Origin of the sequence: Halomonas sp. E19, assembly GCF_052439355.1 — a bacterium.
GTDB lineage: Bacteria > Pseudomonadota > Gammaproteobacteria > Pseudomonadales > Halomonadaceae > Halomonas.
Genome location: NZ_JBNFWU010000001.1, coordinates 3,592,706 through 3,638,866, shown reverse-complemented (window position 1 = coordinate 3,638,866; position 46,161 = coordinate 3,592,706). Strand labels below are relative to the sequence as shown.

Annotated in this window: 48 protein-coding genes and 10 pseudogenes (1 of these 58 running past the window's edge); 27 read left to right on the top strand and 31 right to left on the bottom strand. The window is 68.2% G+C overall.

Features of this window, described 5'->3' with window-relative positions:
- Positions 1-184: 184 nt before the first annotated feature.
- The gene (gene pssA, locus ACUDAL_RS19155) at positions 185-1,063 is read right to left on the bottom strand and encodes a CDP-diacylglycerol--serine O-phosphatidyltransferase (RefSeq protein ID WP_444679254.1); all 879 of its coding nucleotides are present in this window, start codon (positions 1,061-1,063) and stop codon (positions 185-187) included.
- Positions 1,064-1,205: 142 nt separating this feature from the next.
- Positions 1,206-2,222, bottom strand: coding sequence for a ketol-acid reductoisomerase (ilvC, locus tag ACUDAL_RS19150; RefSeq protein WP_444679253.1), 1,017 nt, complete (start codon positions 2,220-2,222; stop codon positions 1,206-1,208).
- Between the two features lie 171 nt (positions 2,223-2,393).
- On the opposite strand from ilvC, the pseudogene ilvY reads away from it, so the two are divergent.
- Positions 2,394-3,280: pseudogene (gene ilvY, locus ACUDAL_RS19145) on the top strand (HTH-type transcriptional activator IlvY).
- Between the two features lie 60 nt (positions 3,281-3,340).
- On the opposite strand, the gene ilvN reads toward ilvY, so the two are convergent.
- The 5 genes and pseudogenes from ilvN to rluD form a co-directional block, all read right to left on the bottom strand.
- Positions 3,341-3,832, bottom strand: a complete 492-nt coding sequence (gene ilvN, locus ACUDAL_RS19140; RefSeq protein WP_010627682.1) for an acetolactate synthase small subunit — start codon at positions 3,830-3,832, stop codon at positions 3,341-3,343.
- Entirely contained in the window at positions 3,832-5,556 is a 1,725-nt protein-coding gene (locus tag ACUDAL_RS19135; protein WP_444679252.1) for an acetolactate synthase 3 large subunit, read from the bottom strand. The genes ilvN and ACUDAL_RS19135 overlap by 1 nt, the downstream gene beginning before the upstream one ends.
- A 519-nt stretch (positions 5,557-6,075) precedes the next feature.
- Positions 6,076-7,907, bottom strand: a pseudogene (locus tag ACUDAL_RS19130) (AAA family ATPase); the annotation flags it as partial.
- Positions 7,908-8,751: 844 nt separating this feature from the next.
- Positions 8,752-9,561: a peptidoglycan editing factor PgeF gene (gene pgeF, locus ACUDAL_RS19125; protein ID WP_444679251.1), complete on the bottom strand. Its 810-nt coding sequence runs from the start codon at positions 9,559-9,561 to the stop codon at positions 8,752-8,754.
- Positions 9,558-10,515: pseudogene (rluD, locus tag ACUDAL_RS19120) on the bottom strand (23S rRNA pseudouridine(1911/1915/1917) synthase RluD). The gene pgeF and the pseudogene rluD overlap by 4 nt, the downstream one beginning before the upstream one ends.
- A 116-nt stretch (positions 10,516-10,631) precedes the next feature.
- On the opposite strand from rluD, the pseudogene ACUDAL_RS19115 reads away from it, so the two are divergent.
- Positions 10,632-11,452 (top strand): annotated as a pseudogene (locus ACUDAL_RS19115) (outer membrane protein assembly factor BamD).
- Positions 11,453-11,517: 65 nt separating this feature from the next.
- Here ACUDAL_RS19115 and ACUDAL_RS19110 read toward each other — a convergent pair.
- A complete protein-coding gene (locus tag ACUDAL_RS19110; RefSeq protein WP_444679250.1) occupies positions 11,518-13,149 on the bottom strand; it encodes an NAD+ synthase in 1,632 nt (543 codons plus the stop codon).
- A 98-nt stretch (positions 13,150-13,247) separates the two neighbouring features.
- Between ACUDAL_RS19110 and ACUDAL_RS19105 the strand changes: the two genes are divergently transcribed.
- The 3 genes from ACUDAL_RS19105 to ACUDAL_RS19095 all read left to right on the top strand — a co-directional run bounded on the left by ACUDAL_RS19105 (position 13,248) and on the right by ACUDAL_RS19095 (position 14,172).
- On the top strand, positions 13,248-13,511 hold the full coding sequence (locus ACUDAL_RS19105) for a PP0621 family protein (RefSeq protein ID WP_444679249.1): 264 nt from the start codon (positions 13,248-13,250) through the stop codon (positions 13,509-13,511).
- A gap of 137 nt (positions 13,512-13,648) precedes the next feature.
- Positions 13,649-13,771 carry a prepilin-type N-terminal cleavage/methylation domain-containing protein gene (locus tag ACUDAL_RS19100; RefSeq protein ID WP_444679439.1) on the top strand — a complete coding sequence of 41 codons (123 nt, stop codon included), beginning with the start codon at positions 13,649-13,651 and terminating at the stop codon, positions 13,769-13,771.
- A 17-nt stretch (positions 13,772-13,788) separates the two neighbouring features.
- Entirely contained in the window at positions 13,789-14,172 is a 384-nt protein-coding gene (locus ACUDAL_RS19095; protein WP_444679248.1) for a GspH/FimT family protein, read from the top strand.
- 140 nt (positions 14,173-14,312) lie between these two features.
- Here ACUDAL_RS19095 and ACUDAL_RS19090 read toward each other — a convergent pair whose 3' ends face one another.
- The 9 genes and pseudogenes from ACUDAL_RS19090 to ACUDAL_RS19050 form a co-directional block, all read right to left on the bottom strand.
- The gene (locus ACUDAL_RS19090; protein WP_444679247.1) at positions 14,313-14,492 is read right to left on the bottom strand and encodes a PLDc N-terminal domain-containing protein; all 180 of its coding nucleotides are present in this window, start codon (positions 14,490-14,492) and stop codon (positions 14,313-14,315) included.
- Positions 14,493-14,599: 107 nt separating this feature from the next.
- Positions 14,600-15,541, bottom strand: coding sequence for an ATP-dependent DNA helicase (locus tag ACUDAL_RS19085; RefSeq protein ID WP_444679246.1), 942 nt, complete (start codon positions 15,539-15,541; stop codon positions 14,600-14,602).
- Positions 15,542-15,572: 31 nt separating this feature from the next.
- Entirely contained in the window at positions 15,573-16,895 is a 1,323-nt protein-coding gene (locus tag ACUDAL_RS19080) for a DEAD/DEAH box helicase (protein ID WP_444679245.1), read from the bottom strand.
- Positions 16,892-17,020, bottom strand: coding sequence for a VRR-NUC domain-containing protein (locus ACUDAL_RS19075; RefSeq protein ID WP_444679438.1), 129 nt, complete (start codon positions 17,018-17,020; stop codon positions 16,892-16,894). Before ACUDAL_RS19075 ends, ACUDAL_RS19080 begins: the two co-directional genes overlap by 4 nt.
- Positions 17,011-18,060 (bottom strand): VRR-NUC domain-containing protein, encoded by a 1,050-nt coding sequence (locus ACUDAL_RS19070; protein ID WP_444679244.1) that lies wholly within the window; start codon positions 18,058-18,060, stop codon positions 17,011-17,013. The genes ACUDAL_RS19075 and ACUDAL_RS19070 overlap by 10 nt, the downstream gene beginning before the upstream one ends.
- Positions 18,060-18,494, bottom strand: coding sequence for a hypothetical protein (locus ACUDAL_RS19065; protein ID WP_444679243.1), 435 nt, complete (start codon positions 18,492-18,494; stop codon positions 18,060-18,062). The genes ACUDAL_RS19070 and ACUDAL_RS19065 overlap by 1 nt, the downstream gene beginning before the upstream one ends.
- A gap of 158 nt (positions 18,495-18,652) precedes the next feature.
- Entirely contained in the window at positions 18,653-19,690 is a 1,038-nt protein-coding gene (locus ACUDAL_RS19060) for an NAD(P)H-dependent flavin oxidoreductase (protein WP_444679242.1), read from the bottom strand.
- A gap of 181 nt (positions 19,691-19,871) precedes the next feature.
- Positions 19,872-20,559 (bottom strand): annotated as a pseudogene (locus ACUDAL_RS19055) (YihY/virulence factor BrkB family protein); the annotation flags it as partial.
- 187 nt (positions 20,560-20,746) lie between these two features.
- Entirely contained in the window at positions 20,747-21,271 is a 525-nt protein-coding gene (locus ACUDAL_RS19050) for a retropepsin-like aspartic protease family protein (protein WP_444679241.1), read from the bottom strand.
- A 151-nt stretch (positions 21,272-21,422) separates the two neighbouring features.
- On the opposite strand from ACUDAL_RS19050, the gene ACUDAL_RS19045 reads away from it, so the two are divergent.
- The 4 genes from ACUDAL_RS19045 to ACUDAL_RS19030 are packed head-to-tail and all read left to right on the top strand — an operon-like array spanning position 21,423 to position 22,651.
- Positions 21,423-21,986 carry a hypothetical protein gene (locus ACUDAL_RS19045; RefSeq protein ID WP_444679240.1) on the top strand — a complete coding sequence of 188 codons (564 nt, stop codon included), beginning with the start codon at positions 21,423-21,425 and terminating at the stop codon, positions 21,984-21,986.
- Positions 21,935-22,198, top strand: coding sequence for a hypothetical protein (locus ACUDAL_RS19040; protein WP_444679239.1), 264 nt, complete (start codon positions 21,935-21,937; stop codon positions 22,196-22,198). The genes ACUDAL_RS19045 and ACUDAL_RS19040 overlap by 52 nt, the downstream gene beginning before the upstream one ends.
- 13 nt (positions 22,199-22,211) lie before the next feature.
- A complete protein-coding gene (locus tag ACUDAL_RS19035; protein ID WP_444679238.1) occupies positions 22,212-22,532 on the top strand; it encodes a hypothetical protein in 321 nt (106 codons plus the stop codon).
- Positions 22,511-22,651 (top strand): hypothetical protein, encoded by a 141-nt coding sequence (locus ACUDAL_RS19030; protein ID WP_444679237.1) that lies wholly within the window; start codon positions 22,511-22,513, stop codon positions 22,649-22,651. The genes ACUDAL_RS19035 and ACUDAL_RS19030 overlap by 22 nt, the downstream gene beginning before the upstream one ends.
- An 8-nt stretch (positions 22,652-22,659) precedes the next feature.
- On the opposite strand, the gene ACUDAL_RS19025 is transcribed toward ACUDAL_RS19030, so the two are convergent.
- Positions 22,660-23,331, bottom strand: a complete 672-nt coding sequence (locus ACUDAL_RS19025) for a sulfite exporter TauE/SafE family protein (RefSeq protein WP_444679236.1) — start codon at positions 23,329-23,331, stop codon at positions 22,660-22,662.
- Between the two features lie 72 nt (positions 23,332-23,403).
- Positions 23,404-24,786, bottom strand: a complete 1,383-nt coding sequence (locus tag ACUDAL_RS19020) for an MFS transporter (RefSeq protein ID WP_444679235.1) — start codon at positions 24,784-24,786, stop codon at positions 23,404-23,406.
- Positions 24,787-24,909: 123 nt separating this feature from the next.
- Here ACUDAL_RS19020 and ACUDAL_RS19015 point away from each other — a divergent pair, with 123 nt between their 5' ends.
- From ACUDAL_RS19015 to ACUDAL_RS19000, 4 genes are all read left to right on the top strand, one after another.
- The gene (locus ACUDAL_RS19015) at positions 24,910-26,043 is read left to right on the top strand and encodes a PQQ-dependent sugar dehydrogenase (RefSeq protein WP_444679234.1); all 1,134 of its coding nucleotides are present in this window, start codon (positions 24,910-24,912) and stop codon (positions 26,041-26,043) included.
- A 306-nt stretch (positions 26,044-26,349) separates the two neighbouring features.
- A complete protein-coding gene (locus ACUDAL_RS19010; RefSeq protein ID WP_444679437.1) occupies positions 26,350-27,489 on the top strand; it encodes a substrate-binding periplasmic protein in 1,140 nt (379 codons plus the stop codon).
- Positions 27,490-27,603: 114 nt separating this feature from the next.
- Positions 27,604-28,872, top strand: a complete 1,269-nt coding sequence (locus ACUDAL_RS19005) for a GGDEF domain-containing protein (protein WP_444679233.1) — start codon at positions 27,604-27,606, stop codon at positions 28,870-28,872.
- A 63-nt stretch (positions 28,873-28,935) separates the two neighbouring features.
- A complete protein-coding gene (locus ACUDAL_RS19000) occupies positions 28,936-29,286 on the top strand; it encodes a hypothetical protein (protein WP_444679232.1) in 351 nt (116 codons plus the stop codon).
- A 74-nt stretch (positions 29,287-29,360) separates the two neighbouring features.
- Here the strand turns inward: ACUDAL_RS19000 and ACUDAL_RS18995 are convergent.
- The 5 genes and pseudogenes from ACUDAL_RS18995 to ACUDAL_RS18975 form a co-directional block, all read right to left on the bottom strand.
- Positions 29,361-30,586: pseudogene (locus tag ACUDAL_RS18995) on the bottom strand (toxic anion resistance protein).
- Positions 30,587-30,643: 57 nt separating this feature from the next.
- Positions 30,644-31,408: a cobyrinic acid a,c-diamide synthase gene (locus ACUDAL_RS18990; RefSeq protein ID WP_444679231.1), complete on the bottom strand. Its 765-nt coding sequence runs from the start codon at positions 31,406-31,408 to the stop codon at positions 30,644-30,646.
- Between the two features lie 266 nt (positions 31,409-31,674).
- A complete protein-coding gene (locus ACUDAL_RS18985) occupies positions 31,675-32,373 on the bottom strand; it encodes an extensin-like domain-containing protein (RefSeq protein WP_444679230.1) in 699 nt (232 codons plus the stop codon).
- 12 nt (positions 32,374-32,385) lie between these two features.
- Complete coding sequence (locus ACUDAL_RS18980; RefSeq protein ID WP_444679229.1) at positions 32,386-32,562, bottom strand: hypothetical protein; 177 nt, start codon at positions 32,560-32,562, stop codon at positions 32,386-32,388.
- A gap of 76 nt (positions 32,563-32,638) precedes the next feature.
- Positions 32,639-34,271 (bottom strand): annotated as a pseudogene (locus tag ACUDAL_RS18975) (BCCT family transporter).
- A gap of 159 nt (positions 34,272-34,430) precedes the next feature.
- On the opposite strand from ACUDAL_RS18975, the gene ACUDAL_RS18970 reads away from it, so the two are divergent.
- From ACUDAL_RS18970 to ACUDAL_RS18905, 14 genes and pseudogenes are all read left to right on the top strand, one after another.
- Entirely contained in the window at positions 34,431-35,426 is a 996-nt protein-coding gene (locus tag ACUDAL_RS18970) for an LLM class flavin-dependent oxidoreductase (protein ID WP_444679228.1), read from the top strand.
- A 58-nt stretch (positions 35,427-35,484) separates the two neighbouring features.
- Positions 35,485-35,658 (top strand): AzlC family ABC transporter permease, encoded by a 174-nt coding sequence (locus tag ACUDAL_RS18965; protein WP_444679227.1) that lies wholly within the window; start codon positions 35,485-35,487, stop codon positions 35,656-35,658.
- Entirely contained in the window at positions 35,628-36,143 is a 516-nt protein-coding gene (locus ACUDAL_RS18960; RefSeq protein WP_444679226.1) for an AzlC family ABC transporter permease, read from the top strand. Before ACUDAL_RS18965 ends, ACUDAL_RS18960 begins: the two co-directional genes overlap by 31 nt.
- The gene (locus ACUDAL_RS18955) at positions 36,140-36,373 is read left to right on the top strand and encodes an AzlD family protein (RefSeq protein WP_444679225.1); all 234 of its coding nucleotides are present in this window, start codon (positions 36,140-36,142) and stop codon (positions 36,371-36,373) included. Before ACUDAL_RS18960 ends, ACUDAL_RS18955 begins: the two co-directional genes overlap by 4 nt.
- Before the next feature lie 160 nt (positions 36,374-36,533).
- A complete protein-coding gene (locus ACUDAL_RS18950) occupies positions 36,534-36,911 on the top strand; it encodes a hypothetical protein (RefSeq protein ID WP_444679224.1) in 378 nt (125 codons plus the stop codon).
- Between the two features lie 331 nt (positions 36,912-37,242).
- On the top strand, positions 37,243-37,314 hold the full coding sequence (gene pqqA, locus ACUDAL_RS18945; protein WP_081786101.1) for a pyrroloquinoline quinone precursor peptide PqqA: 72 nt from the start codon (positions 37,243-37,245) through the stop codon (positions 37,312-37,314).
- Positions 37,315-37,402: 88 nt separating this feature from the next.
- Positions 37,403-38,328, top strand: a pseudogene (pqqB, locus tag ACUDAL_RS18940) (pyrroloquinoline quinone biosynthesis protein PqqB).
- Between the two features lie 90 nt (positions 38,329-38,418).
- Positions 38,419-39,186: pseudogene (gene pqqC, locus ACUDAL_RS18935) on the top strand (pyrroloquinoline-quinone synthase PqqC); the annotation flags it as partial.
- Positions 39,187-39,190: 4 nt separating this feature from the next.
- Complete coding sequence (gene pqqD, locus ACUDAL_RS18930) at positions 39,191-39,475, top strand: pyrroloquinoline quinone biosynthesis peptide chaperone PqqD (RefSeq protein ID WP_444679223.1); 285 nt, start codon at positions 39,191-39,193, stop codon at positions 39,473-39,475.
- Positions 39,468-40,619 (top strand): pyrroloquinoline quinone biosynthesis protein PqqE, encoded by a 1,152-nt coding sequence (pqqE, locus tag ACUDAL_RS18925; RefSeq protein WP_444679222.1) that lies wholly within the window; start codon positions 39,468-39,470, stop codon positions 40,617-40,619. Before pqqD ends, pqqE begins: the two co-directional genes overlap by 8 nt.
- Positions 40,591-40,812, top strand: a pseudogene (locus ACUDAL_RS18920) (hypothetical protein); the annotation flags it as partial. The gene pqqE and the pseudogene ACUDAL_RS18920, both read left to right, overlap by 29 nt.
- 32 nt (positions 40,813-40,844) lie before the next feature.
- Positions 40,845-41,471: a hypothetical protein gene (locus ACUDAL_RS18915; RefSeq protein ID WP_444679456.1), complete on the top strand. Its 627-nt coding sequence runs from the start codon at positions 40,845-40,847 to the stop codon at positions 41,469-41,471.
- A complete protein-coding gene (locus ACUDAL_RS18910; protein ID WP_444679221.1) occupies positions 41,378-41,818 on the top strand; it encodes a hypothetical protein in 441 nt (146 codons plus the stop codon). Before ACUDAL_RS18915 ends, ACUDAL_RS18910 begins: the two co-directional genes overlap by 94 nt.
- Before the next feature lie 266 nt (positions 41,819-42,084).
- Positions 42,085-43,149: a hypothetical protein gene (locus ACUDAL_RS18905; RefSeq protein WP_444679220.1), complete on the top strand. Its 1,065-nt coding sequence runs from the start codon at positions 42,085-42,087 to the stop codon at positions 43,147-43,149.
- Here ACUDAL_RS18905 and ACUDAL_RS18900 read toward each other — a convergent pair.
- The 7 genes from ACUDAL_RS18900 to ACUDAL_RS18870 all read right to left on the bottom strand — a co-directional run.
- Positions 43,146-43,343 (bottom strand): hypothetical protein, encoded by a 198-nt coding sequence (locus tag ACUDAL_RS18900; protein WP_444679219.1) that lies wholly within the window; start codon positions 43,341-43,343, stop codon positions 43,146-43,148. The two genes, ACUDAL_RS18905 and ACUDAL_RS18900, sit on opposite strands and share 4 nt — an antisense overlap.
- Positions 43,310-43,771, bottom strand: a complete 462-nt coding sequence (locus ACUDAL_RS18895) for an SAM-dependent methyltransferase (protein WP_444679218.1) — start codon at positions 43,769-43,771, stop codon at positions 43,310-43,312. Before ACUDAL_RS18895 ends, ACUDAL_RS18900 begins: the two co-directional genes overlap by 34 nt.
- 33 nt (positions 43,772-43,804) lie before the next feature.
- Positions 43,805-44,560 carry an enoyl-CoA hydratase-related protein gene (locus tag ACUDAL_RS18890; protein ID WP_444679217.1) on the bottom strand — a complete coding sequence of 252 codons (756 nt, stop codon included), beginning with the start codon at positions 44,558-44,560 and terminating at the stop codon, positions 43,805-43,807.
- An 85-nt stretch (positions 44,561-44,645) separates the two neighbouring features.
- Positions 44,646-44,813 (bottom strand): hypothetical protein, encoded by a 168-nt coding sequence (locus tag ACUDAL_RS18885; RefSeq protein ID WP_444679216.1) that lies wholly within the window; start codon positions 44,811-44,813, stop codon positions 44,646-44,648.
- Positions 44,810-45,352, bottom strand: a complete 543-nt coding sequence (locus tag ACUDAL_RS18880; protein WP_444679215.1) for a peptidase dimerization domain-containing protein — start codon at positions 45,350-45,352, stop codon at positions 44,810-44,812. The genes ACUDAL_RS18885 and ACUDAL_RS18880 overlap by 4 nt, the downstream gene beginning before the upstream one ends.
- Positions 45,325-45,990: a M20/M25/M40 family metallo-hydrolase gene (locus ACUDAL_RS18875; RefSeq protein ID WP_444679214.1), complete on the bottom strand. Its 666-nt coding sequence runs from the start codon at positions 45,988-45,990 to the stop codon at positions 45,325-45,327. Before ACUDAL_RS18875 ends, ACUDAL_RS18880 begins: the two co-directional genes overlap by 28 nt.
- Positions 45,965-46,161, bottom strand: the 3' portion of a protein-coding gene (locus tag ACUDAL_RS18870) for a hypothetical protein (protein ID WP_444679213.1). It continues 136 nt past the right edge of the window; only the last 197 of its 333 coding nucleotides appear in the window; the start codon falls outside the window, past its right edge; it ends in the stop codon at positions 45,965-45,967. Before ACUDAL_RS18870 ends, ACUDAL_RS18875 begins: the two co-directional genes overlap by 26 nt.

Sequence of the window (46,161 nt, the reverse complement as noted above, 5' to 3'; positions counted from 1 at the left end):
TTTTCCCCGACCCCTGCAAGGGGCGGCGGTAAAAATATTTCAGGCGCGTGGCAAGCGGGTGACGATACAGCGAGCGAGCTATCCACAGGCGCTCGGCGACGAGGGGCTGTGGATGGTTTTGTTCGCGGGGCGAAGGCGACGACGCCCGCACGAGGCGGGCGCTTTCTTACGGAAGCCAAGAGCCTTATGCGGCAGGAGGGGCATGCTTCATTTTGCGCATAATGGCCAAGGTTGGCCCTGAGGCAACGTAGGCGCCGAACAGCAGCAGCAGCATGACCGAAGGTTCCACCGAGATCACCACGAAGCCAAGCACGATCGCGAGCAGCACCACGAAGGGCACCGGCCCTTTGAGATCAATGTCCTTGAAGCTGTAGTAACGGATGTTGCTGACCATCAGGATGCCGGCCGCCGCAACCACGATCATCATCAGCAGCTTGAAGCCGAAGGCCTCGGCATCGAAGCTGTGGAAGGTCCACACGCTGGCGGCGACGAAGGCCGCGGCCGAAGGGCTCGGCAGGCCGATGAACCACTTCTTGTCCACACTGCCGATCTGCACATTAAAACGCGCCAGGCGCAGCGCCGCACAGGCCACGTAGAGAAAGGCCACCACCCAGCCGGTCTTACCGATGTCCTGAAGAATCCAGGTGAACGCCACCAGCGCCGGCGCCACACCGAAGGAGAGCATATCGGAAAGGCTGTCATACTCGGCACCGAAGGCGCTCTGGGTATTGGTGAGACGGGCCACACGCCCATCCAAGCCATCGAGCACCATGGCAATGAAGATCGCCACGGCCGCGGCAGTGAAGTCTCCATTGATTCCCGCCACCACCGAGAAGAAGCCGGCAAACAGCGCCGAGGTAGTGAAAAGGTTGGGCAGCAGGTAGATACCCTTGCGCCTGACCTTCTTGCCGTTTTCGATCGCCTCTTCGATCACTTCGGTTTCGCGCACGAATGCCGAGGCAAGGTCCTCCTCGGCCGGGGGCACCCTGTCGTGCTCGGCCGGCCCTGGTTCGGCACTGTCGGGGCGAGAAGAATGCTCACTGCTACGGGGGTCCTGACTCATGCGTGTCGTCCATTGCCAGAGAAGGTTCACCCAAAGGTGCTAGGTACCATTCTACACCGTGGCGTTCGAGCGAAAAGCGAAGCCGGCCCAAACGCAACGAGGGCGCGTTGATACGCGCCCTCGTCGAAACCGCCTCACCCGATCAGTTCTTGCTCTTGTCGACCAGCTGGTTGGCGGTGATCCACGGCATCATGCCGCGCAGCTTGGCACCTACCTGCTCGATCTCATGCTCAGCGTTGAGGCGACGCCGTGCAGTCATCGAGGGGTAGTTGGTGTTGCCTTCCTGGATGAACATCTTGGCGTACTCGCCGGTCTGGATGCGCTTGAGCGCATTGCGCATGGCCTGGCGAGACTGCTCGTTGATTACCTCGGGACCGGTCACGTACTCGCCATACTCCGCATTGTTGGAGATGGAGTAGTTCATGTTGGCGATACCGCCCTCGTACATCAGATCGACGATCAGCTTGAGCTCGTGCAAGCACTCGAAGTAAGCCATCTCCGGCGCATAGCCTGCCTCGGTCAGAGTCTCGAAACCGGCCTTGACCAGCTCGACTGCACCGCCGCAGAGCACCGCCTGCTCACCGAACAGATCGGTCTCGGTCTCGTCCTTGAAGGTGGTCTCGATAATGCCGCTGCGACCGCCGCCGATGGCTGCGGCATAGGAGAGCGCGAGCTCCTTGGCCTTGCCGGAGGCGTCCTGATGGATAGCGATCAGGTCGGGGATGCCGCCACCCTTGACGAACTCGGAGCGCACAGTATGGCCCGGGGCCTTGGGGGCGATCATGATCACGTCCAGATCCTTGCGCGGCTCGATCTGGTTGTAGTGGATATTGAAGCCGTGGGCAAAGGCCAGGGTGGCACCCTGCTTGAGGTTAGGCTCGACCTGGTTCTCATAGATCGCCTTCTGGTTTTCGTCCGGCGCCAGGATCATGACCACATCGGCGTTCTTGCACGCCTCTTCGACCGAGGCCACCTTGAGGCCGGCCCCTTCCGCCTTGGCCGCGGAAGAAGAACCGGCGCGCAGGGCGACGGTGACATCCACCCCGGACTCCTTCAGGTTGTTGGCATGGGCATGGCCCTGGGAGCCGTAGCCCACGATGGTGACTTTCTTGCCCTGGATGAGGGAGAGGTCGCAGTCCTTGTCGTAATACACGTGCATGGCAGGCTCCTAAAAGCAAAAGTGAGAGTGTGTCAGCATTGATGGCCACCCGCGCCGTCTGTCGCGGCACTGGGAGTCGGACATTCGATGGAGACACCTTAACGCGAAGCCAGTGTTGCGTAAAACGCGATATTTGCAACACGATGTGCCGTATCATGCAATAATGGTCGCATGGACATGCGCCCTCTCAAGCAGTTTCTCGCCCTGGCCGATACGCTGCACTTCGGTCGTGCCAGCGAGCTGTGCCACGTCAGCCCTTCGACGCTATCGAGGACCATCCGGCAGCTCGAGGAGAGCCTCGACGCGCCGCTGTTCGTGCGTGACAACCGCCATGTGGCCCTGACCCGCCAAGGCAAGGTCTTCCAGGAGTACGCCCGCGAAGCGCTGGGCCAGTGGGAGCTGCTGCGTCATGCGCTGAGCCGCCAGGACGGCGAGCTCGCCGGCGAGATCAGCATCTACTGCTCGGTCACCGCCAGCTACAGCTTCCTCTACGACCTGCTCAGCGATTTTCGCCTGCATCACCCGCGCATCGAGCTCAAGCTGCACACCGGCGACCCGGCGGAAGCGATGAACCGGGTGCTGGCCGGCGACGAGGACATGGCCATCACGCCCCGTCCGCGCAGTGCTCCCGGAGGCCTGGCCTTCAAGTCGCTGACCCGCTCGCCGCTGGTCTTCATCGCCCCGGAAGAGCAGGCCCCTGGATCCCGCTCACCCCCGACTCGCCCTCCGCCGCGCAGTGGCGCAACGTGCCGATGATTCTCTCCGAGGCGGGGCTTTCACGGGAGTACGCCGACACCTGGTTTCGGGCACTGGGCGTGACGCCCACCATCTATGCCCAGGTCGCGGGTCACGAGGCGATCGTCAGCATGGTCGGCCTCGGCTTCGGTATCGGCGTGGTACCAAAGATCGTGCTCGACAACAGCCCCCTGGCCGAGCGGGTGAGGGTTCTAGCGGTCAAGCCCGAACTGCCACATTACGACGTCGGGCTCTGCGTGCTGCACCGGCAGCTGAAACGCCCGTTGATCCAGGCGCTGTGGGACGAGGTCGTGGAGCGCTGACAAAGCCAGACAACAAAAAGCCGCCCCGAAGGGCGGCTAGTCGATACGACCGGCGGTAGCTCAAAGGCTGAGCACTTTATCGCCGCGGGCGATGCCCGACACCCCGGTCCGCGCCACCTCGAGGATACCCACCGGCCCCATGGCCTGCAGGAATGCATCGAGCTTGGGCGCATCGCCGGTGATCTGCACCGTGTAGAGGCTCGGCGTGACGTCGACGATCTGCGCACGGAAGATGTCGACGGTCCGCTTGACCTCGTCGCGGGCCGCTCCCAGCGCCTTGACCTTCACCAGCATCAGCTCGCGCTCGATGTGGTTACCCTCGGTGAGGTCGACCAGTTTGATCACGTCGATCAGCTTGTTGAGGTGCTTGGTGATCTGCTCGATCACCCGGTCGTCACCGACGGTGGTCACGGTCAGCCGCGACAGCGACGGGTCCTCGGTGGGCGCCACGTTGAGCGTCTCGATGTTGAAGTTGCGCTGCGAGAACAGCCCTACCACGCGAGACAGTGCGCCCGGTTCGTTTTCCATGAGAATCGAGATGATATGGCGCATCAGGTCCGCTCCGTCTTGGAAAGCAGCATGTCACGCATGGAGCCGAGGGGCACCTGCATCGGATAAACGTGCTCGCGCGGGTCGACGATGACATCGACGAACACCAGCTCGTGCTTGTCGGCGAAGGTGCGTTCCAGCGCCGGGCGCAGCTCGTCCATCGTCTCCACCCGCAGCGCGGTGAAGCCATAGGCCTCGATCAGCTTGGCGAAATCTGGCAGCGACTCCATATAGGAGTGGGCGTGGCGGGACTTGTAGTTGAGGTCCTGCCACTGGCGCACCATGCCCAGCGAGGCGTTGTTCAGATTGATGATCTTGACCCCTCCACCGAACTGCTTACAGGTGGAGAGCTCCTGCATCATCATCTGGAAGCTGCCTTCGCCGGTGACGCAGACCACCGTCTCCTCGGGGAAGTTCTGCTTGATGCCCATGGCCGCCGGGAAGCCGAAGCCCATGGTGCCGAGCCCGCCCGAGGTGATGAAGCGGTTGGGCTTGTCGAACTTGTAGTACTGGGCGGCGAACATCTGATGCTGGCCCACGTCGGTGGTCACATAGGCCTCACCGCGGGTGATGTCGCACAGCGCCTCGATCACCTCCTGAGGCTTGAGCTGCTCGCCGGGCTTCGAGGGCTCGTAGAGCTTGCCGCGGCGCTCCTCGCGCCAGCCGTCGATCTTCTGCCACCACTCGGTCAGCGCCTCGGGGTGAGCGATCTCCTTGCCTTGCACCAGGCTGATCATCTCGTCGATGACGCTGGCCGCCGGCCCGACGATGGGCACGTCGGCGCGCACCGTCTTGGAGACGGAGCTGGGGTCGATGTCGACATGGATGATCTTGGCCGTGGGACAGAACTTGGAGGTGTTGTTGGTCACCCGGTCGTCGAAGCGCGCGCCGATGGCGATGATCAGGTCGGCATGGTGCATGGCCATGTTCGACTCGTAGGAGCCGTGCATGCCGAGCCAGCCCAGGCACTGCCGGTCGCTCTGCGGGTAGGCGCCGATACCCATCAGCGTGGTGGTGATGGGATAGCCGAGCCGCTTGACCAGATCGGTGAGCCCTTCGCAGGCACGCCCCGTGATGACCCCGCCACCGGTATAGAAGACCGGCCGCTTGGCCTTGAGCATCATCTCCACGGCCTTCTTGATCTGTCCGGTATGACCCCGCGCCACCGGGTTATAGGAGCGCATCTTGACCTTCTTGGGGTAGACGTACTCGTAGCGCTCGGTGGGGGCAGTCATGTCCTTGGGAATGTCCACCACCACCGGGCCGGGACGCCCCGTCGCGGCCAGATAGAAGGCTTTCTTAAGGACTTCCGGAATCTCGGTCGGGTGCTTGATCGAGAAGCTGTGCTTCACGATCGGACGGGTCACGCCGATGATGTCGGTTTCCTGGAAGGCGTCGTCGCCGATCAGGTGGCTCATCACCTGGCCGCACAGTACCACCATGGGAATCGAATCCATGTAGGCGGTGGCGATGCCGGTGACGGCGTTGGTGGCGCCGGGGCCGGAGGTGACCAGTACCACGCCGGGCTTGCCGGAGGCCCGGGCGTAGCCGTCGGCGGCATGGGTGGCGGCCTGTTCATGGCGTACCAGGATGTGCTTGACCTTGTCCTGGCGGAACAGCGCATCGTAAATGTGCAGGGCTGCGCCGCCCGGGTAACCATAGATGTATTCGACGCCTTCATCCTGCAGGAATCGGGCGATCATATCCGCGCCGGAAAGCAATTCCACGTGTGTCTCTCCCTGGAGGTCTCGAGTGCGATCCGCGCCCTTTGGGGCACGGGTTCGAGTGCGGCGGTATGCCGCTGTCGGCCGAGCCGACACCTGATGCCAAACCCTGGCATTTAGCCCTGTTGGGGCCTGCACTCTCATCGGGAACGCGCAGCAAGGCCTAACAGGCTGCCTGCAAACGCTTTCCCTAGCACGGCGGATCGCCGCGTCGGGGCATTGGCCGGAACCGGCGGTTGGCCGTGCTCCGGAGTCCTTCGGCGGGTAGAGGCATGCGCCTACCCTTCGCGCGGGTATGGGGGTTGCCCGCTAAATTCCGCGCCCGCAAATCAGGAACGCTCAAGATTCCAATAGGCCTGCAGCAGTGTCAACCGCTAATGAACCCGACCTTGGGCGATAGGTGATCACAAAAAAACCCGCTCCGGTTGAGGCGGAGCGGGCAAGGGGGTTACAGGACGCAACCTATCAAGCAGTGTAGACCCTACGCCCCTGTTGCACTGATCTAAGGCGTTGGGTCTTGTATCAGGTACGAAACGCCAGGTTGTCCTCTTCCACCTCGACGTGTATGACATCGCCGGGCACAAAGCGTCCGGCCAGCAGATCCTGCGCCAGCGGGTTCTCGATGCGGCTCTGGATGGCACGCTTGAGAGGCCGTGCGCCGAACACCGGATCGAAACCCACCTGGGCCAGTTGGGCCATGGCCGCGGGGCTGACTTGGAGCTGCATACCGTGCTCGGCCAGGCGGCCGCGCAGGCGGTCGAGCTGGATACCGGCGATGGCCTCGATCTGCGACTGGCGCAGGGCGTGGAACACCACCACCTCGTCGATGCGGTTGATCAGCTCGGGGCGGAAGTGCATGCCGACGACATCCATCACGGCCTGCTTCATCGCCTCGTACTGCCCGTCGTCGCCGCCCAAGCGCTGGATGATGTCCGAGCCCATGTTGGAGGTCATCACGATCACGGTGTTGCGGAAGTCCACCGTACGTCCCTGGCCGTCGGTGAGACGTCCGTCCTCCAGCACCTGCAGCAGGATATTGAAGACATCGGGATGGGCCTTCTCCACCTCGTCGAGCAGCAGCACCGAGTAGGGCTTGCGCCGCACCGCCTCGGTCAGGTAGCCGCCCTCCTCGTAGCCCACGTAGCCGGGGGTGCGCCAATCAGCCGGGCCACGGAGTGCTTCTCCATGAACTCCGACATGTCGATGCGCACCATCGCCTCTTCGGTATCGAACAGGAAGCTCGCCAGCGCCTTGCACAGCTCGGTCTTGCCCACCCCGGTGGGGCCGAGGAACAGGAACGAACCGTTGGGCCGGTTGGGGTCGGCGAGCCCGGCACGGGAGCGACGCACGGCGTTGGCCACCGCGGTGACCGCCTCCTCCTGGCCGATCACGCGCTGGTGCAGCGCCTCCTCCATGCGCAGCAGCTTGTCGCGCTCGCCCTCGAGCATCTTGGAAACTGGAATCCCGGTCCAGCGCGACACCACCTCGGCAATCTCCTCCTCGGTGACGTTGGAGCGCAGCAGCTTGTGCTTCGAGGTATCGGCCTCGGCTTCGCTGGACTCGGCGATCTTCTTCTCCAGCTCGGGGATCACGCCGTACTGCAGCTCCGACATACGGCCGAGATCGCCCTGACGGCGCGCCTGCTCCAGCTCGATCTTGGCTTTTTCGAGCTCCTCCTTGAACTGCCCTGCCCCCTGGATGCTGGCCTTCTCGGCCTTCCATATCTCGTCGAGGTCGGCGTACTCGCGCTCGAGCTCGTCGATCTGCTCCTGCAGGCTTTCGAGGCGCTTCTTTGAGGCTTCGTCGGTCTCCTTCTTGAGGTGTTCGCGCTCCATCTTGAGCTGGATCAGGCGGCGGTCGAGGCGGTCCATTACCTCAGGCTTGGAGTCGAGCTCCATGCGAATGCGCGACGACGCCTCGTCGATCAGGTCGATGGCCTTGTCAGGCAGTTGGCGGTCGGTGATATAGCGGGTCGAGAGCTTGGCGGCGGCGATGATGGCACCGTCGGTGATGTCGACGTTATGGTGCACCTCGTAGCGCTCCTTGAGCCCGCGCAGGATCGCCACGGTATCCTCTTCGCTGGGCTCGTCGACCAGTACCTTCTGAAAGCGCCGCTCCAGCGCGGCGTCCTTCTCGATGTACTTGCGGTACTCATCGAGGGTGGTAGCGCCCACGCAGTGCAGCTCGCCGCGGGCCAGCGCCGGCTTGAGCATGTTGCCAGCGTCCATGGCGCCCTCGGCCTTGCCGGCGCCGACCATGGTGTGCAGTTCGTCGATGAACAGAATCACCCGGCCCTCCTCCTGGGCCAGCTCCTTGAGCACCGACTTCAGGCGCTCCTCGAACTCGCCGCGGAAACCTCGCAGTTCTTCGCTGCTGTAGCTCGCTGTCCAGGCGACATGCTCTTCGTCTTTATTCTGAAACTTTGTACTGGTTTTATTGAGGTTAGTCAAACTTCCTGAATGATGGGTGATGAGCTGATGTTAATCATTGATTCGGCATCAGTAGGAGCGGTCTGTTGCTGACAGTGGCATCCAGTTTCTATGTTCACATGATTCCAGTTGTCAGAAGATTGAGGATCTGTTTCAAATTCTGCGTCTATGTTAGTCTGAGGGAGAGAAGCCCCAGCTCGGGAAGCTCTCTGGTGTTAATATTTGATATCCTGCCTGAGTGAATGTGAATGTTACTGATAATTTCTGTTCCAAAGGCCTGGTAGCAGTGCTGTTACTGTGAGTTTGGCATCACAAAAGGCCTTTGTCTGAGGGCATGTTAGGAGTGCTGTCATGAGTTAGCATTGGGTAGGTATGAGGAGGAGCGGTAGCCTAGTAGGTTGAAGGAAGCCGTTTGAAGTCTCGTGAGTGTGAGAGAGAGAGAGAGGAATCAGTCAGCTCCTCTGCAGCTGTTTCTGAGAGGCCTGATGCCTCAGGCCGTGTTTGAGCAGAGCCTGCCGCCGCCTTTGTCCCAGTGCCTGCAGTTGTCGCTGGCCCCAGCAGCGGCCAGTGCAGGGGAGCCCCACCGGATGATTGGGCCGCAGACGGCGGGGCGGCAGGCAGACCCGGCACATCAGGGCCGCCGGCCGGGGTGGGGGGGAATTGAGTCGCAGCCGCCTTCCGGCCGGGGTGACGGTGCGCGGTCGGACGGAGCGTGTGCTTGCTCTGGGGCCGGAGCAAGGAGCTGGACCGACAGTCGCGCGGGCTATTTTCACAAGTGGCACGGAAGCTGTCCCGCCGCCCCGGAGGGGTCCCCGATATCCGCGCAGCTCATCCGCGCTGGCGCCCGGGCGCCCCGGGTATGGCCGTTGTCGCGGCGGTAGGAGTAGAAGCGCGGCTCGCAGGCGGTACAGAAATGGCCGCCGCTGATATGGGCGACGCCGAGCCGTTCGAGGCGCAGGCGGGCGAGCTTGTAGAGGTCGGCCATGTAATGACCCAGGCGATAGGGGCTGGGATCGAACGCCGCCGCCGCCTCGGGATGCACGCCGACGAAGGCCTGCTGCACCTCGGGTCCGACTTCGAACTGGGCGTTGGAGATCGCCGGGCCCAGCCAGGCCATCAGCTCTTCCGACGGCACGCCCAACGCCGCCACGGTGGCCTCCAGCACGCCGCCGGCCAGGCCGCGCCAGCCGGCATGAGCCACCCCCACGCGGGTGCCTTCGCGGTTGCAGAAGAACACCGGCAGGCAGTCGGCGGTGAGCACCACGCAGGCATGGCCGCGATCGAAGGCCACCGAAGCATCGGCCTCGGGTACGCCATCGCTGTAGTGCGGCTGCACCCGCGCGCCGTGCACCTGTTTGAGCCACAGCAGCGGCCGGTCGTCGTTGAGTTCGGCGGCAATCAGTCGGCGGCACAGCGACACGTGGGCCGGGTTGTCACCCACCTGGTCGGCCGGATTGAAGCAGGCATAGTCGCCCTGGCTAGGCCCGGACTCACGGGTGGTGACGAAGGCGCCGACGCTGGCCGGGGCCGGCCAGTCCGGCACCACCCGGGTGGGGCGCAGATGCAGCACGTCACTCATGCGAAGCCCTCGCGGTCGTCACGCAGGTAGTCGATCAGCAGCAGCAGATCGTCGGGCAGTGGCGCCCGGAATTCGACCGACTCGCCGCTGCCGGGATGCAGGAAGGCCAGCCTGCGCGCATGCAGGGCCTGGCGGGGAAACTCCCGCAGCAGCGTCTTGAGCTCCTCGCCGGCCCCCGCAGGCAGCTTGAGCCGGCCGCCGTAAGGGGATCGCCCACCAGCGGAAAGCGCCGATGGGCAAGATGGACCCGGATTTGGTGAGTGCGCCCGGTCTCGAGCCGACATCGCACGTGGGTATGGGCGCGGAAACGCTCCACTACGCGGTAGTGGGTCACCGCCGGTTTGCCACCGGCATGCACCGCCTGGCGCTTGCGGTCCTTGGGATGGCGGCCGATGGGAGCGTCCACCGTACCACCGGAGGTCATCACCCCCAGGCACACCGCATCGTACTCACGCGAGACGGTGCGCGCCTGGAGCTGCTCGACCAGCGCGGTCTGGGCAGCCAGCGTCTTGGCGACCACCATCAGCCCGGTGGTGTCCTTGTCCAGCCGGTGCACGATGCCGGCCCGCGGCACCCCGGCGAGGCTTGGGCAGTGGTAAAGCAGCGCGTTGAGCAGGGTGCCGTCGGGATTGCCGGCGGCCGGGTGAACGACCAGGCCGGCCGGCTTGTCGAGAACCAGAACGTCGTCGTCTTCATGCACGATGTCGAGCGGCATCGCCTCGGGCTCGAAGCGAGTGTCCTCCTCGATGGTGGCGGCCAGGCACAGCCACTCGCCTCCCGCCACCTTATCCTTGGGCTTGCCGGGACGGCCATCTACGGTCAGCGCGCCCTCCTTGATCCAGCCCTTCAGCCGCTCGCGCGAGTGCTCGGCGAAAAGCTCGGCCGCCGCCTGATCGAGGCGCGCGCCGGCAAGGGTGAGAGGATGCGCTGCTGAGCTTCGACGGTCTGGGGCATAGGGTCATCGCTGGTCGGCACCGCAGGACTGCGTTTTGACGCCGGGTGCTTTATAGTGGACGGGTTACGGTCGATTCTACCATGGCCGACCCGGGTTGTTAGATACGAGGATCACGATGCGCGTTTCCCCCATCGCCACACGCCTTGTCGCCTTGCTGCTGACCGCGGCACTGATCACCGGCTGTGCCGGCAGGGCTGCCACCGACGACGAGGACGAGTTTGCCGGCGTGGCCGAGCAGGAGCTGTACGAAGAGGCCCGGGAGGCGCTCGACGCAAGGCGCTTCACCACGGCCATCAACCGGCTCGAAGCCATCGACACGCGCTTTCCTTCGGCCGCCACGCCGAACAGGCGCAGCTCGAGCTGATCTACGCTTACTACGAGACTCGCGACTGGGAGGCGACTCGCGCCGCCGCCAGCCGCTTCATCCGCCTGCACCCGACTCACCCCCAGGCCGACTATGCGCTCTACATGCGCGGGTTGGCCTCATGGCAGGCAGGCCGCTTCAGCCTCGAACGCCTGCGCCTGATCGACATCTCCAAGCGCGACCTGGGCGCCTCGCGCGATGCCTACGCCGACTTCCGCGAGCTGGTCAGCCGCTATCCGCAGAGCGAGTACGCTCCCGACGCCGAGCAGCGTATCGTCTACCTGCGCAACCTGCTGGCACGCCACGAGCTGCACGTGGCCGACTTCTACCTGCGCAAGGGCGCCTACCTCGCCGCCGTCGAGCGCGGTCGCTGGGTGATCGAGAACTACCCTCAGACGGAAGCCACCCGCGATGCGCTGGCGGTGATGGTCGAGGGCTACCTGGGGCTCGACATGCGCGACCGCGCCCGCGAAGTGCTGCAGGTGCTGATCGAGAACGACCCGCGTAACGACCGCCTGCGCGGCCGGACCTTCCAGCCGCAGCACGTCAGGGCGCAGCCGCTCTCCGCCTGATTTGCCACCGCCACCAGACCGGAAACCCGCGAGCCTGCTCGCGGGTTTCTTCTTATGGGATCACCTCAGTCGCCGGGCTGCCAGCCGTTGACGATGGGATAGCGCCGGTCGCGGCCGAAGCCCCGTGGCGTCACCCGCACCCCGACCGGCGCCTGGCGCCGCTTGTACTCGCTGCGATCGACCAGCTTGACCACCTTGTACACGTCGTCGCCGCCAAAGCCGGCCTCAATGATCGCCTCGGCGCTCATGTCACCCTCGATGTAGCGCATCAGGATGGCATCGAGCGTGTCGTAGTCGGGCAGCGAGTCGCTGTCCTTCTGGTCCGGCGCCAGCTCGGCCGAGGGCGGCCGGGTGATCACCCGCTCGGGAATGGCCGGCGCCTGCTCGTTGCGCCAGCGGGCCAGGCGATAGACCCAGGTCTTGTAGACATCCTTGAGCGCATTGAAGCCGCCCACCATGTCGCCGTAGAGCGTGGCATAGCCCACCGCCATCTCGCTCTTGTTGCCGGTGGTCAGCACCATCAGGCCCTTCTTATTGGAGATCGCCATCAGCAGCACGCCGCGGCAGCGCGACTGCAGGTTCTCCTCGGTGGTGTCGCGCTCGGTGCCGGCGAAGGTATCGGCCAGCGTGGCCATGAAGGCATCTACCATCGGCTCGATCGGCAGCACCTCGTAGTGCACGCCGAGCAGCCGCGCCTGCTCGGCGGCGTCGGCCTGGGAGATATCGGCGGTATAGCGGTAGGGCATCATCACCGCATGCACCCGCTGGGGGCCCAGCGCATCCACGGCGATGGCCAGCGACAGCGCCGAATCGATACCGCCGGAAAGCCCGAGCACCACGCCTTCGAAGCCGCTCTTGTTGACGTAGTCGCGCACGCCGCTGACCAGCGCGCAGTAGAGGCTCTCCTCGGGCGACTCGAGGGGTTCGATCTCGCCGTCCACCGGCACCCAGGCGCCGCTCTCCTGCACGAACTGCACCGGCATCAGCCCCGCCTGCCAGTAGGGCGCCACCACGCGCACCTGGCCCTGCGCATCGACGCAGGCCGAGCCGCCGTCGAACACCAGCTCGTCCTGGCCGCCGATGGTGTTGACGTAGACCAGCGGCAGCGCCACCTCGGCGGCACGCTGCTCGAGCAGGCGCAGGCGCTCGGCCGGCTTGTCCTGGTGGTAGGGCGACGCGTTCAGGGTCACGATGATCTCGGCGCCAGCATCCCGTGCGCGCCTGACCGGCCCGCCTTCCCACAGATCCTCACAGATCAGCACGCCAAGCCTGGCGCCCTTGTGTTCCAGCACGAGCGGCTGCTCGCCGGTGGCGAAATAGCGGCGCTCGTCGAACACCTGGTAGTTGGGCAGCACCTGCTTGGCGTACTCGCCGATCCACTCGCCGTTGTAGAGCAGTCCGGCCAGGTTGTAGTTCTGGCCCTCGCGGCGTCCCGGATAGCCGATGATCACCAGCACATCGCGGGACATTTTGGCCGCCATGCGGGAACGCGCCTCGCGCAGGCGGGTCTCCATGGAAGGGCGCAGCAGCAGATCCTCGGGCGGATAGCCGCTGAGGAAGAGTTCGGGGAATACCACGATATCGGCACCATGCTCGATGCGTGCCTCGCGAACGGCCTCGATGGCACGATCGGCGTTGCCGGGGATGTCCCCGACCAGCGGGTCCAGCTGCGCCATCACCAGCGTCAAGTCTTGCATGGGCGTAGAAATCTCTTGAGAATTCGAAGTCATGCCATTGTCCCGCAAGGGCGTCCGGCTGGCAAAGCCGCTAGCCCCCACCAGGGAGCCAGAAAAGGATGAACCTATTGATCATTCGCCTGATCATCTTCGCCGCGCTGTTCTTCGCCGGCCTAAAGCTCTATCGCATGTATCGCGAATGGAAGCTCGGCCAGGAGGGGCAGCTGGAAGATGGCAGCCACCAGGAGGGCGGCCAGATGGTGCGCTGCACTTGGTGCAAGGTGCACGTGCCTGAAGCCGACGCCCTGCGCGAACAGGGCGAGTGGTTCTGCAGCAGCGCCCACCGCGACCGCTTCCTGGAAGAGCAGAAGCCCTCGGAATAAGCGGGCAGCACAAGGGGCGGTTGACGCACGCCCCTATCAGCAATGGCTGATAGAGCGCCGCCGCATCTCGGCTAGAGTGAAGCTTTCCCGAGCCCCTCACTCAAGGAGGCCGTGATGCGTCGAATCCCCTCGCCGCCCTGCGCAGCGCATGCCGTCGTGCTGCCCACCGCCAGGCTGGGCTGACGCTGGTCGAACTGCTGGTGGTACTGGTCATCGCCAGCGTGCTGCTCGGCTGGGCCGCCCCGGCTACCAGTCGCTGACGGCTCGCCAGGAAGTGGTGGCCGAAGCCCACCGGATCCGGGTCGCTCTGGCGCTGGCGCGCAACACGGCCATCACCCGGCGCACCGAGGTCTTCGTCTGCCCCAGCCCCGATCTCACCCATTGCAGCAGCAACGACTGGAGCGCACCGCTAGCCATCGTGCTCGGCCCGCTTGTCGGCGAGGCCTACCAGGCGGACGCGCTGCTGCGCGTGGTCGACGCCGGCCGCGGCGTCAGCATCAGCTACAGCCGCAACAGCAAGCGCGTGCGCTATGGCCCACTGGGCAGGCCCACGGGCTACAATGGCACCTTTCGTCTCTGTGGCCGCCACGGTCAGGGTAGCCAGCTGGTGTTGAGCAACTTCGGTCGCGTGCGAGTGGGTGACCCACCCAGTTGCCCCTAACGCTTCTTGCCAAGGGCAAGTTCTGGAAAGCGACAGCGGGTTGCAGGCGGCAGGTCGTGGAAGACGCCAAGAGTGAAGGGGGCAGGGCGTAGAGGCCAGAGCGGCCGGGGCGAACCCCGGGCCAACCCTACCCCGGCCGGCTATCCCTTCGGCCCCATCAGCAGCCAGATGATCAACCCCAGCAGCGGGAACAGCAGCAGCACCAGGATCCATAGCAGCTTGGCAATCGGCCCCGCTCCGCTCTTGGCCACCTTGACGATGGCCCAAACCAGAATGATCAGCCAGATAAGGCCCAGCAGGCCGCCTACTTCAATTCCCATCAGACGTCTCCTTGTCCAAACGGTGTGTCCTTATAGGACTAGCATGCGAGCCCGGCGGGTAACAAACCGAAACTGTAGCGAAATGTTGACGTGGAGTAAGTACTGCTTCAGGGCAGCCGCCACCAGTCGGGCATCAGCGCCCGGTTTTCGCGGCGGGCGAAGCGATCGTCGAGCAGCAGCAGCGTACCGTGATCCTCGGGCCCGCGAATGACCCGGCCAGCCGCCTGGATGACCTTGACCAGGCCGGGAATACGGTAGGCGTAGTCGTAACCGCGGCCGAAGCGGGCATCGAGCCGGGCCCTCAGCGCCTCCTGAAAGGGGCTGAAGGGCGGCAGCCCGAGGGTGGCGATGAAGGCGCCGATGAGCCGCTCGCCGGGCAGGTCGATGCCCTCGCCGAAGGCGCCGCCCAGCACGGCGAAGCCGATGCCCTGCTCGCCGAGCCGGAAGCGCGCCAGGAAGGCGTCGCGCTCAGCTTCCTGCATGCCGCGCTGCTGCGCCCAGGCGGGAATGGCGGGGTGTGCCTCGCGAAAGCGCTCCAGCACGCTGTCGAGATAGGCGAAGCTGCTGAAGAAGGCGAGATAGAGGCCGGGACGTGCGGCGTACTGCCCGGCCAGTTCGGCGACGATGCGTCCGTGCGAAGCGCTGCGGTCGGCCAGCCGCGTCGAGAGGTCGGTAACCAGGCGCACCTCGAGCTGTTCGGGCTGGAACGGCGACGCCACCGACTGCCAGGCGGTATCGGGCGGCAGCCCCAGCAGGTCGCGGTGGTAGGCCGGCGGCGCCAAGGTCGCCGAGAACAGCACCACGCAGCGAGCCGCGGCGAAACGCGCGGCCAGGAAATCTGCCGGCACCAGGTTGCGCAGGCCGAGCCGGCTGTCGCCGCGCCCCCGGCGGGCTAGGTCCACCAGCGAATGCTCGCCGAAGGTTTCCGCCAGCCGCAGAAAGGCCAGCGCCTCGAACAGGCACTCCTGCAGGGCCGGGTCGGCGTCTGCCGGGTGCGCCGCCAGGTGGTCGGTGATGGCCGCGACCAGCCGCTGCAGCGCAGCGATCAACTTTTCCGGCAGGCCCGGCAGCAGGCAATAGTCAGCCTCGAAGGCATCGCTCCCCCTGCCCCGGCTCGGCCCGCAGCAGCGCCTGCCACTGGCGAATCAGCCGCTTCAGCGGGCTTGCCACCGCCGGGGGCGAATGGCGCTGCAGGCGGCTGAAGTGGCGCTGCGACAGCTCGGCGCTGTACATGCCGCGCGCACGCTCCACCAGGTTGTGCGCCTCGTCCACCAGCAGCGCCAGGCGCCAGCCGTTGGCCTGGGCCAGGCCATGCAGCAGGGCCGCGGCATCGAAGTAGTGGTTGACGTCGCCGACCACCACATCGCACCAGCGCGCCAGCTCCTGGCCCAGGTAATAGGGACAGACGCCATGGGCGAGCGCCACCTCGCGCAGCGCCTCACGGTCGAGCCAGCCGTGTGCCACCGCGGCCTGGCGCGCGGCGGGCAGCTTGTCGTAGAAGCCGCGGGCCAGCGGGCAGGCCTCGCCATGGCAGGCTCGGCCGGGATGCTCGCAGGCCTTGGTCCGCGCCACCAGCTCCAGCACCCGCAGCGGCAGCCGCTCGGCCGGGTCTTGCGCACCCAGCTGCTGCAGGGCCGCCAGGGCCAGGCGGCGCCCCGGCGTCTTCATGGTCAGGAAAGCGACGCGATCGATCTTGTGGCGCGGCATCGCCTTGAGCAAGGGGAACAGGGTGGCCAGCGTCTTGCCGATGCCGGTCGGGGCCTGCGCCAGCAGACAGCGCCCCGTGGCGGCCGCCTTGTAGGCGCTCTCGGCCAGCTCGCGCTGACCCGAACGAAACGCCGCGTGGGGGAAGGCCAGCCGCTCCAAGGCGTCGTCACGGCCTGCCTGGTGGCGCACCTCCTGCTCGGCCCAGGCCAGGAAGCGCCGGCACAGGCCGGCCAGGTAGCCGGCCAGCTCTTCCGCCGTAGCCTGCTCGGTGAGCACCGTTTCCTGCTCGCTGGCAATATCCAGGTAGACCAGCGCCAGGGTGACCGTGGCAAGCCCGCGCTCGGCGCATAGCAGGGCGCCGTAGACCCGCACCTGCGCCCAGTGCAGCGCCCGCTGGTTGGCGGCCATGCGCGACAGGTCGCCGCGGTAGGTCTTGATCTCCTCCAGCCGATTGGCCACGGGGTCGTAGCCGTCGGCACGCCCGCTCAGCGCAAGCCCCTCCCAGGTGCCGCAGAGCGGCAGCTCGCGCTGGTAGGACTCACCCCGGCGTGCCGCCACCCGGGCATGCCCAGCGATGCCCTCCAGCGCCGTGGGCGCCGGGGTGAAACGGTGGTCGAGGTCGCCCTCGCGCGCCGTGAAGTCGCACAGGGTGCGCACGGCAAGACGATAGCGCGGCGCAGCAGGTAGGGAAGTCACGGCGCGGGCAAGGCTGCAGACCAGACCACCTGGCACACCGCCACCGGAATGCCGTGGGCATGGAAGTGGGCCAGCCAGCGGCGCTGGTTGTCCTGCAGCCGATCGCCGGGGCCCTTCACCTCGATGAAGCGGTAGCGCAGCGCCCCTCCTCGCCCGGCGGCAGGAACTGGATCAGGTCGGGCAGCCCCGCGCGGTTGACGCGCAGGTCACCCAGGAAGCGCTCGAAGCAGGCGCGCAGGTGGGCCGCGGGGATGGCCGCCAGGGCACGTTCGAGCAGCTCGGCGCTAAGCCCCTCCCAGTGCACGAACGGCGAGGCGATCCCCTGCTTGTCACGCCAGGTGGCGAGGATGGCCTGGGCGTGGCTGCCGTCGTCCAGATGCGCCAGGCAGGTCTCGAACAGCGCACGCCGGCGAGACACGAAGTCGTCGCGATAGAGATCCGCCGGCCCGGCATGGAAGGGGTGAAAAAAGGCGCCGGGCAGCGGCGCGAACAGGGCCGGCCAGCAGAGCAGCCCGAACAGGCCGTTGAGCAGCAGATTTTCCACGTAGACCACCGGAGCCTCGGGTCGGCCCAGGTGCTCGCAGACGGCCCGCTCGACGCACGCCGCCCGGGGCAGTTCGAGCCGCCAGCGCGGGGTCTCGGGTTCCGGCTCGGGCGGCTGCGCCGCCAGGCCCAGCCGCCGCCTCAGCCGGGGCAGCAGCCGACCGAGGGCCTGGGCTTCCTGTTCGCCCGGCGACTCGGCAGACGCGGCCAGCGCAAATGCCGCTGCAAAGTCGCCGCGTCGCTCCATCAGCCGCAGCCGGCGTATGCGCGCCTCGGCCAGCCCGCTCGGGCCGTCGCCGGCCTGCTGGTAGAGCGTCAGCGCCAACACCTCCTCGCCGTCACGCTCGGCCTGTCGTGCCAAATGCAGGCATAGCCGGGCGCGACGTGACTGCAGCCAGGAGCTGTCGGTAGGCACCGCCGGCACTTCAGAGGCCAACGTGGCCGCGACCTCTCCCGCCTCCAGGCGCTCGCGCAGGCGATGCAGGGCCAGGTACCCATCGACCTCGCAGCGGTGATGGAAGGCCCGCGACTCGGGGCCGAAGGTGACCGGCTCGAAGCGCTGCCGGCCAAGCTCGGTGAGCACGAACTCCGCCCAGTCCTGGCGCAGGTTGCCGAAGAACATCAGCCGCAGCCGGTCGCAGTGCGCTTGGATCCGCAGCCGGACCAGCTGCTCACCTTCGAGCAGCCCCGGCGCCTGCGACCGCCACTCGGACAGCCGCCGCACCTGTGCCAACTGGGACGCAAGCGCGGCCTGCAGCACCCCTTGCTGGCGGAGGCTGCAAGCCCCAAGGTAGCCATCTCTTCCGCCAGCAGTCGACGCAGCTCGGCCAGGCGCAGCAGGCGGAACAGGTCGGCCAGGGAAAGCGCGGGGTCGTCCTCGACCAGGCCGGCTTCGACCAGCGGCGCCAACGCCGCGGCCGGGTCGCCGATCTCGGCATAGCCGAGCCGGGCGGTGCGAAACAGCTCGCCTTTGCGCATCACCATGCGCACCAGCAGGGCCTGGGCCGGCTGGGGCAGGCGCGCGAAGGTGCCAGGCGAAGTCGCGCTCGGCGTCAATCAGCAGCGCAGCATGGCGCGCTTCCACCCAGCGCAGCACGAAGCGGAAGTTCACCAAGTAATAGTAGGGGTCGTCGAGCGCTGCGGTCGGCGCCGCGGCAGGCGGGATACTGTTCATGCATCCATGATAACAGCCCCTTGCCTGCCGGGCAGCAGGTTCAGTCCAGCCCGGCGACGAGGGCGCGCAGCACGCTAGCCGCCGGCTCCTCGCGACAGCCCGAGGCGTTCTGCCCGGCCCACAGGGGCGAGAAGTCCGTGCTGCCCGCCGCCTCGGCGGCACTGCGCAGCGGGGCGATGGCGGCGGCGGCCAGGGGGAACGGCGGCGCCGCCGCGCTGAGCGGGCTCAGCTCGCGCATCAGCCGGGTGACGATGCCACGCGCCGGACGGCCGCTGTAGAGGTTGGTCAGTGCGGTATGCGCGGCCGCCTGGCTTTGCAGCGCCTGGCGATGCAGCCTGGCGGTGGTGGCCTCGGGGCAGCACAGGAAGGCCGTGCCGACCTGCACCGCCTGGGCGCCCAGCGCCAGCGCCGCCTGCACGCCACGGGCGTCGGCGATACCCCCGGCGGCGATGACCGGCACCTTCACCGCCGCCGCCACCTGGGGCAGCAGCGCGAAGGTGCCGAGCTGGGTGGTGAGGTCGTCGGTCAGGAACATGCCGCGGTGACCGCCCGCCTCCAGTCCTTGGGCGATGATCGCATCGGCACCGTTGGCCTCGAGCCAGCGCGCCTCCTCGACCGTGGTGGCCGAGGACACCACCAGCGCGCCCCACGCCTTGACCCGTTCCACCAGCTCGCGGCTCGGCAGACCGAAGTGGAAGCTCACCACCTCGGGGCGAAACGGCGCCAGCGCCTCGCAGGCCGCCGCATCGAAGGGCCGCCGCCCGACCCCGGGCGAGGTATCGGGCGTGAGACCAAGCTCCGCGTAGTAGGGGGCGAGGGCATCCTGCCAGCGCGCCAGCGCCGCCGGCTCGACCGACGGCGGGGTGTGGCAGAAGAAGTTGACGTTGAGCGGCCGTGTCGTGCAGGCCCGGATGCGGGCGATCTCCTCGACCATGGCGTCGGGGGACAGCATGGCACAAGGCAGGGCGCCAAGCCCGCCGGCCTGCGACACGGCCGCTGCCAGCGCGGCACCCTGCACGCCGGCCATGGGCGCCTGGAACACGGGGTAATCGATGCCCAGGCGGTGAAGCAGCGTCATGATGAATCTCCTTGTCGGTGTCGTCCTGACGCCAAGGGCGCTTTTCGCCCAGGGTGTCGGCAGCATAGGCGCCGCGATGGCCCATCGGCTTGGGCGCACCTACGGTGGTGTCATGGCGGGTCTGGCGCTCCATTTCGGCATTGATCTCTGCGCCCAACAATACGACGAAGGCAGAAAGCCAGAACCACAGCAGCAGGATCACCACGGCGGCCAGCGAGCCGTAGAGCTCATCGATGTTGGCCATGTAACCGACGTAGAAGGAGAGCCCCCCGAGCCGAGCAGCCACAGCAGCGTGGCCACCACGGTGCCTACGCTGACCCACTCCCAGCGCGGCGAGGTGCGGTAGGGGCCGTAGCGGTAGAGCACCGCGATGACGAACATCATCATCAGCAGCAGCCCCGGCCAGCGTAGCCAGTTGATCACCCTGACGGCGGGGCCCTCCAGCCCGAGCATCCCGGTGAGCAGCGGAAAGAAGGCCACGAAGCCGGTGCCGACCAGGATCATGACGATCAGCCCCACGGTCAGGGTCGCCACCACCAGCAGGCGCAACAGCCAGCCGCGCCGCTCCTCTTCGCCGTAGACGACGTTGAGGCCCACCAGCAGGCCCCGCACCCCTTGGAGGCCACGAAAAGCGCCACCGCCAGCGAGAACAGGGCGGTGAGGCTCAGTCCGGTATCGGTATTGGCGCTGACCTCGCTGGCCTGCTCGCGGATCAGCCGGGCGCCTCCCGGCGGCATGAAGCGGCTGATCTCGCCGATCTGCCGAGCGATGTCACCGGGGTCGAGCACCAGCGCCCACAGGGAGATGGCAGCCGCCAGGGCGGGAAACAACGAGAGCAGCGCATAGAAGGCGATGCCCGCGGCCAGCATGTTGACCCGGTCGTCGCTCAGCTGCTGCTTCACTCGCCACACCACGTCCAGCCATCCCGGCCGGGGAATCTCGTGGGGCCTCTCGGCCTTGCGCCCTCGGGCTTGTTTCGCCATCTACGCCTCGGGTGGTTGCTGGATGCCCGGCGCGGACCAGGTGCGCCAGGAGGCGGGCCGCCGCCCAGGGCAATCACTCGCCGGCCGGCTGCAGCCGCATCTGGGTGCCGCGAATCTCGATATCGAAGCGATTCAGGAAGCTCATGCCCAGCAGGGCGACATCGCCCTCGAGGCCAGGACTGATGGAGCCGCGCACCTGGGCTGCAGTAAAGCCGCCCAGGCTCACTTCATCAAGCAGGGTGAGGTCGCCGCGCACCCGCCCGTTGGCGGTGTTGAACCAGGCCGAGCCGGCCCGCTCCAGGCCGAGCCGCTCGGCGAATTCCGCCGGTACGGCCACGTAGGTGGCGCCGGTATCGAGCAGGAACTCCACCGGCTCGCCGTTGATGCGCCCGGTCGCCATGAAGTGGCCCGAACGGTTGCGCTCCAGCACGATCGGCCCCTCCTGGCCGCTGGTGGCATTGACCAAGTGGGCGTTGGGGTTGCGCTGCTGTTCGAGAAAGCCGTGGAGCCACCAGCTGCCTCCCGCGATGAACAGCAGCCAGAACAGCAGCATCATGCTCAGTCCGGCGCCGCGCACGGCGCCTGTCTGTCGTTTCATAGCGGCCTCCCCTGGCTGTTGGCGCGCCCCGCGCATTGACGCCCGCCGGCGGGCTGACTGTAATGGGAAGCGCCGTCCTTTCGTCCTGCCTCCATGGAAGGCGGCAGCCCTCCGGGCCCCACAAGAACAAGGCATACACAAGGATAGCCCCATGCAAGAGTGTCATGCAGGTTTGACTGCCGATTCCCGCCACCATTCCCTGCGCCGCACGAGCCTCGCCGGGGCGCTCTCCGGCGCCCTGCTCGTCGCCCTGCCGGCCTGGGGCTGGGACGGCCTGGTCGAAAAGCAGGTGTTCGAGATGGACAGCTACACCACCGTCGGCGGCGACACCATCGCCCCGCTGCGCATCGGCTGGGAAGCCTACGGCACGCTCAACGAGGCAAAGGACAACGCCATCCTGATCACCCACTTCTTCTCCGGCACCAGCCATGCCGCCGGGCGCTATGCCGAGGACGACCCCGCCCCCGGCTACTGGGATGCCATCATCGGCCCGGGCAAGCCGCTCGACACCGACCGCTACTACATCATCGCCTCGGACACGCTGGTCAACCTCAACGCCCATGACCCCAACGTGATCACCACCGGACCCGCCACCCCCACCCGGAGACCGGCAAGCCCTGGGGCACCGCCTTCCCGCTCGTCACCATCCGCGACTTCGTCGAGGTGCAGAAGGCCCTGCTGGAAAGCCGCGGCATCGAGCGGCTGCATGCGGTAATGGGCCCCTCCATGGGCGCGCTGCAGGCCTATGAATGGGCCAGCGCCTACCCCAAGCGGGTCGAACGGCTGATCCCAGTGATCGGCAGCGGCATGGCCGACCCCTGGCTGCTGGCGGTGCTTAACACCCGGGCCGCGCCCTATCCGCCTGGATTCCCGCTGGAACCAGGGCGACTACTACGACGGCGAACCGCCGCTCGACGGCCTGCGTGAAGCGCTCAAGCTGGTGACACTCAATGCCAACCACTGGCAATGGGCCAACGCCACCTTCGATCGCAGCCCGGCCGACGCGAGCGCCGACCCCACCCGCGAGCTCGACGCACGCTACGCCATCGAACAGACCCTGGATGACCTGGCCATGGCCCGCGCCGAGCAGGCCGATGCCAACCACCTGCTCTACCTGGTCAAGGCCAACCAGGCCTTCATCACCGGCCACGGCGAGAGCCTCGAAGAGGGGCTGGCCCGCATCGACGCCCCCACGCTGGTGATCTACAGCGAGAACGACCTCGTCTTCACCCCGGAGGAGTGCGCCGCACGGCCGAGCTGATCGAGGCCGGCGGCGCCCGCGTCGAGCGGGTCACGCTGGAAGGTGGCCGGGGGCATCTCGACGGGGTAATGGGCATCGAGCAGGCCGGCGAGAGGATCCGCGCCTTCCTCGCCGAGTAACGGCCGGCCTAGCCGAGCAGGGCGCGGCCCAGCAGGTAGAGCCCCATGGCCAGCAGGCCGCTGAGGAAAACGCGCCGGAAGGTCGCCTCGGAGAGCCGTCGGCGCAGCCGCTGGCCAAGCTGCATACCGAGCAGGGCCGGCACCACCGCCCCCAGCGACAGCGCCGCCAGCTCCAGGCTGAGCAGGCGCTGCTCGCCCATGGCCAGCCCCAGCGCCAGGGTGGTAACGACGAACAGCACCCCCATGGCCTGGATCAGCATGTCGCGCGGCAGCCCGAGCGACTGCAGGTAGGCGACGCCGGGAAACACCGACGACCCGGTCATACCGGTGAGCAGGCCGGTCAGCGCCCCGTTCACCGGGGCCGCATGACGGCCGCGGCTGACCCACTTGGCCAGGCCAAGCTCCAGCAACCCCGCCAGCGCGTAGAAGACGATCAGCGCACCCAGCAGGCCGGTGAGCCAGCGCACCTCGACCCGCGCCAGCACGTTCACGCCGAGCCACACGGTAACCACAGAGGCGAGCAGAAACGGCCATAGACGCTGCACGATCCGGCGCAGGTACCCGCCCACCAGCGCCTGCCAGACGTTGGTGACGATGGTCGGCGCCAGCAGCAGGGCCATGCCCGCCGGCAGCCCCACCGTGGCCGCCAGCAGGGCCAGCGAGACCGTCGGCATGCCCATGCCGACCACACCTTGACGGTGCCGGCCAGCAGAAAGGTTGCCGCCACCAACAGTACCAGCCAGGGTCGAGCATCATGCTGCCCCCTCCGGCGGCACGGCCTGGCCGTTGCGCGCCTCCCACTCGGCTGCCGCCCGCTGGCCGCGGGCTTGGTTCACCGCCAGGCAGATCGTCATGGCCACCAGGAACAGCGCCGCACACAGCAGGATCGAGGCCTGCAGCCCCACTACCGCCTGCAGCAGGCCCAGGCCGACGATGCCGAGCACCCCGGCCAGCTTGTTGGCCAGGCCCCAGAAGCCGAAGAACTCGGCCGCCTTGCGGGTGGGCGAGAACAGCCCCACCAAGGCGCGGCTGGCCGACTGGCTGGACCCCAGCGAAAGCCCCGCCAAGCAGCCGACGAACAGGAACAGGTGCTGCGGCTCCCAGGCCAGGCCGAAGGCCGCGTTGAGCCAGGCCGTCACCTCCGGCGTCGCCCAGATCGCCAGCACCGCCGCCACCCACAGCAGCAGCGTCAGCTGGTAGGTGACCTTGGTGCCGATACGGTCCTGGATGAAGCCGAAGCCCAGCGCCCCCGCCGCCGCCGTGATCTGCACGATGATGAACATCAGGTTGCGAATCGGCTCGTCCCAGCCGATGACCTGGGCGCCGTAGATGAAGGCGAAGGCGATGATGATGTAGACCCCGGCCATGGAGAACAGCAGCGACACCAGGAAGATACCCAGGTCACGGAAGTGGCGCAGCTCGTGCAGCGTGGTCGATACCCGCTCCCAGGCGATGCGGTGATAGGGCTTGCCCGGCGGCTGGGGCGTGCCGCGCTCGCGCACCCACAGGAAGGTGGGAATGGCGGTGACCAGGAAGAACGCCGCGGCGAAGGGACCCACCCAGCGGATGCGCTCGTAGTTCTCCAGCGTGGCCTCGCCCAGCGCCACCAGAGTGAAGCCGGCGGCAAACAGCCCACCCACGTAGCCCAGCGCCCAGCCGAAGCCGGAGATCTTGCCCAGGTCCTCGGGCGGACCCAGGTCGGGCAGGAAGGCGGCGATGAACGACTCGCCCATGGAGTAGGCGTAGTTGGACACCACGATCAACAGCAGCCCCAGCACCACATAGCCCGGCGCCACGAAGTAGAGCATCGCCGTGGTGAAGACGGTCGCCAGGTAGCTGGCGAACAGGAAGCGCTTCTTCGACGCCTGGTAGTCCATCACCGCCCCGCACAGCGGGCCGGTCAGCACCACCAGCAGGTAGCTCAGCGCCAGCGCCAGGCTCCACAGCAGGTTGGCCAGTCGGAAGTCGTCACCGCGGTCACCGACCACGGCGGTGGTGAACAGCTCGCCGAACACTACCGTGATGATCAGCAGCGTATAAGCCTGGTTGGCGAAGTCGAACATCGCCCAGCCGAAGATTTCCTTGTTTGACGCGCGTTGCCGGGGCTTGCTGCCCACCGCAGGAATCACGCCCATTTGCCGTTCTCCTTGAGCCAAGGGCCCTGCCCGAAGGCGCCTAGCCTAGCAGGTATTCGTTTCGCCATGACGTTCGAGCCTCGTTCACTACACTGGGAGAACAGTCCGACAGGAGGGACACCGATGATACGTGCCTTGAAGGGCGCCACGCTGCTGGCGCTGGCCCTCGTCGCCACGGCGGCCCAGGCCGAGGAAACGGCCGTGCGCACCGAGCACCTGGACCTGCGCCTGGTGCCCATGGCCGAGGGTCTCGACGACCCTTCGAGCCTGGTCGTGCTGCCCGGGGAGCTGCTGGTGGTCGGCGAGCGCACGGGCCGGCTGCAGACGTTCTACAACGGCGAGCGCCAGGCGGTCGAAGGGCTGCCCGAGATCCAGACGGCGGGCCAGGGCGGGCTGTTCGATATCGTGGCATCGCCCGACTACGCCGACACCGGCTGGCTCTACTTCACCTATTCCAGCGGCGACGCGGCGTCCACCGCCACGGCGCTGAGCCGCGGGCGCCTGGCCGGCGACCGGCTGGTGGAGGTGGAGTCGCTGTTCGAACAGAACCGGCGCTCCGAACCCGGCCCGCACGACGGCGCCCGCCTGGCCTGGCTGGGCGACGACACCCTGTTGATGTCCATCGGCGACCGCGGCGAGCCGGCGCGGGCCCAGGACACCCAGGACCACGCCGGAGCCGTGCTGCGCCTGGGCCCGCAGGGCCTGGCCCCCGAGGACAACCCGCTGCTGGAGCAGGCCGGCTACCTGCCCGAACTCTACTCCTGGGGGCACCGCCAGGTGCAGGGACTGGCCGTCGACGCGCGCGGCGACGTCTGGGCGGTAGAGGCGCGCGACAGCGGTCCCGCCGAGCTGCTGCGGCTTCGCGCGGGCGAGAATCACGGCTGGCCGGAGGGCAGCGACGATGCCGAAGCCGCCGGCGCCGACTTCCTCGACGACCTGGCCAGCGGCGAGCTGTTCGCTGACGACGAGGCGATCGCGCCCACCTATCGCTTCGCCGAGGAGGGCTCGCCCTCAGGGCTGGCGGTGGTCGACGGGCGGCACTATCCGGCCTGGGAAGGGCACCTGCTGGTGGGCGGCATGGAGAGCGGGCAGCTCTATCGCCTCGAGATCGCGGCCGGCGAGGTGGCCGAGGCGGAAGCACTGCTCGACGCCTCCCTCGGGCCGGTACGCGACGTACGCCAGGGACCCGACGGCCTGCTCTACGTGCTGATCGGCGGCGACAGCGGCCGCGTCTTCCGCCTGGAACCCGCGCCATGAGCGCCAGGCACCGTGCCCACAAAGCCCGATAGCGCCTCATCCCCCGGGGGCAGGGACATCATCTTCCCTTCTCCTGCGGGCCGTTGCATTATCGTTGCTTGAGGCCATGCGCTGATACATTCGGCAAGGAGCGCCGACAGCGGTGCAGCACATTGCCGCGATGAGTCAGCACGGCGAACACGGCAAGAGGGCTGCGCATGCGCAAGAGAGGATGGCTGGCGGCGCTCGGTTTTTGGCTTGCGGCGCCGACCCATGCCGGCCTGGAAGGACTGACTTTCATCACCGAAGAGTACCCCCTACAACTACCTGCGCGAGAGCCATCTCGAGGGCATCTCCATCGAGATACTCGAGCGCATCTTCGCGCTGACCGGTGCGACCCTGTCGCGTGACGACATCCGCTACTACCCCTGGGCGCGCGGCTACGATACGGCGCTGACCGAACCTGGCACGGTACTGTTCTCCACCACCCGCACCGAGCAGCGCGAAGCGCTGTTCCAGTGGGTCGGGCCCATCGCCACCGACCGCGTCACGCTGATCGCGCGGCGCGACAGCGGCATCACGCTGGAGAACCTCGACGAACTGATCGACGCCGACTACCGCGTCGCCGTGATTCGCGAGGACATCGGCGCTCAGCGCCTTGAAGAGGCCGGCGTACCGCCGCGCCAGCTGCAGGTGGCCATTTCCAACGTCAGCGCCATGCACATGCTGGAGCACGGGCGGGTCGAGCTATGGGCCTACAGCGAGGACGTGGCCTTCTGGCTGATGCAGGAGCATGGCCTGCCCACCACCGACTACATGCCGGTGCTGACGATCAGCGAATCGGACCTCTACTACGCCCTGCACCGCCACACCGACCCGGCGCTGGTCGACCAGATGCAGCAGGCCCTGGATGCGCTGAACCGCCACGGCGTGCTGGGCGATATCCTCGGCAGCAACATCGTGTTCAACACCGAGGACTACCCGCCCTACAACCATCGCGCCGCGGACGGCAGCATCACCGGGCGCTCGACCGAGCGCCTGCGCCAGGCCCTGAAATCCGCCGGACTGTCCGCGCATTTCCGCCTGCTGCCCTGGGCCCGCGCCTTCACCGAGGCCCAGCTGCGCGAGCGCCACTGCGTCTACTCCACCACCCGCACCCCTGAGCGTGAGCCGCTGTTCATCTGGATCGGCCCGCTGGCGACCAGCACCTGGGCCGCCTTTACCCGGCCTGGCTCCCGCGTACGAGCGGCCACGCTCGACGAGCTTTCCGGCCTGCGCGTGGGGGTTCCGCGCCGATGCGGTGGGGGAATACGTCATCGAACAGGGTGTTCCGGTGATCATGGCCACGGCCGAGCGCGAGAACCTGGGGCGCCTGCGCGCCGGGCTGATCGACGTCTGGGTCACCGGGGCACAGGCGGCGCACACTCTGGCCCAAGAAGTCGGCGTCGACCTGCGCCACCTTTTTGATTTTCATGAAGTTGATCTCTACCTGGCCTGTCACCCTTCGGTGCCGGAGCCTTTCGTGGCACGCTTGCAGGCGGCGCTGGATCGACAGCCCGCCGCCCAAGGAGACGCACCACCGTGATACCCCACCCCGACAAGGAACGTCGACCGGGAGAACGCCGCAGCCTGACCGTCAAGCAGGCCATGCTGACCCTGCCGCTCGTGCTGCTGCTGAGCGTCCTGGCGGGCGCGATCGAGCTGGCGCTCGACACCCGGCTGATGCGACAGGAGATCGTGCAGCAGACCGACTACCGCCTCGACCTGGTGCTGGGAACCTCCGCCGAGGCCGCCTTCCAGCTCAACCCCGACCTCGCCTCGCAGGTGGTGGAAGGGCTGTATGGCGGCGGCCGCACCGCCCGCGTCATCATGCGCGACGACTTCGGGCGCACCATGGCCTCGCGCAGCCTGCCCTGGGAGCCCGCCACCGGCCGGCTCGCCGACCTCCTGTTCGGCGACATCCTGCACTACCAGCGCACCCTCTACTACGGCACCGAGGACGACGGCGCACCCCAGCCGGTCGGGGAGCTGCACATGACCCTGGCCATCAGCGCCTTGTATCACGACTTCCTCAGCCACAGCCGCTTCGTCTTCACCCTGGGCGTGCTCAAGGCGCTGGTCATCGCGGTGCTGGTCGTCGCCCTGTTCCACGGCTTCATCACGCGCCCGCTGCTCAGGGTCCACGCCGCCATCGTGGCCACCGATCCGCGCCGGCCGGGCCAGTGGCCCAAGCCCCGGCTCAGGCACCACTCCAACGACGAGTTGGGCGACTTGGTGCACAGTCTCGACGAGCTGCTGGTCGCCTTCCAGAGCGGCCTCGACCAGCGCGACCGGCTGCGGCACATCTCCACCATGGATGGCCTGACCGGCATCGCCAATCGCCGCCGCTTCGACGATTTCCTCGAAGCCGAGTGGCAGCGCGCCATGCGCTCGGGCAGCGCCCTGTCGATCATCTTCATCGATATCGACCACTTCAAGGAGTACAACGACCACTACGGCCATCTGGCCGGCGACGACACTCTGCGCAGCGTGGCCGATGTTCTGACCGGCGTGGTGCATCGTGCCGCGGACCTGGTGGCACGCTACGGCGGCGAGGAGTTCGTCTGCGTGCTGCCCGACACCGATCTGCAGGGTGCCCTGCAGGTCGCCGAACAGATCCGTCACGGCATCAGCGAGCTGAACATCCCCCACGCCTACGCCGCAGGCAGCGACCGGATCACTGCAAGCCTCGGCGTGGCCAGCGCGACCCCGGCCGATGGGCTGAACTGTGCCGAGCTGCTGGCCCAGGCCGATGCGCAGCTCTATCAGGCCAAGCATCAGGGCCGCGATCGGGTGGTAGCGCACAGCTGAGCCCGGGGAACCGCCCGGGCCAGGCGTACTCGATAGAAGAAGATCCGCCAATGGAGAGACGCCATGAACAGACGCGATGAGTTCGTCGAGCAGATGAAGGCGCGACTGGACGAGTGGAATGCCGAAATCGACGCCCTTTCCGAACGGGCACGCCGCGCCGGGGCCGAGGCCCAGACGCGCTATCGGGAGGATATCGAGCGGCTCAAGCAGCGCCGCGACGAGACCCGCCGCCGCCTCGAGGCGCTGCAGACGGCCGGCGAGGCGGCCTGGGACTCGCTGCAGCAGGGCGTGGAGGAGGCCTGGGAGCTGATGCGCAAGGCCTGGCGCGATGCCAGCGCCCATGAGCGCGAGACGCGTGACGCCACGCCCCCGGACGCGCCGCCGTCGCACCGCCCGCCCAGGGGCTCGCCCTAGCGGGGTTTACACCTAGCGGGGCTTACACCTAGCGGGAGTTTCACTCGCGGCCCTCCCGGGCGGCATCCACCCGCCTAGCCGCCGCGCGGCGTATCGTCGGCCGGGCGTACGTTCGCCTCCAGCGGCGTGGCGTGCGCCTCGCTGCCGCGCTGCAGCCTATCGATGGCCTCGTCGCCACGGCGCGCCAGCGCCGCCAGGCGATCGATCTGGGCGTCGAGCTGCGGCAGCGCCTCCCGGCGGTAGCGCGACAGGTCGTCGATGGCACCCATCACCTCGCCGAAGGCCTCTTCCAGCGCCTGCATGTCGAGCTGCGCGGAAGCCGCGCGGGTCTGGATCTCCACCCCTGCTGGCGCAGCGCCCTGGCGGTGCCGGCGATCAGGTCGGAGGTGGTGGTATTGAGCGACTCGACGCGATCCAGCACCAGCCGCTGGTTGGCCAGCGCCAGCGCCACAGCGACCGCCACCGTCAGCGCCGAGACGGTGACATGAATCGCCCGGTCGACGCCGCGGATCAGCTCGCGGTTGTTGCGAATGATCACTTCCAGCGCCAGCACGCCCTGCTGGCTCACCGCCATCTGCTGCTGCAGGTCGACGATGCGCTGGCGCAGCGGAAAGCGCAGCTCCTCTTCGATGAAGGCGCGCTGGGGGTGCTCACCGCCCCGCTGTTCCAGCGCCTGGCCAAGGCGCCGGTCGATCAGGCGGCCGAGGTCGATCTGGCGCGTGAGCCGGGCCAGCAGGCTACGCAGGCTCTCCTGGTCGTCACCGAGGGTGATGTTGTCGCGGCGCAGCATGTCACGCCCCGCCTCGAGGTCGGCGATGATGGCGTCGAGCGCCTGCTGGGCGTTCTCGAACTTGCGGAAATAGCGCTGCACGCGGCCACCGGCGCCGGGTATCCGCGCCAGCAGGCGGTCGAACGGGCCCGACGCCAGGCGGTGCTGCTGGGGGTCGAGGGTCTGCATATGGCCGCGCAGATCGAGCAGCGCCTTGGCCACCGGCCCGCCTTCATCGCCCTGGTGCGCCAGCTTGCGCAGCGGGGTCTGCAGCATCTCGCTGTGATGGGCGGCCTGCTGCTGCAGCTCCAGGCCCATCTCGTCCACCGCCCGGCGCTGGCGTGCCAGGCTGCCATCGTCGCCGGAGAGCACCTCGTCGACAAAGGCGTCGGCCATGCGCTGCAGCTGCGGGTCGTCGACCTCGAGCTCCACCTCGGGCGTCGGCTCGGGGTCGGCCTGCCCCAGCTCCTTGGCGATCACCTCCACCGGCGGCAGGGAGAGCGGCGAGCCAGTTTCCAACGGCGAGTTCATAAGCGTCTTCCCCTTCTGGATCGTTCACAAACAAGATCAGGCGAAGCGGCGCCAGACTCAGCGCCGCTCGCTGCGGCTGTAGCGTTCCGCCCCGCCGATGAAGCGGCGCAGCTCTTCCAGCGCCTGGTCGGTGGCCAGCGAGGCCTGGGGGCGGCCGGTTTCGATCCGCGCCAGAGCCACCGCGGCATCGTCAAGCAGGGTCAGCGCCGACTCGTTACGCGCCGCCAGGCGTCGCAGCCGCTTGTCGGTCTCCTCGATCAGCTCCAGGCGCCGCTTCAGGGCGATGCGCTCCTCCACCGCGAGCCCGGCCTCCTCCTGGGCCAGGCGGCGGCGCACGTAGTCGCCGTCCAGCCCCGCCACCCCGCGAGCCTGGCCCGCCATCGAGCCGAAGGCATCCACCGCCCCCAGGCACACCTCAGTGACCAGGCGACGCGAGCGCTCGTAGGCCAGCTCGCCGGGGTCGAAGCGCGCGCCGAGCAGCGTCATGACATGGCTGTAGCGGGTATAGAAGCGATCGACCTGGGCCGCCAGGTCGGGCCGCTGCACCTCGAGCAGCCCCTGCTTGGCCCGGCACAGGGCCAGCACCAGGTCGTCGGCATCCACCGGCGGCCGGCTGGGGTCGAGTTCGGCGACACCGGCCTCGCGCGCCTGCCGCTCGTGCGCGGCCCGCTGGCGCTGCGCCTCGGCGTCGAGCTTGGCCTTCAGCCGCTGCTGGTGGCGCCGCGTCCGCCAGCGCCGCCAGCCGCGCTCCAGCGGCAGCGCAATGCCGATCGCCGCCAGCCCGGCGAGCCAGCCGCCCAGGCTCGGCCCGAAGCCCCCCACAGCGAGGTCAGCCACAGCAGCATGCTGAGGAAGGGCACCAGCAGACCGTAGCGAAACACTACCTGCAGCCGGCCGGGGTTCTCGGTGGGCACCGCCAGCCGAGGATTGACCAGCCCCACCAGCGCCCAGGGCAGGCAGGTAAGGAAGAGGCCGTAGGCAAACCCCTGCAGAAATCCCAGCATAAGCCTTGTCTCTCAGCAAACGGCGACGAATGACTGCCTTTGAGTGTATGGGGGTCGGTGATCCTGTGCGAGCCTGCCGGCTCATCAACGGCACAGGCGAAAGCCGCGCATGCCGAAGTGGAAGTGGTCGGCGTGGGCCTGGTTGTAGTCGGGGCCCAGCACGTTGCCGAACAGCTCGCAGGCGCCGTCGCGCGCCTCGCGCAGGAAAGCGCCGCGCGCATCCTCGGCATCCCAGTGCTGCAGCAGGCTGACGCGCCGTCCATCCTCAAGGTGGAAGGCCGCCACGTCCAGCGCCTCGGCGGTGGCGTGCTCGCTGCGCCGGCCGGCCTCGCGTCCGTAGATGTTTCGACAGGCAAAGCTGCCGTAATGCTCCACCTGCACCACGCGGCTGTCGAGATGGGCCAGCGCCGCGGGCTGGAGCCGCTGGCGTTCGTACATGACCCAGGCCAGTGCCAGCGGGCAGGCAGCGACGAAGCTGGCGTTGAAGGTGACCTCGCTGCGCTGCATGCGCACCACGTTGTGCAGCGGGCAGCCCGCCACCGGCTCGTGATCCTCCAGCGGGGTCATGCGCAGCGCGCCGTCGGGAACGGTGTCCAGCGCCGCCAGGCAGCCCTCGCGATCATCGGCCAGACGGTGCAGCTTCCATTTCGTCACCGGCGTCAGCGGGTCGTCGACGTGCAGCGGTGCCCAGGGGTGCCAGTGACGGGGGATCGCCTCCTCGAAGTGCCACCAGGCCGCCGCCCCGAGGGCGAGCAGCAGCAGCACGATCAGCAGCATGCGCATCGCGAGGCGGGGTCAGAGCAGCAGCGTGAGGATCAGCGCCACGCCACCCACCAGCAGCGCGGTGATCACGGCGACATCCACCGCACGATCGAGCCAGCGATCGAAGCCGCCCGGAGAATGGCGACGCGGCTGGCGGCGCCGGGTGGCGCCGCGCTGCAGCGGGCGTTGGCGTGAGCCGATGAGAGACATGGTAGGCATCCGATACCCGATTCTTTCTCAAGCTTACGACCTGTCACCACGCCTGGCTACCGCCGTTGTCAACCATCTAGCCTCCTTCACGCCGATGAATACGCCGATTGACCACGTTGGGCGCCCGCCGCAGCCGCTCCTGCTCGCCCAGCGCCTCGGCCTCGAAGGCGTCGGCGCCCACCGGCGTCTCGCCATGACGGCGGTAGAGCTGGGTCAGCATGGCCTGGCGGTCGGCGCGAAGCTCGCGTACCAGCACCACGATCATGCCGTAGAGAATGAAGGTGAACGGCAGCGCCGAGAGCACCGACGCCGACTGCAGGCCCGAGAGCCCGCCCGCGGCGATCAGCGTGAGACAGATGGCGGCGATCAGCACCCCCAGACCACGCGCTTGAACAGCGGCGGGTTGATCGAGCCGTTGTCGGTCATCTGCGCCACGATATAGGAGGCCGAGTCGGCCGAGGTGACCAGGAAGATAAAGATGAGCAGCATCGCGATCACCGACAGCACGCCGGTGAAGGGCATGAGGTCGAACATCTCGAACAGCGCCACGGTGATGTTGGCTTCAGTGGCCGCGGCCAGGCCGACATCGCCGTTCAGCTCCATGTGCAGCGCCGCGCCACCGAACACACCGATCCACAGGCAGGCCAGCAGCGGCGGCACGATGAGCACGCCGAACACGTACTGCTTGATGGTGCGCCCGCGCGACACGCGAGCCACGAAGGTGCCCACGAACGGCGACCAGGCGATGACCCAGGCCCAGTAGAAGATGGTCCAGCTGGCGGCCCAGGTGTTGTCGGTGAAGGGCGAGATGCGCAGGCTCATGCCGATGAAGTTCTGCAGGTAGTCGCCGATGCCCAGGGTGATGGTCTCAAGAATCATCACCGTGGGCCCGGTGATCAGCACATAGAGCATTAGCCCGATGCATAGGATCATGTTGAGGTTGGAGAGCCGCCGGATACCTTTGTCCAGCCCCGACCAGGTCGAGGCCATGTAGGCCAGGAACATCACGAACAGGATGATGAACTGCCACAGCACATTTTCCGGCAGGCCGAACACGGCATTGAGCCCCCGTTCATCTGCAGCACGCCCAGGCCCAGCGAGGTAGCCACCCCCATCACCGTGGCCACCACCGCGAACACGTCCAGCGTGGGCGCATAGGGCCGCACCCGCGGGTATTTCGCCGCCACCGAGGAGAGCACCGAGGAGACCAGCCCGGCCTGCCCCTTGCGGAACTGGAAGTAGGCGATGATCAACCCCACTACCGCGAACGCCGCCCACTGGTGCACACCCCAATTGAAGTAGCTGTACTGGATGGCATAGCGCGCCGAGGCGGTGGTTTCCGCCGGCACATCGCCGTAGGGCGGGTCGATGTAGTGGAACATCGGCTCGGCCATGCCGTAGAACACCAGCCCCACGCCGAACCCTGCCGCCAGCAGCATGCTGATCCAGGAGAAAAAGCTAAAGCTCGGCGTACTGTCCTGCGGGCCCAGCCGAATCTTGCCGTACTTGCTGAAGGCCAGCACCAGCAGGAAGATCACGAAACCGAATACCGAAATGAGGTAGAACCAGCCGAACAGGCGCGTCACGCCGGCAAGGGCGGCATCCGCCGCCGCTGCGAACTGATCGGGAAAGCCGGCACCGACGAGCACCAGCCCGAAAATGATCAGTGCCGAGGCGGCAAAGACCCGCTGCCCTCCATGGTTGGCCATATTGGATTCCTTTCGCTTCGTTCGTGAACGCCTTCAGCCCAGCAGCTGCCCCCACGGACACACAGCCAACCGGCAAATTCGCAGCAAGAGCATTGCATCCCATCGCATCTGCGACGATGCTGATGCAAAGCAGGCTAAACAATTCACGAGCGTCGCACCATGTCCCGACTCGCCACGACCCCTCTCTCCGTGCTCGACTTGGCGCCGATCCGCCAGGGCGGCACCATCGCCGACAGCTTCGCCGAAAGCGTGGCCCTGGCCCAACTGACCGAGCGCCTGGGCTTCACTCGCTACTGGCTGGCCGAGCACCACAGCCTCGACGGTATCGCCAGTGCCGCCACCGCGGTGCTGATCGGCCATGTTGCCGGCGCCACCTCACGCATCCGCGTGGGCAGCGGCGGCATCATGCTGCCCAACCACCCGCCGCTGGTGATCGCCGAGCAGTTCGGCACCCTCGCAACCCTCTTCCCCGGGCGCATCGACCTGGGGCTGGGCCGCGCCCCGGGCTCCGATGCCGCGACCATGGCCGCACTGCGCCGCGACCCCTATGCCGGGGTCAACGACTTCCCCGACCAGCTGGCCGAACTGCAGGCCTTTCTCAGCGAGGAGCAGCCCGGCCAGCGGGTGCGCGCGGTGCCGGGCCAGGGCACCCGGGTGCCGATCTGGCTGCTCGGCTCCAGCGGCTACAGCGCCCAGCTTGCCGCTCGCGAGGGGCTGCCGTTCGCCTTTGCCGCCCAGTTCGCCCCCGGCTACCTGCACGAGGCGCTGCGGCTGTATCGCGACAACTTCCGCCCGTCGGACGTCCTGGCGCAGCCCTACGCCATGGTCGGCCTGCCGGTCATTGCTGCCGAGAGCGACGCACGCGCCCAGTTCCTCGCCTCCACCACCCGCCAGAAATTCCTCGGCATGGTTCGCGGCCAGCGCACCCGTTCGCTGCCGCCGAAGGAGAGCCTCGACTGGACCCCCATGGAGCGCACCCAGGTGGAGCAGTTCCTCGGTGCCGCGGTGATCGGCGGACCCGACACCGTGCGCGAAGGGCTCGAGCACTTCCTCGAACAGACCGGCGCCGACGAGCTGATGCTCAATACCGACACCTATGCCAGCGCCGACCGCCTGCGCAGCTATGAGATCGTGTCGGAGATATGGCACGCATGACCCCTCACCTCCTGGCGCCAGGCTCGATCTCGCCGGCATCCTGGTTGGCATCCGCCGCATGGCACCACTGTCGCTGTTCGTGGTGGTGTTCGGCCTGGCCTTCGGTGTCGCCGCGCTTTCGCGCGGCCTGTCGAGCCACGAGGCGCTGCTGATGAGTGCGCTGGTGTTCGCCGGCGCCTCCCAGTTCGCCGCCCTAGAGCTGTGGGGCCCGAGATTCCGCTGCTGCCGCTAATTGCCATTACCTTCGCCATCAACGCCCGCCACCTGCTGATGGGCGCCGCCATCCAACCCTGGCTGGCCCACCTGCCGCCGGGCCAGCGCTACGGCAGCGTGGTGCTGATGAGCGACTCCAACTGGGCCATGGCGGTCGCCGACCGCCAGCGCGGCGAGACCAACCTCGGCATGCTGGTCGGCGGCGGCATCACCCTGTGGTTGACCTGGCTGGCCGGCACCCTGCTTGGCGTGATCTTCGGCAGCGGCATCGAGCAGCCGGAGCGCTTCGGTCTGGACGTCATCATGGGCTGCTTCCTGCTGGCGATGCTGGTTGGCGGGCGCCGCGACCTCTCCATGCTGCTGCCCTGGGCAGCAGCTGCCATCGCAGCGGTGGCCGCCATGGCCTGGCTGCCGCCGCATGCCCATGTCATCGTCGGCGCCGTTGCCGGCGGTCTGGCGGGCGTACTGCTGCCGCCCAAGCGCACCGGGGAGGCAGCGCCATGACGCTTCCCGCCACCGCAGCCGGCGTCGTCGCCGCCATCCTCATCATGGCACTCGTCACCTACCTCACCCGTGCCGGCGGCGTGTTCGTGATGGCGCACGTGCCGATCGGGCCCAAGGTCGAGCGCTTCATCAACGCCATGGCGGGCTCGGTGCTGATCGCGGTAATCACCCCGCTGGCCATCCAGGGCGACTGGGGGCGCGCGTGGCGCTGGTTGCCACACTCGGCGTGATGCTGACGACGCAGAAGGCGCTCGCCGCCATCGCCGCCGGTATCCTCGCCGCCGCCCTGTGGCGGCTATGGCTGTGATAGCCTGCAACCCTGGAACGTTTGGCGCACCTCGCTCTCCAACAGATACCGACCCACCCGCACGCGGAGCCACTCCGCCGGAGATGTCAATGTTCGATCCCAACGACCCACGCCGCAACGCCGCCTGGCAGGCAGCCCAGCAGTGGCGCGCCCGGGCCAGCCAGTCTCCTCGTGGCCCGCTGGGCGGGCTCAAGCTGATCCTGACCTGGCTGCTGTTCGGCGTGCTGCTGATCGTCGGCACCGTGCTCGGCCTGTTCTTCCTGCTGCTCGGCTGGGCCATGCTGCCGATCGTGCGCTACCGCATGAAGAAGCGCCTCGAGCAGCTGCGTGCCGAGCAGGCCAGAGAGGCCGGCAACGGCTACTACGCGCGCGAGACCCGCTATCGCGAAACCCGCTACGGCAACGGCGAACACGAGCTGCTGGAAGGGGATTACGAGGTGCGCGACGAGCGCAGGCCCTGAGCGGCTCTCTCAACGTGAGCCTGGGTTGACGCAACAGGCTGGATTAAAAAGACCCGCCACGAGGGCGGGTCAAAAAGTGTCATGCAGGGATGCAGACAAATGAAGGGGTCGGCCAAGCCGACACCGCTACAGAGTAGAACAAAAACGATTCCCACCACCAATAGCTTTTGCTGATGGTATCAATAGCCGCTTTTCTTATCGGCAATTCTCCCGCGGTGCAGCGCCAAGGTCGCAGGTCTGCTACGACTTAGGTAGGAAGGCAGGCAACTCTCGAACTGCTTAACTGGAAGCGGCAATCTGTCTTATCACCTGACGACGTGGAGAATTTCCTATGTGGACCAAACCCGCCTACACCGACCTGCGCCTCGGCTTCGAAGTTACCCTGTACATCTCCAACCGCTGAACCGGCACTCCTGCCCCTGGGCTGGCGCTGGCGCAGCGTCGGCCCCTGCCACGACCCCATACCTTCACCCTCAGGCACGGAGCCAACCATGCATGTACTGGTTCTGGGGCTGCCGCCGGCGGCGGCTTTCCCCAGTGGAACTGCAATTGCCCGCTGTGCCGCGGCCAACGGGAAGGAAGCCTTGAGGCCACCCCGCGCACCCAATCATCGATCGCCATCAGCAGCGACGGCGAGCGCTGGCTGCTGTGCAACGCCTCGCCGGACATCCGCGCCCAGCTGAACGCCAATCCCGAGCTGCACCCGCGCAAGATTCCCCGCGACAGCGGCATTTCGGGCGTGCTGCTGGTGGACGCCCAGATCGATCACACCACCGGCCTGCTGTCGCTGCGCGAAGGCTGTCCCTTCGACGTGTGGTGCACACCCAACGTACACCAGGACCTGAGCAGTGGCTTTCCACTGTTCACCATGCTCGAGCACTGGGGCGGGCTGAACTGGCAGCCGATTGCCATCGACGACAACCACCTGGAAGCCGCCTTCGAGATTCCCGCCTGCCCCGGCCTGGCGTTCACCGCCGTGGCACTGAGCAGCAACGCCCCGCCCTACTCGCCGCGCCGCGGCGCGCCGACCCCGGGCGACAACATCGGCCTGCTGATCGAGGACCGCACCCGCGGCACGCGGCTATTCTACGGCCCGGGGCTCGGCCGGCTGGACGACCGGGTGCGCGCCTACCTCGCCCAGGCCGACTGCGTACTGGTCGACGGCACCCTGTGGCACGACGACGAGCTGATTCGCGCCGGCGTGGGCAAGTCGACCGGTACCGACATGGGGCACCTGGCCCTGGCCGGGGCGGGCGGCCTGCTGGAGGAGCTCGACCGCTTGTCGCCTGCCACCCGCCGGGTGCTGATCCATATCAACAACACCAACCCGATCCTCGACGAAGGCTCGCCGCAGCGCGCCACCCTGGCCGAGGCCGGCATCGAGGTGGCCTTCGACGGCATGCGCCTGGAGATCTGAGCCGCGCCGAACCGCAACATCGGAGCGACGTCACTACAACGCACACGTACGCCATGCAATGGGAAGGAATCGCCTCATGAGTTCAATCGCATCACCCCTCACCGACCCAGCGCCCACCCCCGACACCCCGGCGCTTTCCCCGAGGCGTTCCGCGAAGCGCTGCTGGCCAAGGGCGCCTACTACCACATCCACCACCCCTACCAGGTCGACATGGCCGAGGGCCGCGCCACGCCGGAGCAGCTTCGCGGCTGGGTCGCCAACCGCTTCTACTACCAGGTCAACATCCCGCAGAAGGACGCCGCGCTGCTGGCCAACTGTCCCGACGCCGCCACCCGCCGCCGCTGGATCCAGCGCCTGCTCGACCACGACGGCCATGACGCCGACGGCGGCGGCATCGAGGCCTGGCTGACCCTGGGCGAGGCGGTGGGCCTGACCCGCGACGAGCTCTGGTCGCAGGAACACGTGCTGCCCGGCGTGCGCTTCGCGGTGGACGCCTACGTCAACTTCGTGCGTCGGGCCGACTGGCGCGAGGCGGCGATCTCCTCGCTCACCGAGCTGTTCGCCCCTCAGGCACATCAGAGCCGCCTCGACACCTGGCCGACCCACTATCCCTGGATCGACGAGGCCGGCTACGGCTACTTCCGCAAGCGCTTGAAGGAGGCCCGCCGCGACGTCGAGCACGGCCTGGAGGTGGCGCTGGCGGTGTGCACCACCGCTGCTGCCCAGCAGCGCGCGCTGGAGATCCTGCAGTTCAAGCTCGACGTGCTGTGGTCGATGCTCGACGCCATGACCCTGGCCTACCAGCTCGAGCGGCCGCCCTACCACTCGGTCACCGACCTGCGCGTCTACCACAGGGGGTGTGATGGCCACGCTCGACTCCGCCACCGTCTATCGTCTGCGCCCCGGCTGGCGCCTGCAGTGGGAGCAGGCCCAGGGCCGCCACGTGCTGCTCTATCCCGAAGGCATGGTGCAGCTCAACGACAGCGCCGGTGCCATCCTGAATCAGCTCGACGGCCAGCGCGACGTAGCCAGCCTGGTGGCCAACCTGCAGGCGCAGTTCCCCGATGCCCCCGCCGCGGCGATCGAACAGGACGTCCACGAGTTCCTGCTCGATGCCGCCCGACAAGGGTGGATCCAGCATGACTGACCGAACCGATACCGCCGCCGTCAACGGCGCCACCGGCGCGCCGCTGTGGCTGCTCGCCGAGCTCACCTACCGCTGCCCGCTGCAGTGCGCCTACTGCTCCAACCCGCTGGACTTCGCCGCGGTGCAGGAGGAGCTCACCACCGCGGAGTGGATCGACGTACTGGCCCAGGCCCGCGCCATGGGCGCAGTGCAGATGGGGTTTTCCGGCGGCGAGCCGCTGGTGCGGCGCGACCTGGAAGAGCTGGTGGCCGAGGCGCGCCGGCTCGGCTTCTACACCAACCTGATCACCTCCGGGCTCGGTCTCGACGAGGCGCGCATCGCGGCGCTGCGCGAGGCCGGCCTCGACCATATCCAGATCAGCCTGCAGGCCGCCGACCCCGACGTCGCCGCGGCCGTGGCCGGCTCGCCCAAGGCCCATGCCAAGAAACTCGCCATGGCGCGGGCGGTCAAGGCTGCCGGCTACCCCATGGTGCTCAACGTGGTGCTGCACCGCCACAACATCGACCGCATCGACGAGATCATTGCCCTGTGCGACGAGCTGGGGGCCGACGCGGTGGAGCTGGCCAACTGCCAGATGTACGGCTGGGCCCACCTCAACCGCGAGGGCCTGCTGCCGAGCCGCGCCCAGCTCGAGGCCGCCGAGGCCACCACCGCGCGCTGGCGCGAGCGTCTGGCCGAGCGCGGTCGTGACATGCGCCTGCTGTTCGTGGTGCCCGACTACTACGGCGAGCGCCCCAAGGCGTGCATGGGCGGCTGGGGCTCGATCTTCATGACCGTGGCCCCGGACGGCGCGGTGCTGCCCTGTCACAGCGCGCGCATGCTGCCGATGACGTTTCCCAACGTGCGCGACCGGGGCCTCAGGGAGATCTGGTACGACAGCGAGCCGTTCAACCGCTACCGCGGCGACGCCTGGATGCAGGCACCCTGTCGCAGCTGTGACGAGCGCCACAAGGACGTCGGCGGCTGCCGCTGCCAGGCCTACCTGCTCACCGGCGATGCCGCGGCCACCGACCCGGTCTGCTCGCTGTCGCCGGATCACCACTTGATCGAGGCTGCCCGCCGCGAGGCCGACACCGCCACCCGCGCCATCGAGGCGCTGACCCTGCGCAACGTGCATGAGTCGCGAGTGTTCTGCCGCCAATGAACGCCCCGCCCCTCTCGACGACGACGCGGCCCGCCGCGCGGGGCTGCCGCCGGGCAGCCGCTTGCAGGAGGTACAACTGCCAAGCGGGCTGTGGATCGCTGCGGCGGAAGTGGCCAGCGCGCGCCTGCAGCGCCTGGTCGCCGCGGTGGGGGTGGGCTACCTGGACGAGCCCGACGACTGCCTGGGCCTGGCCCACCTGCTCGAGCACATGCTCTTCCAGGGCTCGTGCCGCTTCCCGATCCCGGCGAGCTCTCTGGCTGGGTGGGTGAACGGGGCGGACGCTACAACGCCCGCACCGACGAAAGCGTTACCGATGTCCACCTGCACCTGCCGCCCGCCGACGCCGACGAGGGTCTGGCACGGCTGGTGGACATGCTCGCCGCGCCACGCCTGGCCCACGAGCGCATCGCCCACGAGGTAGCAGTGCTCGACGCGGAGTTCCGCGCCCGGCTGGCCGACCCCGACCTGCACCGGCTGGCGGCACTCGGCCGGCTCTGTCACGAAGGGCATCCGGCCCGCCGCTGCCATGCCGGCAACCGCAGCACGCTGGGCCACGACCCGGCCCGCCTGGCCGGGCGCCTCGCCGCCTTCCACCACCGCCACTACCGCGCCGGGAGCATGGCGCTGGTCATGCTGGGACCGCTGCCGCTGGAGCAGCAGCTCGCCCTGCTGGCACGCCATGGCGCCGGGCTGCCGCTAGGCCGGGCACCCGAGCGCACCGGCCGCTGGCGCTGGGGCGCACCGGGGGCGGTCGCCTGGTGCGCCCCGACGACAGCGCCAGCGCGCTGGAGCTGTTCTGGCCGCTGCCCGGCGCCCTCGCCGCAGCCGAAGCCGAGCGCCTGGCCGCCGTGACCGCCCGCCTCAACGATGGCCAGCTTGCCGCCACGCTGCAGGGCGTCACCGAACTGGCCAGCCTCGACGTAACGCTCAGCCCCGCCGGCACCGGCCCGGCCCTGGCGCTGCGCCTCGCCCCCGTGCCCGAGGGCGCCGCGCTCGGCGCCCTGCTGGCCGGCTGCCGCCAGGCCGTCGCCCGGGCGGCGGGGGCCCCGCCGCCAGCGTGGCGCCGCCCCCGGCGTGCCTCGATGCCTGGCCGCGCCACCATGCCTGCCGCCTGGCCGGGCAGGCGCTGCCCGACGCAGCGCCGCTCCCCGGCGGCTGACGAAGGAGCCGACAGAGCGGCCGGGAAAGGCACCGGCTAAGGAGCTGGAAACATGGCTGGCACCCGAGCGCTGCCGGCTGCTGTGGCAGGCCCGGCGCACGCCGGCCCTGGTGCACCCTGAACGAGACCAACACCCGCTGGCGCAGCGAGGCGTGGCCAGCGCCCTGCGCACCGCCACCACCCCGCCGCCCGCCCGCACTGCCACGCTCCCACGAAACGCGCCGGGCCACCGGCCGTGCGGACGCGCCGTCTGAGAGCGACCTGCTGCTATGGCAGGGCGACCCCAGCGCACGCACCGATGCGCCCATGGCCAGCGGCTGTCTCGGCTGGCCGGCTAACGCCAGCGACCAGCCGGCGCGGCTGGCGCACTGGCAGCGCACCACCCTGGCCCTGCGCCAGGCGGCCGCTCGCCACGGCATGCGGCTGGCGCTCGGCGGCGATGCCCGCGGCGACTGGCTGATGGCGAGCGGCAACGCCGAACGCCTACCCGCCCTGCTGAGCCGGGCGCTGGCCGCCTGGCCGGCAAAGGCCGATGCACCGAGGACCGCCGCCCCTGCCGCCGTCGGCCTGATCGCCCAGCGGCTGCTGGCGCAGCTGGAGCGCCAGCTTCCGCCCGAGGCCCCGTCATCGGACGGGGCGCAGCCGCTGCGCTGCTGGGTCAGCGGCCGCCTGGCACCGGACGATGCCGTCGCCGCACTGCGCCCGCACCTGGCTGCACTGTATCGCAACCCCAAGCGGGAAAACGCCGGCAGCCAGGAAGGCGTGCACGCAGGGAAAACGAGCCGGGGCTGCCCGGAAGCAGGCGACGGTGACATCCTGGTCACGCCCCAGGGCGATGATCGGGTCGTGATGCTCGAAATGATCGGCGAGGCCTCGCCCCGCGGGCGCTGGCTGTTCCAGCTGCTGGCGCAGTGCCACGATGCGGCCTTCCAGCAGGAGATGCGCCAGCGGCAGGGCCTCGGCTATGTGGCCGTGGTGCGCTATCGCGAGGCCTCGGGCGTACCGCGCCTGGGCTACGTGGTGCAGTCGCCGCACACCCCGGCCGCGGCGCTACGCGATGCCATTGCCGCCTTCGTCAGCGGCGAGAGTGCCGCACTGGCCACGCTCGACGTCGCCGCCTTCCGCCGCCGCCGGCATGCCCTGGCGGCACAGGCGGGGCCGCCCGAAACCGCCGCCGAGGCCCATCGGCGGCTGTGGCAGGCGCTGCGCCAGGCGCCCTGCCGGGCCAACCCGCCCTGGCCACCGCTGCCGTGGGAAGCGGAGGCCCAAGCGCTGGCGGCGCTGCAGCCCGACGAGCTTGCCGCCGCCGCCCTGGCGCTGGCCGACGGCACCACGCCGCGGCGCTGGTGGCAGCACCTCCCCGCGGCTTAGCGCGCCAGGCCCGCCGTAGCGCCGGGCCTGGCCACCACCAGGCAGGACGCCCGCTGGCCATGCCGCGCCAGCACCTCGAAGCGTTCCACGCTCAGGCCGGCCGCGTGCAGCTGCGCGCGGAAGGTCGTCTCGTAGGTCACCCGCCCGAAGTCGATACTGGTCAGCCGCTTGAGCAGGGGCTTGAGCCGCTCCATGGCGGGTGAAGGGCGCTGCTGCAAGGTCTGGGTGAAGTAGAGCCGGCCTTGCGGCTCGAGCAGCGTGCAACAGTGGCGCAGCGCCCTTCGGGTTCGGGCAGCAGCATGAAGCTGCCCGAGAAGTAGATCGCCGCATAAGGCCCGCCGCAGTGGTCGTAGACCGACTCCAGGTGCACCTGCACCTGGTCGGCAAGCGGCGTGCCGTGCAGCCTGCGCCGCGCGCGGTGCACGTAGTCGGCGTCGATGTCGATGCCGGTGACGCGCAGCCGCTTGCGCCGCACCAGGTCAGCGTTGGCCAGCAGCGCGCCGGCGGTGCCAATGCCGACGTCCAGCACGCCGGCCCCTTCCGGCAGGCTGGCCAGCACCTCGGCGTACCAGCGCGCGGTCAGCCGCAGGATCAAGAAATCGTAGACGGCGCTTCGCCACATGGCCGGCCTCCGCTCAGCAGGGACGTACCGCCCTCAGCAGCCGCGCTTGCCGGCGAAGAAGGCGTCGATCGCCGCCTGGGCTTCGGGCGCCCGGCAGCGCTCCAGCAGGCGCTGCTCCTCGCGGGCGAAGGCCCGCTCGACGGCCTCGGCGTCGGCCTCGCGCAGCAGCGCCTTGGTAGCCAGCAGCGCCGCCTGGGGCTTGGCCAGCAGGCGCTCGGCGCAGTCCAGCGCCTGGTCCAGCGCCTTGCCGTCGGGCGTGGTGTCGGTGAGCAGGCCCAGCGCCAGCGCCCGCGACGCCGGGAAGGGGCGGCCCAGCATCAGCAGCTCCGTGGCCGCCTTGTTGCCGGCCAGTTTGGGCAGCAGGTGGGTCGTGGCGCCGAGCGGGGTCAGGGCGAAATGGGTGAAGGGCAGGAAGAAGCGCGTCGAACTGCCGGCGTAGGCGAAATCGCAGTGCAGCAGGATGGAGGTGCCCAGGCCCAGCGCCAGGCCTTCGGCCGCGGCGATCACCGGCTTGGGGAAGGCGTGCAGCCGGCGCAGGAAGGCGATGGCCGGCACCTGGCTGGCCTCGGCCAGCGCCTTGTAGTTGGCCAGGTCGTTGCCGGCGGTGAAGCAGTTCACGCTGCCGGTGATGATCACCACCTTGACCGCCTCGTCGGTGGCACAGGCGTCGAGCAGCTCGATCAGCTGGGCGTAGCTCGCCTCGTCCAGAATATTACGCCGCTCGGGGCAGCTGAACGCCAGCACCCGGATGCCGCCTGGCTGCCGGGTCTGGGTGATCTGGGTCGCCATGAGAGTTCTCCTGAGGGTCGTGGCCTGACCTCATCATAAGAAAAAGTAATGAGGTCGCTAACGGCCACGCCGCCGGTGCCTCGCATCATGTCGCCAGGTAGGCCAGCGCACCTGCGGCCAGGGCCGCCATGCCGGTCCTGAGGGTTTCGGCGTGCCCGGGAAAATAGTAGGGCGAGTGCGGCATCTCGAGGTGGCGCATCTTCTCCGCTACGCTCTCCCCCGGCGTGGCCTGCCAGCGCTCCGCCGGCGTCATGCCGATAAACCAGTAGACGCAGGGAATATCGTCACCGCCGAAGCCCCCGCCTCGGCCTTGCCGAAGTAGGGAAAGTCCTCGCTGCCGTTGAGACGCGGCATGGCGAACAGCCGCGCCTCGCCGAAGCATTGCCGGTGTGCCTCGCGGACCCGCGCCGTGCTCACCGGATCGTTGTGCATGGCGACGGTTTCGGAGAGCACGCGGAACTCGGGCGGCCGGGGCGAGCGCCCCGCCTCGCACTCGGCCCGGATGATGCGCTCGATGGCGGCCAGCACCTGGCGGTGCAGGGCGTCGTCGAAGCTGCGCACGTTGATCTCCAGCTCGGCCGAATGCGGGATAATGTTGCCCTGGGTCCCCGCGTGCAGCTTGCCCACCGTGACTACCACGGTCTCTTCCGGCGGCACCTCGCGGGCGACGATGCTCTGCAGGCGGGTGACCACATGGGCGGCGATGACCACCGGGTCCACGGTTTGCGCCGGCATCGAGCCGTGCCCGCCGGCTCCGTGGACGGTCACGCCCAGGGTGGTGGCCGCCGCCATGGCGCTGCCGGCGATATGCCCGACCGTACCGGCCAGCGCCGGCATGTTGTGCTGGCCCAGCACCACGTCGGGCCGCGCGAAGCGTGTATAAAGGCCGTCGTCGAGCATGGCCCGGCCCCGCCGAAGATCTCTTCGGCGGGCTGGCAGACCACCATCAGCGTGCCGCGCCAGCGCGCCTGCAGCCCGGCCAGCACGGCACCCGCCCCGACCGCGCAGCTGCTGTGCAGGTCGTGGCCGCAGGCGTGCATCACCGGCACCGGCTTGCCGTCGACGCCCATGGCCGTCACCCGGCTGGCGTAGTCGAGGCCGGTCTGCTCCTCGATGGGCAGGGCGTCCATGTCGCCGCGCAGCAGCACGGTGGGGCCTTCGCCATTACGCAGCAGCGCCACCACGCCCGTGCCGCCGACCCCGCGGGTCACCTCGAAGCCCAGCGCCTCCAGCGCGGCGGCCAGCCGAGCGGCGGTCTCATGTTCCTGGAAGGGCAATTCAGGATACTGGTGCAGGTGGCGATAGAGCGCCTGCACCTCGCCGAAGGCCGCATCGACGCCGGCCTCGATGGCCTGCTTGAGGGAAGCCCCTCCGAATTCATCGTCATCGTCTTGCTCCTTGCATTCATTGCTCTTGCCCCGCCACGGCATGCCCCTGGGCGCGGGGCTGCAGGCACACCTGACAGAGCGCGACCACAGCGACGTTGAGCAGCATGGCCCAGACGCCGGCATGCCAGCCCAGCGGCGAAGACCACACGAAGTCCATCAGCAGGTAGGCGATACTGCCCACCAGAGCGCCGAGCATGACGCTGGCGCGACGCA

What these genes read in the sequence shown, in the direction of transcription:
- ACUDAL_RS18965 (WP_444679227.1), top strand. Translation starts at nt 35,485, where the DNA reads ATGGCACCACTGTCGCTGTTCGTGGTGGTGTTCGGCCTGGCCTTCGGT.
- ACUDAL_RS18895 (WP_444679218.1), bottom strand. Translation starts at nt 43,771, where the DNA reads ATGTGGCGAAGCGCCGTCTACGATTTCTTGATCCTGCGGCTGACCGCG.
- ACUDAL_RS19060 (WP_444679242.1), bottom strand. Translation starts at nt 19,690, where the DNA reads ATGACGCTGCTTCACCGCCTGGGCATCGATTACCCCGTGTTCCAGGCG.
- ilvC (WP_444679253.1), bottom strand. Translation starts at nt 2,222, where the DNA reads ATGCACGTGTATTACGACAAGGACTGCGACCTCTCCCTCATCCAGGGC.
- ACUDAL_RS19110 (WP_444679250.1), bottom strand. Translation starts at nt 13,149, where the DNA reads ATGCAAGACTTGACGCTGGTGATGGCGCAGCTGGACCCGCTGGTCGGG.
- ACUDAL_RS18970 (WP_444679228.1), top strand. Translation starts at nt 34,431, where the DNA reads ATGTCCCGACTCGCCACGACCCCTCTCTCCGTGCTCGACTTGGCGCCG.
- ACUDAL_RS18890 (WP_444679217.1), bottom strand. Translation starts at nt 44,560, where the DNA reads ATGGCGACCCAGATCACCCAGACCCGGCAGCCAGGCGGCATCCGGGTG.
- ACUDAL_RS18875 (WP_444679214.1), bottom strand. Translation starts at nt 45,990, where the DNA reads ATGCCGTGGCGGGGCAAGAGCAATGAATGCAAGGAGCAAGACGATGAC.
- ACUDAL_RS19090 (WP_444679247.1), bottom strand. Translation starts at nt 14,492, where the DNA reads ATGGGAATTGAAGTAGGCGGCCTGCTGGGCCTTATCTGGCTGATCATT.
- ACUDAL_RS18900 (WP_444679219.1), bottom strand. Translation starts at nt 43,343, where the DNA reads ATGGAGCGGCTCAAGCCCCTGCTCAAGCGGCTGACCAGTATCGACTTC.
- ACUDAL_RS18880 (WP_444679215.1), bottom strand. Translation starts at nt 45,352, where the DNA reads ATGGCGGCGGCCACCACCCTGGGCGTGACCGTCCACGGAGCCGGCGGG.
- ACUDAL_RS18950 (WP_444679224.1), top strand. Translation starts at nt 36,534, where the DNA reads ATGTCAATGTTCGATCCCAACGACCCACGCCGCAACGCCGCCTGGCAG.
- pssA (WP_444679254.1), bottom strand. Translation starts at nt 1,063, where the DNA reads ATGAGTCAGGACCCCCGTAGCAGTGAGCATTCTTCTCGCCCCGACAGT.
- ACUDAL_RS18905 (WP_444679220.1), top strand. Translation starts at nt 42,085, where the DNA reads ATGGCCAGCGGCTGTCTCGGCTGGCCGGCTAACGCCAGCGACCAGCCG.
- pqqD (WP_444679223.1), top strand. Translation starts at nt 39,191, where the DNA reads ATGGCCACGCTCGACTCCGCCACCGTCTATCGTCTGCGCCCCGGCTGG.
- ACUDAL_RS19070 (WP_444679244.1), bottom strand. Translation starts at nt 18,060, where the DNA reads ATGTTCTTCGGCAACCTGCGCCAGGACTGGGCGGAGTTCGTGCTCACC.
- ACUDAL_RS19020 (WP_444679235.1), bottom strand. Translation starts at nt 24,786, where the DNA reads ATGGGCGTGATTCCTGCGGTGGGCAGCAAGCCCCGGCAACGCGCGTCA.
- ACUDAL_RS19015 (WP_444679234.1), top strand. Translation starts at nt 24,910, where the DNA reads ATGATACGTGCCTTGAAGGGCGCCACGCTGCTGGCGCTGGCCCTCGTC.
- ACUDAL_RS19105 (WP_444679249.1), top strand. Translation starts at nt 13,248, where the DNA reads ATGAACCTATTGATCATTCGCCTGATCATCTTCGCCGCGCTGTTCTTC.
- ilvN (WP_010627682.1), bottom strand. Translation starts at nt 3,832, where the DNA reads ATGCGCCATATCATCTCGATTCTCATGGAAAACGAACCGGGCGCACTG.
- ACUDAL_RS19025 (WP_444679236.1), bottom strand. Translation starts at nt 23,331, where the DNA reads ATGGGCATGCCGACGGTCTCGCTGGCCCTGCTGGCGGCCACGGTGGGG.
- ACUDAL_RS18955 (WP_444679225.1), top strand. Translation starts at nt 36,140, where the DNA reads ATGACGCTTCCCGCCACCGCAGCCGGCGTCGTCGCCGCCATCCTCATC.
- ACUDAL_RS18985 (WP_444679230.1), bottom strand. Translation starts at nt 32,373, where the DNA reads ATGCGCATGCTGCTGATCGTGCTGCTGCTGCTCGCCCTCGGGGCGGCG.
- ACUDAL_RS18980 (WP_444679229.1), bottom strand. Translation starts at nt 32,562, where the DNA reads ATGTCTCTCATCGGCTCACGCCAACGCCCGCTGCAGCGCGGCGCCACC.
- ACUDAL_RS18885 (WP_444679216.1), bottom strand. Translation starts at nt 44,813, where the DNA reads ATGACGCCGGCGGAGCGCTGGCAGGCCACGCCGGGGGAGAGCGTAGCG.
- pqqE (WP_444679222.1), top strand. Translation starts at nt 39,468, where the DNA reads ATGACTGACCGAACCGATACCGCCGCCGTCAACGGCGCCACCGGCGCG.
- ACUDAL_RS19000 (WP_444679232.1), top strand. Translation starts at nt 28,936, where the DNA reads ATGAACAGACGCGATGAGTTCGTCGAGCAGATGAAGGCGCGACTGGAC.
- ACUDAL_RS19050 (WP_444679241.1), bottom strand. Translation starts at nt 21,271, where the DNA reads ATGAAACGACAGACAGGCGCCGTGCGCGGCGCCGGACTGAGCATGATG.
- ACUDAL_RS19045 (WP_444679240.1), top strand. Translation starts at nt 21,423, where the DNA reads ATGCAAGAGTGTCATGCAGGTTTGACTGCCGATTCCCGCCACCATTCC.
- pgeF (WP_444679251.1), bottom strand. Translation starts at nt 9,561, where the DNA reads ATGAGTGACGTGCTGCATCTGCGCCCCACCCGGGTGGTGCCGGACTGG.